Annotated in this window: 44 protein-coding genes (2 of these 44 cut by a window edge); 24 read left to right on the forward strand and 20 right to left on the reverse strand. The window is 41.1% G+C overall.

Translation table 11 applies throughout. From position 1 onward, the window contains the following. Positions 1–16, reverse strand: the 5' portion of a protein-coding gene (locus HWQ39_RS20155) for a hypothetical protein (RefSeq protein ID WP_292848899.1). Its footprint begins 878 nt before the window's first position; the window shows 16 of its 894 coding nt (coding positions 1–16); it begins with the start codon at positions 14–16; its stop codon lies off the left edge, out of view. A gap of 417 nt (positions 17–433) precedes the next feature. Here HWQ39_RS20155 and HWQ39_RS20160 point away from each other — a divergent pair, with 417 nt between their 5' ends. From HWQ39_RS20160 to HWQ39_RS20170, 3 genes are all read left to right on the forward strand, one after another. After that, positions 434–3133 (forward strand): TonB-dependent siderophore receptor, encoded by a 2700-nt coding sequence (locus HWQ39_RS20160; protein ID WP_292848901.1) that lies wholly within the window; start codon positions 434–436, stop codon positions 3131–3133. Positions 3134–3243: 110 nt separating this feature from the next. Continuing rightward, positions 3244–4167, forward strand: coding sequence for an iron-siderophore ABC transporter substrate-binding protein (locus tag HWQ39_RS20165; RefSeq protein WP_292848903.1), 924 nt, complete (start codon positions 3244–3246; stop codon positions 4165–4167). A 485-nt stretch (positions 4168–4652) separates the two neighbouring features. After that, positions 4653–7238, forward strand: coding sequence for an adenylate/guanylate cyclase domain-containing protein (locus tag HWQ39_RS20170; protein ID WP_292848905.1), 2586 nt, complete (start codon positions 4653–4655; stop codon positions 7236–7238). A gap of 181 nt (positions 7239–7419) precedes the next feature. Here the strand turns inward: HWQ39_RS20170 and HWQ39_RS20175 are convergent, their stop codons facing one another. The 5 genes from HWQ39_RS20175 to HWQ39_RS20195 all read right to left on the reverse strand — a co-directional run bounded on the left by HWQ39_RS20175 (position 7420) and on the right by HWQ39_RS20195 (position 13766). Next, positions 7420–8748: an ATP-grasp domain-containing protein gene (locus tag HWQ39_RS20175; protein WP_292848907.1), complete on the reverse strand. Its 1329-nt coding sequence runs from the start codon at positions 8746–8748 to the stop codon at positions 7420–7422. A gap of 154 nt (positions 8749–8902) precedes the next feature. After that, complete coding sequence (locus tag HWQ39_RS20180; RefSeq protein ID WP_292848909.1) at positions 8903–10282, reverse strand: ATP-grasp enzyme; 1380 nt, start codon at positions 10280–10282, stop codon at positions 8903–8905. 16 nt (positions 10283–10298) lie between these two features. Continuing rightward, positions 10299–11327: a D-alanine--D-alanine ligase gene (locus HWQ39_RS20185; RefSeq protein WP_292848911.1), complete on the reverse strand. Its 1029-nt coding sequence runs from the start codon at positions 11325–11327 to the stop codon at positions 10299–10301. Positions 11328–11698: 371 nt separating this feature from the next. Then, positions 11699–12532: a class I SAM-dependent methyltransferase gene (locus HWQ39_RS20190; protein WP_292848913.1), complete on the reverse strand. Its 834-nt coding sequence runs from the start codon at positions 12530–12532 to the stop codon at positions 11699–11701. A gap of 4 nt (positions 12533–12536) precedes the next feature. Beyond that, a complete protein-coding gene (locus HWQ39_RS20195; RefSeq protein ID WP_292848915.1) occupies positions 12537–13766 on the reverse strand; it encodes a sedoheptulose 7-phosphate cyclase in 1230 nt (409 codons plus the stop codon). Positions 13767–14902: 1136 nt separating this feature from the next. Between HWQ39_RS20195 and HWQ39_RS20200 the strand changes: the two genes are divergently transcribed. The 4 genes from HWQ39_RS20200 (at position 14903) to HWQ39_RS20215 (ending at position 18588) form a co-directional block, all read left to right on the forward strand. Beyond that, positions 14903–15127, forward strand: coding sequence for a hypothetical protein (locus HWQ39_RS20200; protein ID WP_292848917.1), 225 nt, complete (start codon positions 14903–14905; stop codon positions 15125–15127). Positions 15128–15686: 559 nt separating this feature from the next. After that, positions 15687–16178, forward strand: coding sequence for a hypothetical protein (locus HWQ39_RS20205; RefSeq protein ID WP_292848919.1), 492 nt, complete (start codon positions 15687–15689; stop codon positions 16176–16178). Positions 16179–16666: 488 nt separating this feature from the next. After that, the gene (locus HWQ39_RS20210; RefSeq protein WP_292848921.1) at positions 16667–16807 is read left to right on the forward strand and encodes a hypothetical protein; all 141 of its coding nucleotides are present in this window, start codon (positions 16667–16669) and stop codon (positions 16805–16807) included. A 677-nt stretch (positions 16808–17484) separates the two neighbouring features. Continuing rightward, on the forward strand, positions 17485–18588 hold the full coding sequence (locus HWQ39_RS20215; protein ID WP_292848923.1) for a response regulator: 1104 nt from the start codon (positions 17485–17487) through the stop codon (positions 18586–18588). 334 nt (positions 18589–18922) lie between these two features. Here the strand turns inward: HWQ39_RS20215 and HWQ39_RS20220 are convergent, their stop codons facing one another. Both HWQ39_RS20220 and HWQ39_RS20225 read right to left on the reverse strand, forming a co-directional pair. Beyond that, the gene (locus HWQ39_RS20220; protein WP_292848925.1) at positions 18923–19243 is read right to left on the reverse strand and encodes a hypothetical protein; all 321 of its coding nucleotides are present in this window, start codon (positions 19241–19243) and stop codon (positions 18923–18925) included. Positions 19244–19312: 69 nt separating this feature from the next. Further along, positions 19313–20575, reverse strand: a complete 1263-nt coding sequence (locus HWQ39_RS20225) for an AAA-like domain-containing protein (protein WP_292848927.1) — start codon at positions 20573–20575, stop codon at positions 19313–19315. A 261-nt stretch (positions 20576–20836) separates the two neighbouring features. On the opposite strand from HWQ39_RS20225, the gene HWQ39_RS20230 reads away from it, so the two are divergent. Then, a complete protein-coding gene (locus HWQ39_RS20230) occupies positions 20837–22528 on the forward strand; it encodes an NAD-binding protein (RefSeq protein WP_292848929.1) in 1692 nt (563 codons plus the stop codon). 270 nt (positions 22529–22798) lie between these two features. On the opposite strand, the gene def is transcribed toward HWQ39_RS20230, so the two are convergent. Together def and HWQ39_RS20240 are read right to left on the reverse strand one after the other, a co-directional pair. Next, a complete protein-coding gene (gene def / locus HWQ39_RS20235; RefSeq protein ID WP_292848931.1) occupies positions 22799–23329 on the reverse strand; it encodes a peptide deformylase in 531 nt (176 codons plus the stop codon). Between the two features lie 86 nt (positions 23330–23415). Continuing rightward, positions 23416–24678 (reverse strand): HhoA/HhoB/HtrA family serine endopeptidase, encoded by a 1263-nt coding sequence (locus tag HWQ39_RS20240; RefSeq protein ID WP_292848933.1) that lies wholly within the window; start codon positions 24676–24678, stop codon positions 23416–23418. A gap of 151 nt (positions 24679–24829) precedes the next feature. On the opposite strand from HWQ39_RS20240, the gene dnaA reads away from it, so the two are divergent. The 4 genes from dnaA to HWQ39_RS20260 all read left to right on the forward strand — a co-directional run bounded on the left by dnaA (position 24830) and on the right by HWQ39_RS20260 (position 31967). Further along, positions 24830–26212 (forward strand): chromosomal replication initiator protein DnaA, encoded by a 1383-nt coding sequence (gene dnaA / locus HWQ39_RS20245; protein ID WP_292848935.1) that lies wholly within the window; start codon positions 24830–24832, stop codon positions 26210–26212. A gap of 377 nt (positions 26213–26589) precedes the next feature. Further along, positions 26590–29205: a PAS domain S-box protein gene (locus HWQ39_RS20250; RefSeq protein WP_292848937.1), complete on the forward strand. Its 2616-nt coding sequence runs from the start codon at positions 26590–26592 to the stop codon at positions 29203–29205. 63 nt (positions 29206–29268) lie between these two features. After that, positions 29269–31122, forward strand: a complete 1854-nt coding sequence (locus tag HWQ39_RS20255; RefSeq protein ID WP_292848939.1) for an ATP-binding protein — start codon at positions 29269–29271, stop codon at positions 31120–31122. A gap of 92 nt (positions 31123–31214) precedes the next feature. Next, positions 31215–31967: a Uma2 family endonuclease gene (locus tag HWQ39_RS20260; RefSeq protein ID WP_292848941.1), complete on the forward strand. Its 753-nt coding sequence runs from the start codon at positions 31215–31217 to the stop codon at positions 31965–31967. Positions 31968–32219: 252 nt separating this feature from the next. Here HWQ39_RS20260 and ligA read toward each other — a convergent pair whose 3' ends face one another. Next, positions 32220–34256 carry an NAD-dependent DNA ligase LigA gene (gene ligA, locus HWQ39_RS20265; protein WP_292848943.1) on the reverse strand — a complete coding sequence of 679 codons (2037 nt, stop codon included), beginning with the start codon at positions 34254–34256 and terminating at the stop codon, positions 32220–32222. 527 nt (positions 34257–34783) lie between these two features. Between ligA and HWQ39_RS20270 the strand changes: the two genes are divergently transcribed. Together HWQ39_RS20270 and HWQ39_RS20275 are read left to right on the forward strand one after the other, a co-directional pair. After that, a complete protein-coding gene (locus HWQ39_RS20270; protein WP_292848945.1) occupies positions 34784–35734 on the forward strand; it encodes a hypothetical protein in 951 nt (316 codons plus the stop codon). 112 nt (positions 35735–35846) lie between these two features. Continuing rightward, entirely contained in the window at positions 35847–36884 is a 1038-nt protein-coding gene (locus HWQ39_RS20275; protein WP_292849008.1) for a glycerophosphodiester phosphodiesterase, read from the forward strand. A gap of 92 nt (positions 36885–36976) precedes the next feature. Here the strand turns inward: HWQ39_RS20275 and HWQ39_RS20280 are convergent, their stop codons facing one another. The 4 genes from HWQ39_RS20280 to HWQ39_RS20295 form a co-directional block, all read right to left on the reverse strand. Then, complete coding sequence (locus tag HWQ39_RS20280) at positions 36977–37672, reverse strand: SAM-dependent methyltransferase (RefSeq protein WP_292848947.1); 696 nt, start codon at positions 37670–37672, stop codon at positions 36977–36979. A 215-nt stretch (positions 37673–37887) separates the two neighbouring features. Then, positions 37888–38985, reverse strand: a complete 1098-nt coding sequence (locus HWQ39_RS20285; RefSeq protein ID WP_292848949.1) for an iron-containing redox enzyme family protein — start codon at positions 38983–38985, stop codon at positions 37888–37890. Between the two features lie 326 nt (positions 38986–39311). Beyond that, positions 39312–41147, reverse strand: coding sequence for a penicillin-binding protein 2 (locus HWQ39_RS20290; RefSeq protein ID WP_292848951.1), 1836 nt, complete (start codon positions 41145–41147; stop codon positions 39312–39314). Positions 41148–41167: 20 nt separating this feature from the next. Then, the gene (locus tag HWQ39_RS20295; protein WP_292848953.1) at positions 41168–41848 is read right to left on the reverse strand and encodes a hypothetical protein; all 681 of its coding nucleotides are present in this window, start codon (positions 41846–41848) and stop codon (positions 41168–41170) included. A 494-nt stretch (positions 41849–42342) separates the two neighbouring features. Here HWQ39_RS20295 and HWQ39_RS20300 point away from each other — a divergent pair, with 494 nt between their 5' ends. The 7 genes from HWQ39_RS20300 (at position 42343) to HWQ39_RS20330 (ending at position 50016) form a co-directional block, all read left to right on the forward strand. Further along, positions 42343–42561, forward strand: a complete 219-nt coding sequence (locus HWQ39_RS20300) for a hypothetical protein (protein WP_292848954.1) — start codon at positions 42343–42345, stop codon at positions 42559–42561. A gap of 258 nt (positions 42562–42819) precedes the next feature. Further along, positions 42820–43152, forward strand: a complete 333-nt coding sequence (locus tag HWQ39_RS20305) for a hypothetical protein (RefSeq protein WP_292848956.1) — start codon at positions 42820–42822, stop codon at positions 43150–43152. Between the two features lie 220 nt (positions 43153–43372). After that, on the forward strand, positions 43373–45664 hold the full coding sequence (gene glgB / locus HWQ39_RS20310; protein WP_292848958.1) for a 1,4-alpha-glucan branching enzyme: 2292 nt from the start codon (positions 43373–43375) through the stop codon (positions 45662–45664). Between the two features lie 361 nt (positions 45665–46025). Then, positions 46026–46277 (forward strand): hypothetical protein, encoded by a 252-nt coding sequence (locus HWQ39_RS20315; protein WP_292848960.1) that lies wholly within the window; start codon positions 46026–46028, stop codon positions 46275–46277. 460 nt (positions 46278–46737) lie between these two features. Continuing rightward, the gene (locus tag HWQ39_RS20320; protein WP_292848962.1) at positions 46738–47457 is read left to right on the forward strand and encodes a hypothetical protein; all 720 of its coding nucleotides are present in this window, start codon (positions 46738–46740) and stop codon (positions 47455–47457) included. A 256-nt stretch (positions 47458–47713) separates the two neighbouring features. Further along, entirely contained in the window at positions 47714–48481 is a 768-nt protein-coding gene (locus HWQ39_RS20325) for a DUF1350 family protein (RefSeq protein WP_292848964.1), read from the forward strand. A gap of 398 nt (positions 48482–48879) precedes the next feature. Then, positions 48880–50016, forward strand: a complete 1137-nt coding sequence (locus HWQ39_RS20330) for a SpoIIE family protein phosphatase (protein ID WP_292848966.1) — start codon at positions 48880–48882, stop codon at positions 50014–50016. Here HWQ39_RS20330 and HWQ39_RS20335 read toward each other — a convergent pair whose 3' ends face one another. The 4 genes from HWQ39_RS20335 to HWQ39_RS20350 form a co-directional block, all read right to left on the reverse strand. After that, complete coding sequence (locus HWQ39_RS20335; RefSeq protein WP_292848968.1) at positions 50017–50343, reverse strand: STAS domain-containing protein; 327 nt, start codon at positions 50341–50343, stop codon at positions 50017–50019. Positions 50344–51487: 1144 nt separating this feature from the next. After that, positions 51488–52132, reverse strand: a complete 645-nt coding sequence (gene grpE, locus HWQ39_RS20340) for a nucleotide exchange factor GrpE (protein ID WP_292848970.1) — start codon at positions 52130–52132, stop codon at positions 51488–51490. A gap of 133 nt (positions 52133–52265) precedes the next feature. Beyond that, complete coding sequence (locus tag HWQ39_RS20345; protein WP_292848972.1) at positions 52266–52757, reverse strand: Dps family protein; 492 nt, start codon at positions 52755–52757, stop codon at positions 52266–52268. Between the two features lie 126 nt (positions 52758–52883). Next, a complete protein-coding gene (locus HWQ39_RS20350) occupies positions 52884–53147 on the reverse strand; it encodes a ParB N-terminal domain-containing protein (protein WP_104907642.1) in 264 nt (87 codons plus the stop codon). Between the two features lie 271 nt (positions 53148–53418). On the opposite strand from HWQ39_RS20350, the gene HWQ39_RS20355 reads away from it, so the two are divergent. Continuing rightward, entirely contained in the window at positions 53419–55008 is a 1590-nt protein-coding gene (locus HWQ39_RS20355) for a SpoIID/LytB domain-containing protein (RefSeq protein WP_292849010.1), read from the forward strand. 240 nt (positions 55009–55248) lie between these two features. Here HWQ39_RS20355 and HWQ39_RS20360 read toward each other — a convergent pair whose 3' ends face one another. Continuing rightward, positions 55249–55548 carry a ferredoxin gene (locus HWQ39_RS20360; RefSeq protein WP_292848975.1) on the reverse strand — a complete coding sequence of 100 codons (300 nt, stop codon included), beginning with the start codon at positions 55546–55548 and terminating at the stop codon, positions 55249–55251. A gap of 623 nt (positions 55549–56171) precedes the next feature. Here HWQ39_RS20360 and HWQ39_RS20365 point away from each other — a divergent pair. Together HWQ39_RS20365 and map are read left to right on the forward strand one after the other, a co-directional pair. After that, a complete protein-coding gene (locus HWQ39_RS20365; RefSeq protein WP_292848977.1) occupies positions 56172–57188 on the forward strand; it encodes a Gfo/Idh/MocA family oxidoreductase in 1017 nt (338 codons plus the stop codon). Next, positions 57188–57671 carry the 5' portion of a type I methionyl aminopeptidase gene (gene map / locus HWQ39_RS20370; RefSeq protein WP_292848979.1) on the forward strand. Its footprint extends 317 nt past the window's final position, so 484 of the gene's 801 nt are visible here — the first part of the coding sequence; the start codon lies at positions 57188–57190; the stop codon falls past the right edge of the window. The genes HWQ39_RS20365 and map overlap by 1 nt, the downstream gene beginning before the upstream one ends.

The following is a 57671-nucleotide window of genomic DNA, read 5'->3' on the forward strand; positions in this document are numbered from 1 at the left end:
CCTTCAATTTTTTCATCAAAATAATCCTGTGGATTTCCAACAATTGGGTATATGTTCTATCCCATGTAAATATGGGTTCAACTCAAAGATTGAATCTGATTTTATATGTATGTTTGGCTGATATGCTATTTGGCTTAATGTTTTTAATTAACTCTATCTGGATAAAAATTAATATCTATATCTACCAGTCTGCGACAGGTGTCACAACAGATAATTAATACAATCCCTACTTAGATATCAAGCAAACGTATGGTTATAAGAATAATTACTGTTTGGTATACATTTTAAATAAAAAATATTCTCAATTATATTGTGTCTTGTATCGCTTCATAATATGATTCAACTAATTTCTAGTTAAATGATAATTTTTCTCAGGTATTCTCATTGTGCCTTCAGGTACAACTAAGTAGTGTGATTGAGTGTAAGCGGATAAATGAAGTTAGATAAATTGTTTCAAAGCCTGCTGCTGACAGGTACGGTTGTTCTTTGTATCAGCACTCCTGGTAAAGGCGAGGAAGTACGAGAAGATGTTCAAGGCAAATCTTTTACCCAGGTGATAGGGAAATCTACTTCATCGCAAACAGCATCTGATAAAGAAAGTAAAAACATTCCCCAACTCAGCGAAATCAAACTTCCCGCAACTAGCGCTCAAATGCTAGTACAGACGCCAACACCAAACAACCCCCCGAATCCCGAACAAAGAAGTGGAGATCAAGTTGTAACAATTATGGGAGTTAAAGCCAATCCCACAAACAAAGGTGTGGAGTTGATTTTAGAGACGACTCGTGGGGAACAACTACAAGTTACAAATCGCAGTATAGGCAATAATTTTATTGCAGATATACCTGGGGCACAGTTGCGTTTAGCATCGGGGGAAGCTTTTGTATTTCGTTCCGAAAAAACCCTTGCAGAAATTACTGAGATAACAGTTACAAATGTCGATGCAAATACTGTCAGAGTGACGGTGGTGGGTGAGAAAGCCTTGCCTACGGTTGAGTTATTTGATGATAATGCAGGGCTGGTATTTGGTATAAATTCTACGGCAATAGCAACTTCTCCACCGCAGCAACCTCAAACACCACAAGATCAACAAAAGCCAGCAAGCGAGACACCGCAGCAAGAACCAACAGCACAGCAGGATGAGCCAATTGAGTTGGTGGTGACGGGGGAACAAGATGGGTATAACGTACCAGATACGTCAACTGCTACTAAAACCGACACACCATTGCGCGATATTCCCCAATCGATTCAGGTGGTGCCGCGACAGGTGCTGGAAGATCGCAAGGTGAGAAGCATAAATGAGGCAGTAGAAACGGTCAGTGGCGTTGTTGATGGCGGAACCAACTTCGGTGCGCCTTCAGGAGGCAGAGTCATCAGAGGATTTGTACAGACCGGAAATTTCCGCAATGGCTATCGAGATACAAATGATAGCTTTTCGCTGACAGGCATTGGGACGATCGAACAAGTAGAGGTTCTCAAAGGCCCCGCCTCAGTTCTATTTGGCGCTGTAGAACCGGGTGGAATCGTCAACGTTATCACCAAACAACCTTTGAGTGAACCCTACTACAGTCTCGGATTTGAGGCAGGAAATTTTGGATATTATCAGCCCAGCATCGATTTCTCCGGGCCATTAAATGCCGATAAAACTGTACTCTACCGCTTTATTGCGAGCTATCAAAGTTCGGAGGGGTTTCAAGATTTCGTCAAAACAGATATAACCACGATCGCACCCTCAATCACTCTCAAATTGGGGGATAGGACAGACCTGAATTTATACTATGAATACACTAACTATAATGGATATCCTAATCAGTCTGGCAGTTTGTTTTTTAGCGATGGTAGCTTCCTGCCTCGGAGTGTCTTTCTCGGCTATCCTGATTTAACCTTTATTGATGCCAAGACTCAAAAATTTGGCTATGCCCTGAATCACAAGTTGAGCGACAACTGGCAGATTCGTAACAATTTTGCGGTGGCTACTACTAGAACTAGAGACGCATTTGCTGGAGGAGCAGATATAGTCGATGATCGTTCGCTAGTAGGTATTAGCGCTGAAAGACGTGGATACTCAATAGATAATTATTTTGGACAGATAGACTTGCTTGGAAAGTTTAAGACGGGATCGATTTTGCACCAAATTTTAGTGGGTTTTGATTTTAATCGCAATGTTCAGACTTTTGAGGCTTTGATTTCCGACTCTGCTCTTCCCGATCTAGATATCTTCAATCCAGATTACAACATTTCAAACCCCGTATATATTCCAAATTATAGTTTCAATTCATCTACCCAATCTTACGGTGCTTACCTTCAAGATCAAATCAGTATTTTAGACAACCTAAAGCTATTGGTTGGGGGGCGCTTAGATTGGGTTTCACAAAATCAGACAAATAGCGGAATTGATTCTCTCGAACAGAATGATAGTGCTTTCAGCCCCCGATTTGGCTTGGTGTATCAGCCGAGTAAATCGGTTTCTCTCTACACCAGCTATAGTCAATCTTTTCTTCCTACCTCTGGATTCAATCCTGATAGTAGAGCGTTTAAGCCAACTAAAGGAACCCAATATGAAGCAGGCATTAAAGCTGACTTTCTAGACGGAAAGCTTTCAACAACATTGGCAGCCTATCAAATCACCAAGACGAATATTACGATACAGGATCAAAATAACCGTGATTTCCAGATTCAAGTGGGGGAGCAAAGAAGTCGAGGGATTGAGTTAGATATCGCGGGTGAGATTTTACCAGGGTGGAAGGTGATCGGTTCTTATGCTTATACAGATGCAGAAGTTACCGAGGATATTGACATTTCTGTAGGTAATAAATTGCTGGGTGTGCCAGAAAATCAAGCTAGCCTCTGGACAACCTATGAAATCCAGAAGGGCGATCTCAAAGGCTTGGGATTTGGTTTAGGGCTTTTTTATGTGGGTAAGCGGGCGGCACTTTCAGACAACTCGGTTGAACTACCCAATTACTTGCGTACCGATGCGGCGATTTTCTACCGTAGAGATAGCTTTAACGCTGCGATCAATATTCGTAATCTGTTTGATACGGACTATTTCAGTTCTACCTACGGTTACACTTTAGGTCTTGAAAGAGGTGCGCCCTTGACAATCATCGGCTCTATTCGTTGGGAACTTTAACTCGCTGTTGTGTTGGTAATCGGCTGAACAACGTGTTGCAATTATCTTATTGATACTTATCCTCAATGTTTTTACGTCGCTTCATCTATCTACTATTATTAGGAGTTTTGATGTTTGTACTTGTTTCGGCTTGTAGCAGAAATTTGAATTATAGTGCTACAAGCTTAAAACAGGCAACGCAAAACTGCCGAAAGGTAGAACATTTGATGGGAAAGACTTGTATCCCTCTGCATCCACAACGAGTTATAACGATATGGTCAAGTTTTTTGGCTGATATTTTAGCATTGGGGATTAAACCAATTGCAACGGGATATGATTCCAGTGAGCCTTTTCCAGAATATCTTCGAGACAAAGTAGATGGAGTTAATTTAATTGGAAACGAAAATGAACCAAACCTCGAAAAGATTTTGCTCCTGAAACCCGACCTAATTTTGGCTCATCCTTATATTCTGAATGTTTATTACAAGCAGATATCTACGATTTCGCCTACGGTCATAATAGGGCATCCCGATTTACTTACTCGTCGTTGGGATCAAGATTTGGTAGACCTTGGCAAGGTCTTAAATAAAGAAGAAGCTGTCAATCAATTAATGAAAGAATATTGGCGGCGGATTGAAAAACTAGAACAAGCCTTGGGTAGTCGCCGTCACCAAATGCAGGTTTCAGTTGCTTCGATAAAACCATTATCTGGAATTTGGTCTTATGGCGAAAAAAGTCCTGTTGGCACAGTTCTTAATGATATTGGGCTAAAACGTCCATCCTCACAAAGGGGGAATTTTTTCTATATAGGAAATATTTCTGAAGAGCGTCTGTCTGATATTGACGGTGATGTTCTCTTCTTTTTATCCTGGGGAAGCAAGAGTGCTAAGGAGACTTTAGAAAAGCTCCAACAAAAACCTTTGTGGCGACAACTTAAAGCGATTCAACGAAATCAAGTTTATCTCGTAGACGGGTTGCGCTGGCATGAAGGCGATATCTTTGCAATCAATGCAATAATTGATGACTTATTTAGATACCTGATCGGTACTCCTTAATTCAATTTGAGGTAAACCAAACCTACAAATTTTCTTAACCGAACCGTATTGACTCAGCACTTTCTTTTTCAGGCTGACATATCTGCGAAAGGAGGCGCGCAGTTGAGCTAGACTTAATCCAATATCAGTAATATTACTTATAATTTTCAAAAAAATAGATTATCTCCTACAGACACCGTAATGTTAATTTGTCTGCCTCTACAACGTAATTACAAGGCAAGATTAACAATCGATCGCTTGTCAAAAACATTGTTTTCTGGTTTAAATGAGGGGTCTGACTCTCTATTTATCATCTGTAGGAAAGGGTTTTGGTCAAGTCATCCTTATTAGTAATCAACTTCTGCCTAACTTCACAGGATGACGCTGGCTGAACAAGCGATTAAACTATGGATAATGTCGAGCAACTGTTGCTTTTAACACCACTTACATAAATTTAATCTCATTGTTAAATCTAAAATCTCATCCTGCTATATAAAATACCAGTTATGTCAGCGTATCAAGGAAGTTATGGGGAGACCACTGATGTGATTATTGGTGTTCACAACCAAGAAAACCTCGAATTACAAGCGAATTCTGCTCCTGTGGGTGCTCTTACCACAAGACAAGGAACTTTTTCTACGTTTCTTGCTCCCCTGACTCAGGATACTTTCAAACAGGTAGTTAAGGATGTCGAGCAAAAATTACAGATTGTCCATCAAACCCTGTCAATGCTGGATTCTCATGGGTTTGAAACAATTCTGCAAGAAATGTTGCATTCGATTACCTTAAAAACCGGGGAATTACTGGGGGCAGACCGGACGACGATATTTTTATTGGATGAGGAAAAACAAGAACTCTGGTCAATTTTAGCTGAGGGTGAAGGCGGTCGCTCTTTAGAAATTCGCATCCCCGCAAATAAAGGCATTGGTGGTGAAGTTGCCACTTTTAAAGAAGTTATTAATATTCCCTTTGATTTTTATAACGATCCGCGATCGCATTTTGCCCAAGAACAAGAAAAAAGAACTGGCTATCGCACCTACACTATGTTAGCTTTGCCACTCTTAAATGAACATGGGCAATTAGTGGCAGTAGTACAATTACTGAATAAATTAAAATCTGGAAATAACCACGATGCTGCACTTGCAGAGCGCATTGATACCAGAGGTTTTAACCGTGTTGACGAACAATTATTTCAAGAATTTGCCCCTTCAATTTGCCTGATTTTGGAATCCTCGCGCTCTTTTTATGTAGCTACCCAAAAACAAAGAGCGGTGGCGGCGCTGATGAAGGCAATCAAGTCACTTTCTCAAAGCAGTCTTGACTTAGAAGACACCCTAAAGCGGGTGATGGATGAAGCCAAGGAACTGATGAATGCCGATCGCAGTACACTATGGTTAATAGACCGCGATCGCCATGAATTGTGGACGAAAATCACTCAGGATGATGGTTCAACGAAAGAGTTGCGAGTCCCCGTAGGTAAAGGTTTTGCTGGGATCGTCGCGGCTTCTGGCAAAAAGCTGAATATTGCCTTTGATTTGTACGATCATCCTGACTCGGAGACATCTCAAGAAAATGACCGGCAAAATGGCTATCGCACCTGTAGCTTGCTTTGTATGCCAGTCTTTAACGCCGATCAACAACTGATTGGCGTTACCCAACTATTAAATAAAAAGAAATCTGGTGATTTTCCGCCCTATAATCCAGCTTATTCGCATAAAGCTCCCGACTGCTTCCAAGCTAGTTTTGACCGCAACGATGAAGAGTTTATGGAAGCTTTTAATATTCAAGCGGGAGTAGCGCTGCAAAATGCCCAGTTGTTTGCCACAGTCAAGCAACAAGAACAAATGCAACGGGATATTTTGCGTAGTCTTTCCAATGGAGTAGTTTCCACTGATAAAACTGGGTTAATTATCGCCGCCAATGAAAGCGCCCAACGTTTACTAGGATTGGGAGTAGATGACCGTTTAGAAGGTAAATTAGTTAATGATGTCATCGGCATCAAAGAAGGTGACTTTAGCAAGTGGTATCAGGATGCTTTACATGCAGTTGACTTAAAGGGTCGTCAGCAATATTACCCCGATCGCACACTTATAACCACTGGTACAGAACAGCATAGTATTAATTTATCGATTAACACCATTGCCGATGCTAGCGACCAAGAGCAAGTCCGTGGGGCGCTGGTAGTGATGGAAGATATCAGTGATGAAAAGCGGCTCAAGAGTACGATGTACCGCTACATGACCCAGGAATTAGCCGAAGAATTGCTGAAATTAGATGATGCTAAACTAGGAGGCGATCGCAAAGAAGTTTCGATCTTATTTTCGGATATTCGTGGCTACACCACTTTGACAGAAAACTTAGAAGCAGAAGAAGTGGTAAGTATGCTCAATGAATATTTTGAATCAATGGTGGAGGCAGTCTTTAAACATAAAGGCACCCTCGACAAATATATCGGCGACGCTATTATGGCTGTGTTTGGTTCTCCTCTACCATTAGAAGAACACGCTTGGATGGCAGTACAAACATCCTTAGAAATGCGCCATCGTCTACACGAATTTAATCAACGTCGCTATGTAGATGATAAGCCCAGAATTAAAATTGGCATTGGCATCAACTCCGATACCGTGATTAGTGGAAATATCGGCTCTAGTAAGCGGATGGAATTTACCGCTATTGGTGATGGCGTTAATCTTGGCTCCCGTTTAGAAAGTGTTAGTAAACAGTATGGTTGCGATATTATTATTAGCCATAACACTTTTCAACCATGTCAAGATCAAATTTGGGCTAGAGAACTAGATTACATTCGTGTTAAAGGTAGAAACGAACCAGTAGCCATATATGAATTATTGGGTTTGCGTTCCAATCCAATTGAAAGCGAAAAATTGCAAGTAATTGAGCATTATCATAAAGGGCGTGAGTATTACCTCAAGCGGCAGTTTTATCGTGCTAGAGCGGAGTTTGCTAATGTTTTGGCAGCCGATAGCCAGGACAAAGCTGCTATGTTGCACTTATTGCGTTGTCAGCATTGGTTACAATCACCCCCAACAGAATCAGATTGGGATGAAGGAGTCTGGACATTTCAGGAAAAATAATACCAATTCAAAATTCAAAATTAAGAAAGCCCGCTCTAATGTGGGTTTTCAGGTTTTATCTGTCACATTCTTTTTTTCAAATTGGTATAACTACTAAATCAATTCTTTGTGAGACGGCGATTTATCGCGTCTCTCTTTCTGCTTTAGGTATTAGACATAGCTTTTAGAATGCGGATTGGTATCACTCTATAAGCTCGCCCATATTAAAATCTATTCTTATCCAACCTTTGAGTCTTCGTAAGTTGTCGAGAATGAGTAAGGGAATCTGCCAGTGATGTACGATCAGGAAGGGTAAGGGATCGCTCACTTCAAAAATTGCTTCTTTACCCCGTCTGATGTTTCTTACCCAGGTTTGCAGTTGCTTAAACGATCTAATCTCATTTAGCCGCCAAACTTCGTGGTACAGCCAATAGGTTGGCTTGCTATCAGCAAGAGGTTGCAAAGATTCAGCCAGAGGTTCTTCACCAAGATAGGCATCCGCTACTCCTGGATGATTGTAAAACATAGTAATGGCGGAGTGAGTCCGGGGGTTACACTCAATCGCGTAAACAGTTCCGTCTTCTGCCTCGATGAAGTCAAAGGAAAGTTGCCCGGTTTTTCCCAGTTTTTTGGTAAAGTGACTCGCCCATTGCATAATTTCTGGCCGATCAACGTTTTCGTAATTGACTTGAAAAGCGGATGACTCACAGCAGCAGTACATTCTTGACTCTCCATCTCGCGCGGTTGTGTGAGTGCAGTATTCCTTTCCAGGGATAAATTCCTGCATAATCCAGGGGTTTTTCTCACTAATGGGCAGACTATTGACAAATGCTGCTGTTTCTGCTGGGGTATCGCAAGGTAGCTTTGTGAGATTCAAGCGACGTATTTGATCGTAGGGGATGCTTTTAATAATGTATTTGCGCTTCTCCTGAGAAAAGTCAAAATTGAGGACTTGTGCGGGATCGGTAATTTTGAAGGATTTGGGGACAGATAAACCGAACGATCGCGCTGTTTCAGAAAAGGCAAACTTATCATCCAGGATCTCCGTGACATCAGCATCGAAGTGGAAAAATTCACAAAAGTCTGGTAATGGTGGCTGGCCTCGATCGTAGTGAATGACGGAAAAAATGGCTACCGGGATAAAAAAGTCGATCTTTTCTGTTTTGGCGATCGCGTGTAGGCTTTTAATGTAGCCTTCTAAGTCTTTGCTTGGATCGGGAACGGTATAAAAGCCTGCAACAGAGTTGGAATATTTATTACCACTTGACCAGAATTTCTCAATGTCAATTATAATAACCCGATGCCCAGCTGCATGAAATGAACGCGCTAGCTGAAGAGTTTTAGTCATTCTCGCGCCAGCAATCAAGATATTTTTGGAATTGGGGTTGACAACAATTGACTTACCGAATGGTTGCTTAACAAAGTTCCATAGTAGCGATGTTAAGACAACAATGCAGTTTAAGGGAAATGCCAGTGCCAGTAATACAAGAGTGCCCAAGTTTTGGAACACTACAAAAATATGCTTTCTCATAGTTAGAATTTTGACATGATAGTGGAATCTGTGGCTGGTGCATAGGAAGAAGTTAAAGAGACAAGGAGGTACGATCCTGCCCTTGCTTCCTTTTTAATGATTTAATTCATTAAATCTCCAAAGTTCGTGAGCAAGCCAATAAATAGGCTTATTATCACTCAGTGGTTGCAGAGATAGAGGCTTTATATTTTACGTCTTCTCCAAACTGTATGAGTTTCCCGATGCAAAAATCAATCCTCACCCAAGTTTTTAAGGAGCGCAAACTATCGAGTAATAGTAAAGGAATGTACCAGTGATGTACCATTAAAAACGGTAGTGGGTCGTTTACTTCAAAGATTGCATCCTTTCCTCGCCAAATATTTTTAAACCACTGTTGCAACTGCTTTAACGATCTAATTTCATTGAGTCGCCAAAGTTCGTGATAAAGCCAATAAATAGGCTTACTATCACTCAGAGGTTGCAGAGGTTCAGCTGGAGGCTCTTTACTAAGATAGGCAGCCGCTAAACCTGGATGGTTATAATACATTGTAATTGCAGAGTGAGTACGGGCGTTGCACTCGATCGCATAAATCGTTCCATCTTCCGCCTGAATGAAGTCAAAAGAAATTTGTCCAGTCAGTTGTAGTTCTTTTACAAAATGACTCACCCACTCTTTAATTTCTGGGCGATCGACGTTTTCGTAATTGACTTGAAAAGCAGATGATTTGCAGCAGCAGTGTACCGTTAATTCACCATTTCTCACTGTGCTGTGAGTACAGTATTCTGTTCCAGGAATAAATTCTTGCAATACCCAAGGCTTATCTTTACTAATTGGCTTGCTTTTGACATGAAGCGCCATTTTCCCTTGAGAATCCATTGGTAGCTTAGTTAGATCCAAGCGTAAAACAGAGTCATAGACAATACTTTTGAGAATGTACTTGCGCTTTTCGTTGGTAAAGTCGAATTTAAGAACTTGTTCGGAATCTGTAATTAAGAAGGTTTTCGCAACAGATAGCGACAGTGAGCGGGCAATTTCTGCAAACGTAAACTTGTTATCGAGCATACTCATTGTATCAGCATCGAAGTGGAAATTCTCACAATAGCCTGATAACACTGGCTTGCGCTCGGAGTCAAAGTAGCTGGCAGCAAAAATGCCTACCGGCACAAAAAAGTCTATGTTTTCCTTTTTAGCGATCGCACGCACGGCTTGAGTATAGCCGTCTTTGTCTTCGTATGAGTCAGGAACCGTGTAAAAGCCAGCCACAGAGTTAGAAAATCGATAACCACTGAACCAGTATTTTTCGAGATCGAATAAAATGACTCGATGCCCAGCAGCATGAAACGATCGCGCAAGCTGAAGGGTTTTGGTCATTTTACCACCACCGATCAAGATATTTTTAGGATTCTCGTTCAAAACCACAAGATTAGCATTCGATCGGCTGAAAAAATTCCACAGTAGCAATGCGAGTACGACTATGCAGTTAAAGGGAAATGCGATCGCCAGTAATGCAAGTGTGCCCAAGTTTTGAAATATTGCAAAAATCTTCTCCCTCATAGTTGTAATTGTGACATTAGATTATACTCAACGCTTCATTGATTGCCGTTGTAAATAACTCATTTAAAGGAATTCCCGCTGCGTTCGCCGTACAGGCAATCACCGCGTTGTGGTCAAAAATACAAAATAATCCAGCTTCTAAGAACCAAGGTTGTCCCTGTGGGTCGATCCGAAAGTCAAATAAACTATAATGGCGACAGCCCAAAGCCAAATGACACTTCTTAACTTCTTGCTGAACCTTTTGGGTGATCGGGTCATTAATATCTACAATCCAACCTGGAACATAATTTTTAGCCGTTGAAGCTAAGTCGCCCTCGATTGGGATTTTGAATTTGTCAGTATAGCTGCGGATGGGTCTGGTTTGCGGGTCTATCTGATACTCTTCAAGGGGTAAGCCGATTAGCTCCCCATCTTTGACAATGGCACCACATCTGACTTCTCGACCGGCTTCAATAAATGTTTCTACGATTACCTCCGAAGCAAATTCAAATGCTTTCTTCAAGGCAGCATCATACTCACTCTTCTCTTTGACTAAGGACACTCCTAGAGAGTTGTCGGCATTTGCGGGTTTGATGACTACTGGAGGTGTAATTGTCGGAACGTCTCCTTGGCGGAGCAATTCTCCACGAGGTACTTTCACCCCTGCTGCTGCGACAATTGCTTTAGTTCTGGCTTTGTGAGCCGTGATTGCCATCACATCTGGAGTATTGCCTATATAAGGGATCTTTAGCAAGTCGAATAGTGCCCGATAATCAGTCATTCCAGGGAGACAAAACATTTGTGGCAACATCAGGTCAATGTTTTGCGCTGTTATAAACTGTATGGCATCTGATAGAGGCATCGGTTTAGCGGCAGCAATATCTTCTGGACTGAGAGAGGAAGGAAATCGCCATTGGCGATCAAGTGTGATGTATGCAATCAGAAAGTCATAGAGCGATGGATTTGCCGTAGCTACCAGACAGCTTTGGGCGTAATTGCGTGACAACTCACAATAAAAATGATTGTATGCAGATCCAACTAAATGAAGGATACGAAGTACTGGCATGATTCATCTTCCTAAGTACCGTTATATTTTTATATAACAACTGCGATTGCAAAAAATTGCTTGAGAAGAGATGAGGAAGCAAGCGGAAATTATTCCTTTTTATATTCTTCATCCCTTTGAAGTCTAAGCCAAGGCTTAGAGGATGTTTGAAAAGTATTTGACTATGATTTTAGGCACTTGTTGATCCCCCCTAACTCACGCCAGTCGCTCATGGGGGAAACCCCCAAGACCGCGCTGGCTCCCCTTATAAAGGGGGGAACCGGAATTAAAGTCCCCCAATTGATCGGGGGATTTAGGGGGATCTAGAACGTTTTGATACCTACAATAGGACTTTTCAAACAACTTCTTAGACTTCTCTGCTCATCTGTCGATTACACAACGCGTCTAATCAGGGTTATACCATCTCGGATGGGTAACAAAACTTGCTCTACACGAGGATCGGCAGCGACAATACGGTTAAACTGAGCGATCGCTTCACCGTTGGCGGTGCGTTGTTCGGGTGGTAGATAAACTTGTCCCTGCAACAATGTGTTATCCACACAAATGAAGCCGTCGGGAGTCAGTAAGTTACTATCCAAAATGGTCTGGAAGTAATCTACATACTCTTTTTTATCCGCATCAATGAAAATCAAATCGAATACTTCATTTCTGGCAGCTAGCTTGTGCAGTGTCTCTAAGGCAGGTGCTACTTCTACAACGATTTTGTCGCCGTGGGGAGACTCACTAAAGCAAGCTTGAGCAAATTCAGCAACGTAGGGATCTACTTCGCAACCGATAAGTTGCCCATCACTTGGTAATGCTTCTGCCATTGCTAAAGCTGAATACCCTGTGAACATTCCTACTTCTAGAATGCGCTTTGCCTTGGTGATATGAACAAACATTTTCAATGTCTGTCCTTCCAGATGTCCTGAGAGCATTTCCTGCTCTAGTTGACGCACTGTTTCACCATCGCTGAAGCGTTTGCTCCAGTCTTCAATGCTTGTTTTTTGCGCTAATGCTGTCAATGCGCTCGATTCGGGGGTGGTGTAATCATCCAAGTAGGGATCTAAACCCGCCGCTAATTGAACACCCTGCCGCAAAGAATCTAATATCTCTACGGGAATGTTGTTCTCTTCTGCCAATTTGAGGGTTTGCTGTAGCTGCGCTACTAAGATACTGTGTGGCGTTATCGGCCTAGCTGTTTCTCGTCCTAAAACACTCGTCATATCTTCACACCCCCACTAGCTTGCCTTTTTGACTTTCAATGTATGCGTCAACCCCTTCTCCGCCACGAGGGTATTTAGCACAAAGATGTTTGTGTTCAGCTAGGGCTGCATCAAGTTCTTCACGAGTCAAATCGTTGGCAAAGAAGCACTCACCAATCGGAGAAGGCATAGCTGCACGTTGTTTACCATCTCGTGTCAAGCTTATAGACTGGGTAGCATCCCAGAGCAAATCCCCATCTAGTAAAGGATGATCGAGTGATAAACCGATACGACTCATCAAATCTAAGATGCGATCGCGCTCTGCTGTGGGAATATAGCCGCGTTGTGCTGCAATAGTTGCAGACAAAGCCATATCTATATTCACCGCATGACCATGATATAGGGGTATCTGAGGTGCTAATTCTAAGGTAGGACTCCAAGTGTGGCCGTAAGCGATGACGCGATCGAGGTCTATTTCATGCAAGTTAGGAGTCTCTAACTCCAACATGGTTTTGATTGCTTCATAGTTAACTTTATGAGCAATCTCTTTAATTTCCGGTGTCGCATTCACATGTCCAAAGTGAGTGGACAGCAGTTCTTCGCCATATTCGTATAGCAGTTCAAAGACTTCGGAGTTAGAAACTACAGCAATTTTCACTAACTCTGCCATCCCATTACGAACTTGAGCCGTTGGCAAGGTTTTCAAGAATGAGAAATCCAGGATCACTTTCAAAGGTGCATGATATGCTCCCAAGCGATTTTTCAACTTGCGATGATTAACTGCAACCTTAATCGCCACACCTGCATCGATCAAACCAATCAACGTGGTAGGAATGCGAATATAGTTGCTCTTGCGACGGTAAGAAGCGCAAGCAAACCCAGCTACATCAGTAACTAGACCACCACCAACAACTAATACTGGTTCTTTACGAACTAAGCCGAAGTCCGAAAAAGCGTCAACGATTTTTTCAAAGCTTGCCAGGGTTTTAGCTGGCTCTGTAATGATGATCGGAAATACTGTCAGTTCAATGTCATAGTGTCTAAAATATGACCTGATCTGATCGCCATAAAGTTCATGAACATTGGCATCAATTACAGTCAGACAGCGACCAAATTTTGCGTAGCTATCTGCAATTTCTCTGTTTTCAATATCAAATGCACCGTTCACATAGACAAGACTAAAATCGATTTTTTCGTAACCTTGTACGTGAAACGCAGTTTCGGTAGCTTCAAATGATGCTTGAACCTTATTCATTTTGTTGCCCTTATTCCAATTAAAAAGTTGTGAGATTTCGGTAATAATTGCGATTTACCCTAATGTCTGCCAGCACGCAACTATGCTTTTTATCCTTTCAGATAAAAGACAGTACAAAATTAGCTTTTTATTAAAAGCTAACGTATATTACTGACTGGTAATGTTTTTAAACAACACCATTCATTTGAGTAAATTCTGTAGACTGGTTAACCTTTAATTCGGCATAACCACAAAGAATTCAATTAGCCCCACTAGTAATATATTGCATAGTACTTACCTGCTTTTTCTGTGGGTTATTGACTTTAAATTGGGGAAATTCATCGAATTCAGATTTATTCCACTATATCTAAATATAGTGGCTTTCCAACTGTCCGATTCCGCAGAAATTCTAGCCTAGACAACTGATGGTATCGTTCCTCTCCAAGCTTCAATTTCAGGTTAGAACCCTGATTAATTGTTAGTTCGCTGTTTATTAGCATTAGTCTAAAGCCTTATATTACTAAATCTTTTACACTCTATTTATTTCAGAATGACAGTCGACTTTTAGGAAGTTCACTAAATTTCTATTAACTCCAATATGTTTATCTCTAGCAACTTTCCGATCGGTAGATTTTACAAAACTCATATCTTAGTAAACTACTCATATTATTTCTTATTGTCTATCTCCAGACTGACATTTGATATTACAGGTATGATTAATCCCGATCTTACTGTGTTTTTGCATTAGTCTTAAACCAGAAAATAGCTAAAAATACAGATGACTAACTGTATTTCATTCGGAGCATAAGTACAATAACTCTTCGTTTGAGTTAATTTAATACCCAGCGATTCATCTGCCTACCTCAGTAACTTCTGAAAATTCAGAATTTAAATATATCTGAGTTTTTGTAATGAAAATTTAACTTTTCTAAGGAACGGTTCTGTCTGTTAGAGGGTTCTCAGTTTGCTTTAATTGCCTTCTTATCGCTAAATTAACCCTTTTAAGTTACCAACCAGCAAATAATTTACTAGTTGGTAACTTAAAACTACAACACAAATCATAACATTACACTAATACAAATCATAACATCTGTAAATATATTTAAGTCAATCCACCGTGCGAGGTGTACTAAATAAGCAGGTATCTACAAAAAAGTATGCCTAAAGATAGATGCTTTATACAACAAGATGTTTTATATAATTCACAACTCAGGAGTCAGAATTCAGCAATTCTGTTAGCGCAGCCCATTCTGAATTCTGACTCCTGTTTTATTATTCTGCGGGTATGGTTCGCGGGTAGAAGATTGCGACTAATTGCCATCGATAGAAAACTACTGCCAGGATATGCGATCGCAGGTAGTACACTCTTAGAGGTTGTTTGAAAAGTGTTTTGCTGTGACTTTAGGCACTTTAGATCCCCCCTAACCCCCCTTAAAAAGGGGGGAACCGGAATCAAAGTCCCCCTTTTTAAGGGGGACTTAGGGGGATCTAAAATTTTTGATACCGACAAGAGGACTTTTCAAACATCCTCTCAGACATAATAGACATCTGGTGAAAAAGAATTGTTTTGACGTAGCAGTGCTACGTCTCTACAAGGATTCTGGATAACGCATATTTAATTTTTGGAGATATCTAATGAGACACACTGTCTTTATATCATGTCTGCGTTTAAAATAGACAATTTTACTGTCGTACTAAATGTGGGAATTTGCGAGTGCGATCGCTTAGTTACTTATGATCTAAAAAATTGAGTATTTCTAACAGACAGAATCTATTTAAATTACTTTTTATAAAATCTTAATATTTCTCAACTAAGTTTAAAAAATCTTGGGATTGAGTTCATAATTAAGTAGCGATCGCTTTGTAAAGGTTAGTTGATATTTCTTGTCAAACTGCGAGTAAAGTTGGAAACTTAAGAAATACGACACACGCAATTATTTTATGACTGCTATTTCTAACTTTGAATTCAAACGACCAATTTGGCAAACCGCAATCATATTGACTTTAGGCTTTTGGCTCAGTGCAAGTCTAGTTTTAGACTGGGTAATTATGCCTAGCCTTTATCTTTCTGGGATGATGAGCCAAGCTGGTTTTACGACAGCAGGCTATACGATTTTTTGGAACTTCAATCGTATGGAGTTATTATCTGCTGCGATCGTATTGACTGGGGCACTAGCTTTAGGAAAAACTCAATATCACTGGCGTATTGGCAGTATTGTTCTATCTGGGCTGTTGCTAACTATAGCTATGCTTGACACCTATTTCTTAACTCCGCAGATGTGCGCCATAGGAGTTCAACTCAACCTATTTGAAGCTGCTGCTGCTATTCCATCGACAATGAATTTACTGCACAGTGGTTATTGGCTACTGGAAGTAGTTAAGCTGGTAGCATGTGGTACGCTTTTAACCTGGTGCTGGCGGGAGCAAGTTTAAGTCGATAGAGAAATATAACAGTGAGAATGTCTAATTATAAATCTCACGCCAAAGACGCAAATCCCTTATTTGCGTCTTTTTGCTACATATATCTTAAGTAGATAAACAAAAATTTTTCCAGTAATTGTTGTAATTAAATAAGTATCTATAATTATCTTTTACTGTACATTTTCAGCCTTCCCGGACATCCGAACAAATAAATATTTATGACAATTTTCTGGAAGATGCTATTAATTAGTTTTCATGTTTGCTTTACTGATTTATCATGAAGTTTATACATTTCTACTAACTTTTTTTGAAAATTATAGTAACCTGAATTTTAGTGAGTACTTTGCTTGTTATCTACCATCTAGTTGAAAACAGCTATTTTGCAGGTATTTACTACCAATGAAGAATTTCGCTGTAAATTCTTGAATTTGTCACTCTAAATTGTGCAGGTGACTATTTAGCCCCAGCCCACACAACATTAGAACCCGTTTGCAGTACTTATGAAGAGATTCCCTTGTGCTGAATTGTCTGCCTGTGCATCTCACTACACACCATCATGGCGACAATTATCAGCTAACTCATCCTTGGTCGGAGGTTTACCATTCTTGTTGTGCGATAATTTTGCCCAATCCCAACATTAAGAGTTGCTCTACAATCACCAACCTAAGTAAGACATTGAGTTTTTTGAATGCTTAGTTTTTAATCATACTTTTTCTCTGGAAGGAGTTTACCTCAAGAATAAACTTCTTAAAAAAGTACCCGACCACTTTCGCCACGGCTGTAAAAACATAGTTCATCAGTGCGGACTGAATGCCTCAAAGCCTTGATTTAGCAGCATTTACCTCTGTATAATAGTATATTTTGGTCGCTTTCTATTTTAGCATTGGGAGCAACAAAAATTTTGCAAGAGAACTAAAGCATCTGTAATTTAAGGCTGCAAAATACGGATAACAATGATGCTTTTGTGACTGATGGGCGAGAGCCAATTGTCTATAGGTGGCACTTGAGCTACTGTTAGATTGGCTAGATTAGCTAAAGATACAGAAAACCAATCTAATTTTTGAAATACTATATCCTGGCAACTAGTCGGGCAATTTTGCTATTGGTCAGTAGCATAAATTGGTTTAGTTGTAATTCGCGGATTATAGCTTAACAGAGATTGGTGAATTAAGAGTTGGGGGGTGTGGAATCTCTGTACTAACTCAATTGTGACCACTATATTTATCTGATAGTGCTTCTAACAAAGTCGCAGTGAATTCCGAAAAGGTAATTCACTAATTTTGCCTGCAAATATTAATTTTATTCCAAAGCAATTCCAATGAAGACACTTCCGATTAGTAGATACAGATTTTTCCAAAAGCTTCAGCCCCTACCGTTGTTAAAAAAAATCACTGGTAAGTCTGTAACTGGTTGTTTGCAGGTGTTTAGTACATCAGGCTCTTGGTCAATATATGTGGACGAGGGTAAACTAATTTATGCCTGCTACTCAGAGAAAATGTTTGAGCCGCTTTACAGAAATTTGCAGTGTTTGAGTCAGGAAATTTCTACTCTCCCTGACGGAATCAAAGACCAGTTGCGGGCAATATTTGAAACTGGTATTGAAAATCAGGCAATACCGAATCCAGATTATCTAGCTATTTGTTGGTTAGTCAATCAGAAATATATCAGTCCTTCTCAAGCAGCAATGCTGATAGAGCAATTGGCGCTAGAAGTTCTGGAGTCATTTCTGAACTTAGAAGAGGGGAGTTATGAATTTATTTCTGAAAGCTTTCTGGATGATATGCCAAAGTTTTGTCATCTAAATCTCCGCTTACTAGTTGAACAATGTCTAACACCCCAAAGCTTTGAACAAGACTCTCGTAGAGAAGTAGCTTATCGTCAAACCTCACCAAGTTCTCAATCACACCCCTCACAATTTTTCCAAATAAATGAGCTACAATCAAAAGCCAAAACTACACCAAAATTGCCTGAAATAAACAGCTATAAACCAGCAGCCTACTCTGTTAGGAGTAATGAATATAGGGGTCAGCAAATTATTCAACCGCCTGTTGACAAAAAAATCTACACAATCTTTTGTATTGATGACAATCCTACAGTCTTGAATGCTGTTAAAAGTTATTTAGATGAGCAAACATTTTCTGTTATGGGAGTTACCGATTCTTTAAAAGCTTTAATGCAGATTGTCCGTATAAAACCCGACATAATTTTGTTGGATATTTCGATGCCTAATTTAGATGGATATGAACTCTGCTCTTTACTGCGTAAACACTCACATTTTAAGAATACACCTGTGATTATGGTGTCAGAAAAAGTAGGATTTATAGATAGAGCTAAAGCTAAGATAGTTAGAGCATCAGGCTATTTAACTAAGCCTTTTACAGAAGGAGATTTACTAAAAGTAATTTTTCAACATATTGTTTAATTTCCTATGATGAAAACCAACTCTACTTAAATAACCTATTATTTTGGAGATTTAAGGTTGAGTATTATCTGGATTGCTACCATTTTATTTATAGAAGATTGTCTGAGTGAATTTAAATTAATTAGTCATTATCTTACAGATTGGGATTACAATTTTATCAAGACAGATAGTTCTAAAGAAGCTCTAAAAATAATCTTAGAAGAAACTGCCGGCTACGATTGTTACTAATGAAGATATTACCATAAAGAATGTTTCAATCATTACAATAGCGATCGCACCCCTCTTGTTTAGGATTTTACAATGCTTTATCCTACCTGTAGGGATAATTCATGAATTACCCTTTCCGTCTAGCTTGGATTGCTTGTACCAGTGCATCTAAGCGTTGATTAGAATTAAAACTACCATTGGAAGCAGCTGCGATCGCCCGTACCTCACTCAATGATGCTTGTCGATTGGCATAGAGTGTTGCGATCCCCAAAACAATAGCTGCTACTAGAGCTACACTTACCCCTATTAGTAATCGTTGCTGATGGCGGACGCTCTTTTGTTCACTTGCCAATCGCGCCTCAGTTTCTTTAAGCCGTTCTCCTTCTAATTTTTGTTGGAATTCTCGACGTTCCAAGTCTTGGCTAGCTGCTAAAAATCGATAGTCCAAATCGCTGAGACTTTTACGCTGAGTCTAATCCAATACCTCTTGTAAGGCATTTCCCCTTAGCAGGCGTGACTAATCTTGAAAATCCGATGCTACCCAAGCATTGAATGGCAGTGAGTAAGGGCGCAAATTGTCTAACTGTCTTAACACCCATTCTGAATTGAAAATACTGCGGTAGATCGGATTTTTAATTCTGAGATAGCCATTGTATTTCTCAACCAATCCCGATAGTAAAAGCTCCGTCTGTTCTCGACTATCATCGGTAGGTATGGGAGATATCGGAGGTAGAGGTAAGGAGTCGCTAATGTCTTTATTGTTTGCGTCCCCCCTGTCCTCGATTTCCTCTGCTTGCAATACCTGCTGATAAAGACTTAACAACCGTCCGGCTTGTTGTTGGTTGAAAAGTAAGCGATCGCGAATAGTGCGGAGGTGTTCTGGTTCATCTTGTGATTCCCAGTGTTGAATAATGTGCGATCGCACCAATTCTTCTACCCAATACGCCTCAGTTTTTGGCGATAAAACAATTTTTTGATCTGATGACTTTGATGCACTTTGCAGAACTAACTGACAGAGTTTTTGAGTCAGAAACGGTTGTCCCCCTGTCCAGTAGATTACCTCTTGTAGCACAACTTCTGGTTGGCTAATTGCTTCCTTTAACCCATTTAGCAATGGGCTAGCTTCATGCAATCGAAAACCGTATAACTCTATAGCCGTCCCAATATTAAAAGGTGTCCGGCGTTTGTCAGCAATTAAGTCAGATGGACTGACTACTCCAAACAATGCAAATCCCAAGCGTTGAAAATTCGGATCGTGTGCTTGCTGATTGTAGCAATGACGAATCCAGGCAAAAAAGTCATTGACCGGAAAATTCAAACTCAGTAAACTATCAATCTCATCAATGAAAATGAAAATGCCTTTGGCTTTGTCGTCTGTTTCACCATCGCCCTTGACATTTGGCAGCAACACTTCTTCAACAAACTGGTGTAGTTTTTGTATAGGAGAAAGACCTGCTTGTATATCCCACCATTGCTTAAAGTTGACGTGTTCCGCCAGATTTAACCCGTAGAACATGCTAACAATGATTCCTTTATACCATTGTGCTGATGTGGTATCGTCGCTACCCAATTGAGTCACATCTAGGTAAACACATTTATAGCCTTCTGACTTGAGACGATGACTTATTCGCTGTAATAGGGATGACTTACCCATTTGGCGAGAGTTAAAGACATAGCAAAAATCACCATTTTTTAGACTGGTATAAAGCTTTTCGTCTGCCTGACGCACAACATAAGTGGGATCGTCACTGTGGAGGCTACCGCCAACTTGGTATCTCATGCAAAAGTGTGATTAGAAAAAAAAGAAGATATAAAAACGATAATTGAAGAATTCAGAATTCAGAATTCAGAATTTTGTTTAGGGAGACAAAAAGAAAAATTAAAACCTTTTACTCTTATCTTTATACCTTTATACTCCCTGCCCCCAGTCCCTTTTTCAAGCAATCGTGTTGTCAGCTACAGTTATATTCTAGGAAAGTAGGCAACAATATTCGTGAATAACTAGAAATGCAGCCCTACCTATAAAAGATGCTGCCGTTTCATGAAACCCCGAATTATTGTTTGTGGCTTAGGACGTACCGGATATAAAACCTTTCGTCTGCTGAGACATCAGGGAGCCTTCGTTGTTGGTATTCATCATCAATCTATCCCTGGCGAAACGGCAGGAGATGTGATTGTTGGCGATTTACAAGCAGCTTCTACCCTAACAGCAGCAGGAATACAACAGGCACATACTATAGTAATCGCTGGATCTAAAGATGCTTTGAATTTGTCTATTATGATGCAGGCGCGGGTGCTGAATCCCCAGATTCGGATTATCAACCGTTTTTATAATACAAATTTAGGAGAGCGCTTAGATCAAAGTTTGCCAGACCATTTGAGTATGAGTGTTGTAGGATTAGCAGCACCCGTATTCACCTTTGCAGCAATGGGAAACCGAGCGATCGGACAAATCAAATTATTTCAGCAAAATTGGCCAATTCACGAAGAATACATTGATGAAAATCACTTCTGGAAGGGTCGAAAGCTGAGTGAATTGTGGGAAGACCGATCGCGAATGCTAATTTATTACTTGCCAGTCAAAGGCGAGATGGATTTAGTGTCAGCTGTCATCTCTGGACAAGAAATCCAAGTAGGCGATCGCATAATTATAGGCACTCAACCCCGCATCCGTTCTCCCCGGCGATCGTTGATTAGAAAACTGCTGAAAGTTATGACTAATTTTAAGCAGTTTCAAGAACACGGGCGATCGGTAGTGCTGGGTGCGATTGCACTATTGGCGGTGATTGCGATCGCTACATTCACCTATATGTCGGCTGAGTTGAGTTTGTCTCCTGTCGATGCTCTATATTTTTCTGTAGGCATGATTACTGGAGCAGGTGGTAATGACAAAGTAGTAGAAAATGCTCCTAACAGTATTAAGTTATTTACTGTTGTGATGATGCTGGTTGGAGCAGTGGTGATTGGTATTTGGTATGCCATGCTCACCGATTTTGTCTTAGGAAGCCGCTTTAAGCAATTTTGGGATGCAGCCCGAATTCCCCAGCGATCGCACTACATTGTCTGTGGCTTGAGTGGCATTGGCGTGAGAATTGTCCAGCAACTCCACGCCAGCGGACATGAAGTTGTAGTAGTTGAACCCGACTCCAACAGTAAATATATCAATACCGCCCGCGAACTCGGTATCCCTGTCATTCAGGGCGATGCTAGCTTTCGCACAATACTCAAAGCCAGCAATATAGACTCTGCCGCCGCAGTGCTGGCTGTTACTAGTAATGATGCTACCAATCTAGAAATTGCCCTCAAAGCCAAAGGTTTGACACCCAGCATTCCGGTGATTGTTCATTATGCCGATCCCGATTTTGCTGGCATAGCGCAACAGCTATTTGGCTTCGAGGCCGTACTGAGTCCGGCTGAACTAGCAGCCCCAGCTTTTGCCGCTGCCGCACTAGGGGGACGCATCCTCGGCAATGGCATCACAGCAGATAGTCTTTGGGTGGCTTTTGCCACTGTGATTACAGCTTCACATGCCTTTTGTGGTCAGTGGGTGAAAGATGTAGCCATGTCTGCTGACTGTGTACCTTTGTACGTAGAAACTAATCATCAAACTCTTCATGGCTGGGATTTGTTAGAAACAAATCTCAGTGATGGTGATGTTCTATATATGACTATGCCAGCAACGCGGCTATATCAATTGTGGCGAGACGAGCGAGTTTGTGAATCACACGCTTAAATACAGCAGGGAATAGGAAACAGGGTTGAAAGTCTCTTGGTATATGACTTTTTATGCAGTTTTGTACCTCATTTAAGGTGAGTTCGACGAACCTCTCCCTGCCTTGAACTTTAGTTCAAGTCTGTCCCTCTCCGACTCGGAGAGAGACGGTTTTGCGTAGTAAAACCAGGGAGAGGTTTTTTGATTGAGCAAATTGGGTAGATATTATATGAGCAATCGAATTCACGTTTATTTAATCCACGTTCCTTATTGACCACTCACCACTCCCATTTATTTGTTAACTACTCGTTGTTGATATTCTTGCTCAGTAATCATATCGAGAGTGTTCTCTAGGCGATCTACAAATACGATCCCATCGAGATGATCGTACTCGTGTTGAAAAATCCGAGCGATAAAATCGGTTAATTCTTGCTTTTGTAAATTGCCTTGAGAGTCAGTGTATTCCACCTCAATAGATTTATACCGAGGAACTAACCCCCTAATTCCTGGAACACTTAAACAACCTTCCCAATCTTTGACAACTTCAGTTGAATGGGCAGTTATTTTGGGATTAATCATGGCAGTAGGTTCCATTTCCGGGGCGTTGGGATACCTAGCGTTAGGACGGGAAGCCACGATAAACAAACGATAGGATTGTGCTACTTGAGGCGCAGCAATTCCCACACCGTTAGCCTTGGCCACAGTGGCGATTAAGTCTTCAATTAGTTTTTGGATTTGCTCATCTTGAATATTCTCAACCCAAGCCGCTTTTTGGCGTAATGTTGGATTTCCTAATTGAATTATTGGCGCTAATTCAGTCATGATAAAACTCCTTTAAGTAATGGGGATTGGGGACTGGGCTAATTACAAATGACTAATGACTAATGACTAATGACTAATGACAAACATCATCCTTCACGTCTCACAGGCAAAGCAGCAGGTTGGACTCCTACTTGGACAATTTGGCCATTGCGTTCTACTTCTATTGGTAATTTAGTACCGATTTTGCTCTTTTCTACTAGCTTTTGTACTTCTTCAATTTTAGTCACAGGCTGGCTGTTAATGCTTTTGATTACATCACCAACTCGTAGTCCAGCTATAGATGCAGGCGATCGCGGCACAATCTCAACCAGCAAAACGCCGTCATCTGCTGTAAGATTTAAGCGATCGCCCGCGACATTTTTGATTCTTTCTTTATTTTCTGGTGTCAATGTTACCATCTGAACACCCAAATAAGGATGATCCACCTTGCCTGTAGCGATTAATTCTTGGGCAATTCTTTGCACAGTATTAATGGGGATAGCAAATCCCAAACCTTGAGCGCCTCGAATAATCGCTGTGTTCATCGCAATCACTTGACCACGAGCATTGAGCAATGGGCCACCAGAATTACCAGGGTTAATCGCTGCATCCGTTTGGATGTAATCAACTCGCTTGTCACTAGCACCGATATCGCTACTAGAACGACCCGTAGCACTAATAATTCCAGAAGTGACGGTATTATTCAAGCCTAATGGATTACCGATGGCAATTACAGCCTCTCCTGGTTGCAAAGCATCGGAGTTACCCACAGATAAAGTTGGCAGATTATTCGCATCAATTTTAATCGTAGCCACATCCGTTACCGGATCTTCACCCAAAACTTTACCATCAAAAGTCCGGCCATCTTTAAGTATGACAGTCACTCTATCAGCACCGTCTACTACATGGGAATTGGTGACAATTTGACCTGAAGAATTAATAATAAATCCAGAGCCACTACCCCGTTCTACGCGTTGTCTAGTCTGTGGGGTTCCCTCTCCAAAAAACCGCCGGAAAAATGGGTCGTTGTTAAATTCGTCTGGTACGCGAGAAGTGATTGTTCGAGAAGAATCAATGCGAACTACCGCAGGCCCCACCTGTTGCACTACTTTCACTACAAAATTAGGATCTCCAGATGAAGAGAAAATTGGCGGGGGGACAATTGCCGGATTGGGTTCTATTGTCTTTTGGGCTTGAGTCTGGTTTTGTTGAGCCTCAATTGTCTTAGCAGGTAGAAGAGAGCAGCTCCCCAGTAACACCACTGCTACCCCGGATGAGAGCATTCCCAGAATATTATTTACCCCCCATCTGTGGGGCAAAGACCTGGTGTTTATCTTTTTGGGCGCTGAGTGATGATTTGTTGTCTTCATGTGTCGTTGCTTCTCCCTTGTCAGTCAGTGGGTGTTAGGATCTTGCCTACTGGGTATGTCCCAAAATGATTACAACTTAAAAGCTTATTTTAGGTCTAGCGTGTCTCAATGCTAAATTGATGCTCTCTCTTCTATTGTGACGTGGTGGATAATGGAAATTCCCATAGAAAGTCTGTGGAGTCAGGTACTAGAGCGCCTAAAGCTTGAATTATCCCGACCTACCTTTGAAACTTGGATCAAAACTGCTAGTGCAGAGCGATTAGAAAATAATTGCTTGGTTATTCGCACTCCTAACCCATTTGCTCGTAATTGGTTGCAGAAGTATTACATCAATACCATTGCTCATGTAGTACAAGATATTCTCGGTCATCCGGTAGGAATTTACATTACTGTTGCTCAAGGTGATGAAGTTTCTCATTTTAGTGAACGAGAGGTTTCTTGGGAATCACCAAATCCCAAGACTATTTCTGAAGTTGTTCCTAATCACAATCATAAAACTACTGAATTAAACTCAAAATATGTCTTTTCAAGATTTGTAGTTGGTGCTAACAATCGGATGGCTCACGCAGCTTCTTTGGCAGTTGCAGAATCTCCAGGGAAAGAGTTTAATCCTTTGTTTTTATGCGGTGGCGTCGGTTTGGGCAAAACTCATCTCATGCAGGCTATTGGTCATTATCGCTGGGAAATTTGTCCTGATTGTAAAATATTTTATGTTTCTACTGAGCAGTTTACTAATGATTTAATTACAGCGATTCGGAAGGATAGTATGCAGAGTTTCCGAGAGCATTACCGAGCCGCCGATCTTTTATTAGTTGATGATATTCAGTTTTTAGAAGGAAAAGAATACACTCAAGAAGAATTTTTTTATACTTTTAATACTTTACATGAAGCTGGAAAACAAGTTGTCATTGCTTCTGATCGTCCTCCTAACCAGATTCCTAGTTTACAAGAACGTCTTTGTTCTCGGTTTTCTATGGGGTTAATCGCGGATATCCAAAAGCCGGATTTAGAAACGAGAATGGCAATTTTGCAGAAAAAAGCTGAAGATGAAAATATTCTGCTTCCCCGCGATGTGATTGAGTATATCGCTTCTAACTATACTTCTAATATTCGAGAATTAGAAGGAGCTTTAATTCGGGCGGTGGCTTATATTTCTATTTGGGGCTTACCGATGACGGTAGAAAATATTACACCAGTTTTAGAACCGCCTAATGAAAAAATGGCAGCTACCCCAGAAGCTATTTTAAAGGTTGTAGCGGATAATTTTGATGTTTTAATAGACGACCTCAAAGGTAACTCACGCCGAAGAGAGATTAGCTGGGCGCGTCAAATAGGGATGTATTTAATGCGTCAACATACATCCTTGAGTTTGCCGAGAATTGGCGAGGAATTTGGTGGTAAAGACCATACAACGGTGATTTACAGTTGTGATAAAATTACCCAACTTCACCAGAGCGATCGCACTCTAGCACAAACCCTACGTCAACTGAGCGATCGCATCAATATCACTAGCCGTTCGCAAAAACCATCATAAAAATAGATGAAGTTTTCCACAACCCGTACTCTGAATCATTTGTGTAGATGGCTTAAGAATTAGTCAAGAATATTAAGTAACGTATAAAAATTGATTAAATTTAACTGAAATTGTGGAAAAAACTGTGGAAAACTTAGTATTTTCTTGATTAAAATTAATTAAGTATAATTACCTTGTGGAAAAATATCAGAGTTTTTCCACAAGTTTTCCACAGATATAAAGCAACTTGCCTAACGACTTCAACTGAACTGATTCTAACCCTGACAAATGGTTCACCCGATTGGGTGTATGCGATCGCAACATCCAGAACTACTCTGAAAGTAGAGCCACTTTTTTTTGCTGTTAGTGATCGTGCCGACAGCTAAAAAACTTTCACAATGGCTATGATTACCTTGAATATTATGCCAATTGCTTATATATCAAAGGGTCTAAGAGTGGATGAAACTGTAAAATCACCGCATAAAGCAGATTTTTCACCAGAGAAGATCACTCTCTTGGAAACAACTGCTGCCAATTTACCGGGGATAATTTTTCAAATTCTGCAACGGCAGGATGGTTCTATATTTATCCCTTATATTAGTTCTGGTTGTAAATATTTGTATGAATTAGAACCAGAAGCTATACAGGCAGACTATCAGGTGCTATATAAACTGATTCATCCACAGGATATACAAGCTTTTGTAGAATCTATTACTGTTTGTCGCACCACTGGTAAACCTTGGTATTGGGAAGGTCGAATCATTACGCCTAGTAGGAAACTTAAATGGATTCAAGTTACTTCGCAACCCGTGCTACAAGAAGCAGGCAATTTGCTTTGGAATGGCTTAGTTATGGATATTACAGAGCAAAAACAAGCCCAAGAAAAATTGCAAGCGAGTGAGGCACGCTATCAAGCCATTTTAGATGCTATCCCTGATTTGATGTTTCGTATCAGCCGTGATGGCGAGTATCTAGATTTGAAAAGTGAGGGAGCAAATGTCACTCTTTCGCGAGAAGAAATAGTTGGCAAACATTTGGAAGAGTTATTGCCTAGTGATGTTGTAGCCATTAGCCAAGTAGCGATCGCTAAAACTTTAGATTCTGGAACGTTACAAACTTGTGAATATAAACTACCAACGCCTTTGGGAATCAGAGATTATGAGGCGCGGTTGGTAGTAAGTGGTCAAGATGAGGTACTAGCAATTGTCCGGGATATCACAGATCGGAAACAAGGAGAAGTCGCTTTACAAAATCTTGCCCAAAAATTTGCCAAAGCTTTTAGTTGTAGCCCCGATTCAATTACCATTAGCACGCTCCAAGAAGGACGTTTCATCGAAGTTAACGACAGTTTTGTAGAACTCTCAGGCTATGAACGAGATGAGGCGATTGGTAAAACTGCTTTTGAGTTAAATCTTTGGGTACACGATTGCAATCGCCTGAATTTAGTGCAGGAGTTGCAAACTACAGGAGTGGCTCGGAACTTGGAAGTCGAATTTCGGCAAAAGTCCGGCGAGATAATTACAGCAATACTTTCAGCCGAAGTCATTGATTTAAATGGCATTTCCTGCATTTTAGCAGTGCATCACGATATTACAGAACGCAAACAAGTAGAAGCACAATTACGCCTTTGTGCCCAACGCGATCGCTTGTTGGCAGAAACCCTAGTACGAATTCGCTCTTCCCTTAATTTAGAAGAAATTCTCCAAACCACCGTCACGGAAGTTAGGCAATTTCTGCAAGCCGATCGAGTTTTCATTGGTTTAAACAATGCCAACTTGGGAATCAGAACTCTTGCCGAATCAGTAGATCCCAAGTATCCATCAGTTTCAGGTTGGTCTACTAATGACGAAGCTTATCTACAAGAATTGCGAAACTTACTAAAAGATAATTTTGTGCGTGTCGTTGAAGACATGACGCAAATAACTATATCTCCAAAAGTCAAAGCACACTGCGAGAAATTCCAAACGAAAGCTAGTCTGGCTATACCAATTATGCTAAATGACGAATTATTTGGGGCCTTAATTGCCAATCAATGCTCCGGTTCGCGTCATTGGCAGCCAATAGAAATTGATTTGTTACAGCAGATGTCAGAACAGGTAGCGATCGCCATTCACCAAAGCCAGATATACCAAAAATTAGCAGAACTCAATACTAATTTAGAACACCAAGTAGAAGAACGAACAGCACAATTGCAACAGAAAATGCAAGAAGTTGAAAACTTGCATCGCGTCAAAGATGTTGTTTTGCATACGGTTGCCCACGATTTACGAACTTCGGTAATGGGTAACTTGATGGTGTTAAAGAATTTGTTAAATCAGGGAGTGGGGAGTGGGGAGCAGGGAGCAGGGGGCAGGGAGCAGGGGGAAAATTCCTCTCCTCTGCCCCCCGCACCCCGCCCCTCTGCCTCTTTCCAATCCCCAATCCCAATATCTCGCTCAATTATCGAGCGGATGATTCAAGGGAACGATCGCCAACTAACAATGATTAACTCATTGCTAGAAATTAATTCTTGTGAAAAACAGGGTATTGAAATTAAACACGAACCTGTGCAACTTAGCACCCTACTAGGAGGAACATTTGCCCAGTTGGAACCAATGCTGACACAAAATCAAGCGACTCTGAAGAACTTGGTTCCTGCCGATTTACCCTTAGTAATGGGAGACGGGACTAAGTTGCAGAAAGTTTTGGTAAATTTAATCACACATAGCTTGCACAATAATCCACCAGGATTAAACTTTACCCTCAGTGCCACCGTTGAGGCGGGAATGATTCGCACTCAGATTCAAGATGACGGTGTAGTAATGAGTAAACTAGAGTGCGATCGCCTTTTCGATCTCCATGTTCGCGATCCCCAAGACTGTTGCTCTACAAGCATTGGCTTAAAAATGTATCTTTGTCGGAAAGTTATTAAGGCGCATGGCGGCAACATTGGTGTTATTAGTAACCGCAAGCGTGGGTTAACTTTTTGGTTTACACTACCTTTAGCAACTTCATCTGCAACAATTCACCCATAAATCACCAAAAAATGAGAGGGTGTTAATTATGGCAATGTTGAGTAAGGGAAACACCCTCAAGGTATGGGCAAAGTTGCTCGGATGCTAATGGCTACTCCATTTAGAACAGTACAAAGCTGGTGGAAAAAAACCTTTTCTGCACCAACAACAGATCAAATTACTACTCTTTACAAAGCTTGGCGTAACCGTTTCTTGTGGCAGAGATTACGTTTATGGTTATGGCTGGCGCTGATTTGTCTGTTGTCTTTTACTTTGCGAGATATTTACAGCTTATTTTTTCCGATTGCGGAGTTGCAACAGCTGCCAGAAGTACTTACAACTCACCGCCTTGTAATCAATATTGCAATGCTGGTGAGTATATTGATCTGCTTGGCTTTACATAAAACTAAGTTAGGTCGTCGTCATCCAGATTTATTATTTTTGGGGTCTTCTTGGTCAATTAGTTTAGCATCGCAATTATTTGCAACTCTTAGAGGTTTTGCGCTACCCGATACCATCGGTTGGTCGCTGCTGTTTTTGAGCCAAGCTGTGTTGATGCCCGTCTCCTGGATTCTTCACTTGCTGACTCAACTGAGTGTGCTGGTTTACTATTTTGGGGTGAATACGGCACTTGGGCTAAAAACACCAATCCCCGAACATCCAGAAATATATAATGTCACGTTCATTTTATACATTTTTTGGTTTTGTACTATATGTGACATGGGTGTTTATCTGTACGATCGCCTGCAATGTTCTGAGTTTTACGCCCGTCAAGAATTAGAATCTGCCTATCAAAAACTCAAGGTTGCAGAGGCTAAATATCGCAGCATTTTTGAAAACGCCGTTGAAGGGATTTTTCAAAGCAGTCCCAATGGTCGTTACATTACGGCAAATCCTGCTTTAGCACGTATTTATGGTTATTCCTTACCGGACGAAGTGACAGCAAATTTTACGGATATTGAGCAATTGTACGTCGATCCGAACCGCCGGGCAGAATTTGTGCGCCTGATGGAAAAGTATGGCAGCGTTTCGGAATTTGAGTCCCAAATTTATCGTCGAGACGGGAGTATTGTCTGGATTTCAGAAAAAGCCTACGTAGTGCGTGACGAACAGGGAAAACTGCTTTACTACGAAGGTTTGATTGAAGACATTACCCAGCGTAAGCAAACTGAAGAAGAACTAAGAGTATTTTTCCATGCCGTTTCCCACGACTTACGCAACCCAGTGCTGGGTACTTTAATGGTATTGAAGAATTTACTTAATCAGACAGTAGGGACTGGGGAGCAGGGAGCAGGGGGCAGGGAGCAGGGGGAAAATACCTCTCCTCTGCCCCCCGCACCCCGCCCCTCTGCCTCTTCCCAATCTCCAATCCCCGTTTCACGCTCAATTTTAGAGCGGATGATTCAAAGTAGCGATCGCCAACTGAACTTAATTAATTCGTTGATGGAAACTCATGTTAGCGAGGTGCAGGGTGTTGTTTTGCAACATCAATCAGTACAATTACTGTCAGTTGTCAAAGCTGCGATCGCTGATTTAGAGCCATTACTAGCACAAAATCAAGCCAAGCTGACAAATCTGGTATCCGCAGATTTGCCTTTGGTGAATGCCGATCCCACGCAACTATGGCGAGTTTTTTCTAACTTAATTGTCAATGCATTGAAACATAATCCCCCTGGATTGCTCTTGACAATCAATGCTACCCGTAAGGATGACATGATTTACTGTACTGTCAGTGATAACGGTGTAGGAATTAGTAAACAACAAAGCGATCGGCTTTTTGACCTTTACTTTCGGGGTGCAAGTATCGGCAATTCTGTAGGTTTGGGATTAGGGTTGTATCTGTGTAAGCAAATTATCCATGCTCACGGCGGTGAAATTGGTGTCAACAGTGCATTGAATGCAGGAGCAACATTCTGGTTTACCTTACCTCTTAGCTGAGTGAAGTAGTAGTTTCATCTAATACCCAGTTCTCAATGCCTCCATAGCCATCCTAGAAGCGATAAGATCGAAAATAAATTCATGCTGTGTTTATGGCAACCCAACTCAGCCAAGCCAAATCACCAACAGAACTGGTAATCACCTGGGAAGCTTTACCCAAGGATTTTCAACTAGAGGATGAACCACTGGAGAATACAGGTCAGCCGCTTTTGGCTGGTGCTTTGCGTGAAAGCCTAGAAATCAGTGGATTCATTCAACCCCAGATGTTGATCGCTTCTAACTTTGGTCTTTGTGCAACAGTCAACGGACAATTCGTTACCAAAGCACCTGACTGGGTTTATGTACCGTTGGTTAATGAAATTGTAGGTAATCGCAAAAGTTATACACCCAATTTAGAAGGAAATATCCCCGCGATCGCCATCGAATTTTTATCCGATACTGAAGGTGGAGAATATTCGGTAAAGCGATCTTATCCACCAGGAAAATGGTTTTTCTACGAACAGATTTTGCAGATTCCCATCTACATATTTGAACCTAATGGCGGTTTATTAGAATATTATCAACTAGAAAATCAACGCTACGAGTTAAAGCTACCCGATGAAAATGGTCGTCATTGGATTGACGCAATGGGATTATTTTTGGCAACTTGGCAAGGAACAAAAGAAGGGCGCACTGGTTATTGGTTGCGCTGGTGGGATCAAGCTGGGAATTTGTTACCGTGGGCTGTGGAACAGATTGAACAAGAACGCCAACGCGCTGAACAAGAACGCCAGCAAAAAGAAAGACTAATTGCTTATTTACAATCTCAGGGTATTGATCCAAATAATTTGCCCCAGTTCGAGTAAGGGCAATTCATGTAGACGCATTCGCAAAGATACATATATTTATTCTTCCCAATCCCCATTACCTATTATCCCCAGAGGGAACCCCACCTTTCCCAATCTTTAATTCAACGTGAGTTCGACAGACCTCTCCCTGGCTTGAACTAAATTTCAAGTCTGTCCCTCTCCGAGTCGGAGAGGGACAGGTTTTGCATAGTAAAACCAGGGAGAGGTCTTTTGGGTGGACATGATATGACCAGTCGAACTCACGTTAATTCAATCTTCAATCATCTCCAACAATTGCGCCTCGCTTAACTGTGTAATTCCCAGGGAAACCGCTTTTTCTAACTTAGAACCTGCATCTTCTCCTAATACTAAATAATCTGTTTTTTTACTCACTGAATCATTCACTTTTCCACCAGCTTTTTGAATCAAAGCCTTCGCTTCATCACGCTTTAAGGTTGGCAATGTACCCGTAATTACAAAAGTTTTACCTGCGAACTTTTGATTACCATCGCCAACTCTTTTTGTTTCCTCTGTGGCAGTTAATTGCAATCCTTCTGCTTGCAAGCGTTCTATCAATTTTTGGTTGGCATCAATCCGAAACCACTGATACACCGATTGGGCAATTTCAGCACCAATACCGTAAATGCCTTCAATATCTGATTGTTTCGCTGTAGCTAACTGGTCTACAGTGAAATACTTCTGAGTCAACAATTGGGCATTTACGCTGCCAACGTGACGGATGCCTAAACCATATAATACCCTTGACCAAGGTTGATTTTTTGATTGAGCGATCGCATCCACTAACTTCTCTGCCGACTTTTTCCCCATTCTTTCTAATGCAGATAATTTCTCTGCTGTCAACTCATATAAATCGGCAACGGAATGCACCAAACCTTTATCAACAAGTTGATATACCAACTTTTCGCCTAAACCTTTAATATCTAAGGCATCACGACTTACCCAATGTTCAATGGAACCTTTAAGAATTGCTGCACAGGAAGCATTGACGCACCGAGTCACCGCCTCACCTGATTCTCGCACCACAGATTGACCACAGACTGGGCAATGGGTAGGCATCACGAAGGGTTCAGTATCAGCCGGACGGAGTTCTTTGATTACCCTCACCACTTCTGGAATGATTTCCCCAGCTTTGCGGACAATGACAGTATCACCAATGCGGATGTCTAATTGAACAATGCGATCGCTATTATGTAAAGTTGCACGGGAAACTGTTGTCCCCGCCAATTGCACAGGACGCATCTCCGCTAATGGTGTTAAAGCCCCCGTTCTCCCAACATTTACAGCAATATTTTCCACACGGGTAGGCGCTTCTTCGGCTGGGTACTTTAAGGCTACTGCCCAACGGGGGAATTTCTGGGTAAACCCTAGCTGTTCCTGAAGTTTAAAAGAACTCAGCTTCACTACTACCCCATCAGTCATGTATGGTAAATTCAGCCGTTCCGTATCCCAGTATTCATAATATTTTGCCACTTCTGCGATCGAAGCACAGAGTTTGTGGTTAGGGTTGACTCGAAAACCCATCTTTTCCAACAACTCCAACGCTTCCCATTGCGTATTGGCAATACTGGTGTCATCTCTACCAGGAATGTGCAAGGTGTAGCCAAAGAAATCTAACCGCCGTTTAGCCACAATGCGGGAGTCTAGTTGTCTGAGTGTACCAGCTGCGGCATTACGGGGATTAGCAAATAATTGCTCGCTGGCTTTTTGCCTTTCCTCGTTAATTTGTTTAAACACTTCCAATGGCAAAAACGCCTCACCTCGCACTTCCACTCTTTCGAGAATCTCTAACCCTTCAAAATTCAAACGTAAGGGAATTGAGCGAATTGTCCGCACATTTTGGCTGATATCTTCACCCGTCACCCCATCACCCCTAGTTGTTCCCCTAACTAGAATCCCATCTTGGTAGGTAAGAGCCAAAGCAGAACCATCAATTTTCAGTTCAGTGACATATTCCACTGAATCTATTTTTGGTATTTGTCGTCGCCAACGCTGATCCCAGGCTTGCAATTCATCAAGATTGAAGGCATTCTCCAGACTGTACAAAGGGATATTATGCCGCACCGAAGTAAACTGCGTTGCTGGTCTCTCACCCACGCGCTGAGTCGGACTATCGGGTGCTGTCAACTCTGGATATTGAGTTTCGAGTTGTTGTAATTCTCGATATAGCTGGTCATAGACTGCATCTTCCATAATTGGAGCATCTAGGACGTAATAAGCATAGCTGGCTTGTTGCAATAACTGGCGCAATTCTTCTGTGCGCTTTACTTCCGGCTTAATCTGTGTCATTAGGATTATTACAAAATATCTAGATGAATACAATTTAAAAATGAGCAAACCTGCATAGCCAGGCTTTGTTTAGATAGCCGCGACTGACCGTCATCGCGTCAAGGTACTTCCCATAAAAATTGGGTTTGGCTAATCAGCTTGCCATTAACAGAGGTACTTTGAGCAAACACTACTATTTTTCTAGGTTAATTAATTTAATACCAATCGTCGCATCCATCGCTAGACCTAAAATTTTACGTACAGCGCTTCCTGACAATAAATCATTCCTTGTTGAAAACCTCAAAATAATTTTTTCTAATATAAGTAATTCTAAGACACCAAGTATCACATATTCAATTTAAAGTAAAATAATATACTTTTTATGCTTACACAAAATATCAGTATCTTGAATTCTGGAATCGTCTGTAAATCAAGAGTATCTATAATTGTCGGCACTGTTCCCTGGTATTGCATAAAAAATAAATACCAACCTATTTAGTTAGTGCAGCCGAAAACCTAATACATTATTACAGATTGATTTTACTAATATGTTCATCCGCTCTTTAACATTTACAGCCTCTAGTGCAGTGTTACTTTCAAGTTTAGTCAGTTCCGCTTTTGCCGCTCCCAACAACTTTGCTAGTAGTGTTGGCAATACCGACACAAACACAAAGGTACTTGCTCAAAATATTATCCAGTTAAAGAAAATTCCTCATGGCACAATACAAGCAATAGCCAACGGACAAGACCGATATGCGGCTATTTGGGTGAAGTCTGGTGGTGCAGCTTGGGAGGCGCGACATGGATTGACTTCGGCCCAGTATCAAGCAACTTTTGACAAACTTGTTGGTGAAGGATATCGGTTGATTGATGTCAGTGGTTATGATGTGAATGGACAAGACCGATACGCAGCTATTTGGGTGAAGTCTGGCGGCCCAGCTTGGCAAGCACGACATGGATTGACCTCAGCCCAGTATCAAGCAACTTTTGACAAACTTGTTGGTCAGGGATATCGATTAGTTCACGTTAGTGGTTACAGTGTCAACGGAAAAGACCGATACGCAGCCATTTGGGAGAAGTCAGACGGCCCAGCTTGGGAGGCGCGACATGGATTGACCTCGGCCCAGTATCAAGCGACTTTTGACAAACTGGTTGGTGAAGGATATCGGTTAGTTGATGTCAGTGGTTATGGTGTAAATGGACAAGACCGATACGCGGCTATTTGGGTAAAGTCTGGTGGTCCAGCTTGGCAAGCGCGACATGGATTGACCTCAGCCCAGTATCAAGCGACTTTTGACAAACTGGTTGGTGAAGGATATCGATTAGTTCACGTTAGTGGTTATGGTGTGAACGGACAAAACCGATACGCTGCCATTTGGCAGAAGTCAGACAGTCCAGCTTGGCAAGCGCGACATGGATTGACCTCAGCCCAGTATCAAGCGACTTTTGACAAACTGGTTGGTGAAGGATATCGATTGGTTGATGTCAGTGGCTACTAGACAATAAGTTAAAATTCAAACGAAAAACATTTATGCGGGTGGTAGCTTAATGTTTGCCATTTATGTGCTACCACCTTTCTCTTTTATGCCAGTTTTTGAGGCGGGGAAAGTAATGAGTAGAACTTTGCAAAATGTATCTCCAATTATCATTGCACACCGAGGCGCTAGCGGCTACCGTCCCGAACATACTTTAGCTGCTTATGAGTTAGCGATACTGGGCGCTGATTATATTGAACCTGATTTAGTTTCCACCAAAGACGGCGTTTTAATTGCTCGTCATGAAAATGAGATTTCTGAAACCACCGATGTTGCAAGCCATCCAGAATTTGCTCACCTGCAAACCACCAAAATAATTGATGGCGAAACAAAAGCTGGCTGGTTTACTGAAGACTTTACCCTAAGAGAACTGAAAACACTACGAGCTAAAGAGCGAATCCCGCAACTGCGCTTTCAAAATACCGCCTATGATGGACTCTTAGAAATTCCTACGCTGCAAGAAATCATCGATTTAGTCAAGGTTAAAAGTAGCGAAATTAATCGGGAGATTGGCATTTACCCAGAAATTAAGCACCCAACTTACTTTCAATCTATTGGATTAGCTCTAGAAGCCCCACTACTTGCAACTTTAACAGCCAACGGTTATAAGGGAGCTAACGCACCTGTTTTCATTCAGTCTTTTGAAGTGAGTAATTTACAAGATTTATCTACAAAGACAGATTTACCTCTGGTGCAATTGCTGAATGACAGTGGTAGACCTTATGATTTTGTCATTAGTGGCTGCGAACTGACTTATGCAGATTTAGTTACAGGATCAGGTTTAGCAGAAATTGCTAAATATGCAAAAGCGATTGGAATTCATAAAAATTTACTGGTTCCGAGAGACAGTAATGGTAAATTGCGTAGACGCAAAGCGGCTTGTCTCCAGACATCGCCTACATCTTTAGTCACAGATGCTCATGCAGCAGGTTTAATGGTTCATGTCTGGACTTTCCGCAATGAAGACTATTTTTTACCCCTGGACTTTCAAGGAAATCCCCAAGGTGAATATGAACTATTTTTCAACTTAGGTGTTGATGGCGTATTTAGCGATTACCCGGATACGGCTTTCGCAGTAAAGGAGAAACTTCAATTTAAACTTGGTTCCCCATAAAATTCAGGATGATAAAATCAAAGTTGTAGTAATGACCAAAAAAATTCCCAACTGATTCATTCAACAAGTTGGGAATCTGAGACTCTTAATTTTCACAAACTAGTCATCACCTGAGCTAATTGATTAGATAGGTCAATTGCAGAGTCTTGGCATTTCTTAAATAAAACTCCAGCTAAAAAATAATAATCGCCAGAATAAAATGCCATCTGATTTTTTTGGAGTTTTTCGATGTGCTTCTTTACCTTGGGATCAGAGCTATAGTAGCCAAACTGCAAAGGTAAAACCATGAAGTTTTGAACATAATAACCCTTTTCTTTTGCTATGTTTAACGTATTTATGGGATTAGAAAAGCTAGATATTAAAACCAACACATTTTCATAACCTAACGATAAAAGCTCGTTAGTAATTGTGGCTCCATCCACGCCCCCAAATAAAAGTGGCATATAAATATCATTATCTGGTGCGGGGAGATAGGGAGGATTGGCTACAAGATACTTGGCATCGGGTTGAGAAGCATTAAACAAAGATGAATTATGGATAATATATTTATTAGTGAGATTGTATTCATCGATGGTTGAATTTGCGACTTTCCATGCAGAAGTATTTAATTCAAATCCCTGGATGACTCCATCAAACTTGTTCCTCAATAAGGAATTAATTACAGGGCTACCATCTCCTGAACCAAACTCCACAATAGATTCAGAATTATTACAATTTCTGATCACAAAGCTTTCTAAGCAGTTGGAGTAGAAATTAGATTCTTCAGGACAAAAAAAGATATCTTTCATTTCACTGCACTCAAGGTATAAGGTATAATCAGCGTAATAGGAGGTTATTTATTACCTTATATAAAGGCAATAAAAACTATTCCTTTAGCAAAGGGTGGCTAAAGAAAGATTTTGCAGATCAATAAGCAATAAAATGACTTACAAATGTCAAATTAAAAGGCTAAAAATAACCTGCTATTTATAGTTTTTTGGATTGTTTATACAAGTCAAGCGAATTATTCTGCTTCACGTATAGATCGCACAACAGCGTCAGCGGCGCGATCGCCCATGAGTTTCTCCTGGTCATAGCCAAGCAAAAGTTCCCATGCATCATTCGGATACCGTTCTGCCAAAGACAAAGCTACATCATCTAACATCCAACGGCCGTGGCGTTCATCTTCCCTGATGTGCAGTTCCCAATAACCCATCGCCGCCTCTGACAGTTCCAATCGCTGCGCCGCCGCTAGATAGTTTTTATAAGCCGCAGGACCAGCCACCTCAAAATATGTCAACGCGCCACTGTAACGCAAGAAATAGCGTTTGCGATCGGTAGTCAAGAAGTTATGATTAGCAGCGGCTAAGACTTGCCAAGGGACTAAATCAAAGTATCCTTCTGGTTCAATGTTCATCCCAAATTCAGCCAGCATTTGGGCAAAAAATGTCGAATGCTTGCGCGATAAACGACCATTGCCGTATTCTTCTATTAGTACTCGCACCAGCGTACACTGCACTTCATTAGCAGCACCACCCAATACGTAGCAAAGACGACTGCCTTCAACCAAGCCATCAAAGGAGCCGATCGCTAGTAAGTGACGATAGCCAGCTTCAGTCATTTCCTCACGAATGTAGCGGCTACTCTCCGACAAAGGGGGATTTAAATCAGCAGAGGCACGCTCAATTAAAGCGTGTTTTACATCCAATTGTTGCAATGCAGCCACATCAAGTTGTGCTAATTCCCACTGTTGCCAGGCAGTTTCGATTTGGTCACGACATGAGTACAGATAAAGCGATCGCTCATTGGTATAGTTTTGCAAATCGTCGTACCAAAACAGCTTTAGCCGATTAATTCGATAAAGTATTCGTTGGAGAAAACGGTGAGCCTGTTCATCAGAGCGATCATTTCCATAAGCAGTGTCAATTGCCATAGAGAGCGTCTGTTCAAACTCACTAGCTCTTACAGGATTTGCATCCAGTTTATTGTCCAAATCCTCCATTGCTAGCAGTTCTAAAAATTGCTCTTCGGCACGCTCGTATTTGGTAATTGTTCTTTCTTCAGTTTGCGTGCTATTTTTTGCAGCCTCAGTCTTAGGAAATATAACTAAATTGCTTTGCATGGAATTTTCGGTAGCTTTAGAAAAGTGAGAAATTAATTTCACCTCTATTATCTAGGTTTCCACACCAGTAGCTTTCTGTACCTCTTTCCCTGGTTATAAAGAAAAATTAAGTTTCAGACGAAAGGGGTATTGAAAAGAGGTAGAGGGGCAGGGTGCGGGGGGCGGAGGGGAAAATTCTGCTCCCTACTCAATACTGCTCGGATAAGCAGGGGAGGCAAAACTCAACGCCAGCCTCCATTTCTCCCCCTGCTCAAGAACAGCTTGCCTCAACCAAGAAATTCCAAAACCTACGCAGTATTGACTTCCTACTCCTTACTCCTTACTCCCTACGGCACTTTCTGCTGCTCAATCACCTTACTAGGCGGAATCTCCTCAAGAGGAATCAGGGCTTCGATCACTGACTTGACAATTGGGGCGGCCACAGTAGAACCATAAGCACTTTCTCCTTTTGGTTCATCCACCAATGCAAATACTACATATCGAGGAGATTCTACGGGTAAAATAGCCACGAAGCTGGTCATTCTCGCACCCTTGATATATCCGCCATTCGGACTAGCTTTTTGGGCTGTACCAGTTTTACCCGCAATGCGATATCCCGGAATTTGTGCTGCCTTGCCGCTGCCTTCAGTAACAACAGTTTCCATCATTTCCAAAACCTTTTGGGCTGTTGCGGCTGAGAAAATTTGGCGGGGGGTGGTGTGATTTGGTGAATCATGCATCTGCCCTTTGCTATCAATCAGCCCCCGAACTACATGGGGTGTAACCAACTTACCGCCATTAGCTAAAGCACCGTGCATTTGCACCAGCTGTAACGGTGTCATAGAAAAGCCTTGCCCAAAGGAAGTAGTAGCTGGTTCAATTGGCGAAGCGATAAATTCTTCTTGACTTTTGAGCCGTCCGCCGACTTCAAAAGGTAAATCTGTATCAACTTTTTGTCCTAGCCCCAAGCGTTCTAGCCAGTTGTAGTAAATTGAAGGCTTTAAGCGTTGGATAATTTGCACCATCCCAATGTTGCTGGAATATTGCAAAATCTGAGCGATACTGATTCGCCCATTACTATTATTCATCGCATTTTTGATGGTGTAATTAGCGACTCGAATAGAACCGGAGTCATTAAACATATCATCTGGTTTGATGACACCATTTTCGAGAGCGATCGCTACATTCAAGGGCTTAAAAGTCGATCCCGGTTCATAAAGATCCGCCACCGTCCAGTTTTTAAATAGTGAAATATTAGCTTTAGCGTATTCATTAGGATTATAAGTAGGCTGAGAAACGAGAGCGAGTAAGGAACCATCCAAGGCATCCATGACAATTACCGCCCCACGTTTGGCGTCAAACTTCTCCATTTGTTGTTTGAGCGCAATTCGAGCAATTCGTTGCAAACGGCTATCAATCGTAAGTTGCAGTCGCAAATCATCAAAATGCAAAAAACCTTCAGGTGCATGATCCGGCATCAGTACCCCATTCCCTGACCGACTAAGCCGCACCGTTTGCACAGGACGTTCTAACAACTTCTCTTGAGAATATTCCACACCTGCTTGACCACGACGGTCAACATTCACGTAGCCCACCACGTCAGAAACTAAATCGTCTGGTGGATAATATCGGGAGTATTTTTGAGCCCACTCCAGGCCATTTAAGCGCAAAGAGATGACGCGATCAATAATTTCTTCTGGTAAGGCTGGCGCAAGTATAATTCCGCTTCTTTTGCTTTCAAAAGTTTTCACCAATTCAGCAGTATCTTTTGCCAATATTGGGCCAAGTCGCTCTGCCATATTTTCATTAGACTTATCAAACAGCTTGGGATGAGCGTACAAAGTATATACAGGACGGTCAATCGCCAGCAGATTACTATTGCGATCTACTACTGGGCGACGGGGCATAAAAGGTCGCACATTCACCATTTGCTGGTTCCGTGCATACTCAGTTAACTTTAGCCCCTTGACAATTTGTAAGTTATATAAGTTAATAGCCAAGCCCAACCCTGATGCCATTAATACGCCCCAGACTATTAATAGTCGGGACTTAGTGCTGGATGTTTGATCTTGGATATTAGAGGCTAATTTTCCTAAAAGCCCTAATTTATAACCCTTTTGTTGCCTTGTTAGTCCTGGATTCCGAAACTTTCGGAATTTTGTTCTGCTTGGTGACTTCTGCATTGGGTTCTGACGAATGACGATTAGTATCCCAGTGGCGAGGGTGTTTGTAGTTGCGTTTCAGAATTTGGTGTTGTGTTAGACGATGCTTGCTTAGGACTTTGAGATACTGGAGGCAAGAAAATCATCCCTTCAGGAGTTGGTGATACCAGCCCTGCTGTTGGTTGTTCTGCTTCATTAGCCATTTTATTTTTCAGTGTCGCGGTGGTTGTAGTTAGCAGGCGCTCATGACGTTGCAGGTTTTGCAGTCTGCGATATGACTGACCCCAAAGCTCTTGTGAATATACCGTCCAGCCATACACAGCAAGTGTTGATGCTACTAACAAAAACGCCAAAACTGATGAATAACGATGAAAAGTGTACAAGCGCAGCAACCACAAAGGTGTCGCTCCAGAATTAGGCATTGTGGGAAGATCAATAAAACCTAGCCCCTTACTCTTCTGATTCGGACTCGACTGCTCATTGAGATTTGGAACTTGTCGTCTACCCAAATCTTTCACTGATTTAGCTACAACTGGCTCATTTGTGGGAGAAACCGCTAAATTTTTCGAGGAACGCTGTTGTCTTTGAGAGGATACTGGTGGAGAAATGCTCCGTGCTGCTGACTCCAAGCGTGCAGAGCGTCGCCTCCCTAAAGAAAGGATAGAATCTCGTCGGAACCAATTAGCCTTTGCAGAAACAGTAGATTTACGAGCAACTACCATAATTTTTTTAGATAGAAAATACTGTACTTGAGATTGATTGTCTTAATTGTCTGTTTTTGCTGAGGTTAAAATCACCTTCTATAAAACAAGCACACATAACAGGCTAGACCCTTTTAACTTTTCTGATAGGTAGCTGTACCAGTGTTTGCATCCCCTAGATATCCAATGTTTGTAATCAGCGATTAAAAATTGGACAGCTTAACCTTTAGGTATCGCACCTAAAGTATGGCAACGTCGGGTAACAAGGTGCAATACTCTATGAAAAAAATAAAATTTTTTGCTATCATAGCTCGGTTTGCTAGAGAATTTGGTAATTTTCGTTTTGCTCTTGAGTTTAAGAGAAACTCATCAGGATGCGTAATCCCAAAAAGAATACCCCAAAGGATTGTTTTTTTTAAGTATGTAATCTCGCAAAATTAAAAAAAAGCAATAAATACGGTATCGTATTCAACAGGCGAAAAATTGTTCTAGCCACAATTGGTGAAAGAGGAGTTATGAAAACAAAAATCTTTGGTTTTGCTTTAATGTTAAGTCTGGCTGCAATTCTCGGAGCCTGTGAAGGTGGTGGTGGTACTGGTACTGCTACTCCAGCTGCTACAGGTGAACCAACTGATGCACCTGCTCCTGGTTCTACTCCTGCAACGACTCCCGTAGCGCCTGCAACGACTCCCGCTGCTACTCCTGCTGCTACTCCCACTGCTACTCCTAAATAAGGCATCTTAAATACGCAAGATACTTCCCTTTTTTGGTATTTTGAATTGCTGAGACTACTGAATTTTGAGAGGGCAAAATAATTTAATTTATTGCGATCGCTAGCTGGCAATTGCTCTTGAGCATTCCCCGTAATCTATCCTGATACAGGATAAACCTGGTAATGTCACTTGATATTGCCAGATTTTTATTGCAAAAATTTAGGTATTGGGCATGGGAAAAATAGATTTTCATCCTGCGTTGTGAACGCAGTTTAGAATATGGGGAGAGTGAAAGCGAGAAAGGCGATAAAATTACTGTGCTTAATTGTGATTAGTGCAACTTTGCTTATATTAAGTAGCGATTGGGGGTCATCTGTAATCGCATTACCGCCACCAGAGGATACACCAGAAGAAATATTACGGACACAGATTATCATAGAAGCGCGATCGCCTATTGATGGAAAATTCCTAACAGCCGCCGAATACATTCAATTACAAGCGCAGCTGCAAGAAGTCCCGCCCCCAAAACTAGACCCCAAAATCCGAGAACAGATTTACTTGCTTCGCTTACGTAAAACCTTGCTTCAGTTCTTCCCATTTTTAAATTTTTAATAAATTCGTCATTTGTCAGTGGTCATTTGTCATTCATCCTCTGTTTAATGCCCCATTCCGAATCCCCATTACCCCTTATCCCAGAGGAGACCCCACCATCCCCAATGCCCCATTCTGATGTAGGATAACGGTGGCGACAAAATTGCAAATAAATGTAAAGAATATAGATAGTTTAAAAAAGTAGATTTAGTTAATCACGTTATTTCACTTAGGTAGCTTCATGTCCATGACCACGATCGCCCCTGAACAGGTTAACAGCATCGTTTGGAATCAGCATAACGATCCCTTTGAAATACTAGGTTCTCATCCCATAGAACAAGACGGTAAAACTGTCTGGGCTGTGCGGGCCTACTTACCAAATGCGAGTGCAGCATGGGTTATTCTTCCTGAACAACGGAAGGAATACCCAATGCAAACAGTGCATCATCCCCACTTTTTTGAATGCACCATTGAAACCGCAGAACTGGCAAACTACCAGTTACGCATTAAAGAAGGGGAGCATGAGCGTGTCACTTATGACCCTTACGCTTTCCGTTCTCCAAATTTGACAGACTTTGACCTGCATTTATTTAGTGAAGGCAACCATCACCGAATATATGAAAAACTGGGAGCGCATCCCACGGTAATAGGCGGCGTTAAAGGCGTTTATTTTGCCGTTTGGGCACCCAATGCTCGTAATGTCTCATTGTTGGGAGATTTCAACCTCTGGGATGGACGTAAAAACCAGATGCGTAAAGGTCCTACCGGAGTTTGGGAATTGTTTATTCCTGAAATCGGTGTGGGAGAGCATTATAAATATGAAATCAAAAATTTTGAAGGACACATTTACGAAAAATCCGATCCTTACGGTTTCCAGCAAGAAGCCCGCCCGAAAACAGCATCTATTGTCACTGATTTAGATGCTTACAGTTGGAATGACGAAAGCTGGATGGAAAAGCGGCGTCGCACTGAGCCTCTCACTCAGCCTGTTTCAGTCTATGAAGTGCATTTAGGCTCTTGGTTACACGCTTCGAGTGCCGAACCTGCTAAACTGCCAAATGGTGAAATTGAACCTGTAGTTATCGTTTCGGAACTTAAGCCCGGCGCGCGCTTCCTTACCTACCGAGAATTAGCCGAGCGACTCATTCCTTATGTTAAAGAATTGGGATACACCCATATAGAAATACTTCCCATTGCAGAGCATCCCTTTGATGGTTCTTGGGGTTATCAAGTAACTGGGTACTATGCCCCCACCTCGCGTTTTGGCAGCCCCGAAGATTTCATGTATTTTGTTGACAAATGTCACCAAAATGATATAGGGATAATTGTAGATTGGGTTCCTGGTCACTTCCCTAAAGATGGACATGGTTTAGCTTTCTTTGATGGCAGCCACCTATACGAACACGCCGATCCCCGCAAAGGCGAACATAAAGAATGGGGTACTTTGGTGTTCAACTACGGTCGCCATGAAGTTAGTAATTTTCTGGCAGCAAATGCCCTCTTCTGGTTTGATAAATACCACATTGACGGGATTCGTGTCGATGCTGTTGCCTCGATGCTGTATAACGATTACTGTCGCGAACCAGGAGAATGGCTGCCCAACCAGTACGGCGGCAGAGAAAACCTAGAAGCAGCAGATTTTCTGCGTCAGGTAAATCACATTATCTTTAGCTATTTCCCCGGTATTCTCTCAATTGCGGAAGAATCTACTTCCTGGCCAATGGTATCTTGGCCCACCTACACAGGCGGACTTGGTTTTAACTTAAAGTGGGATATGGGCTGGATGCATGATATGCTGGATTACTTCAGCATGGATCCTTGGTTCCGTCAGTTCCACCAAAACAACATTACCTTTAGTATGTGGTACAACCACAGCGAGAACTTCATGCTGGCTCTATCACACGATGAAGTGGTGCATGGTAAGAGCAATATCATCGGTAAAATGCCGGGAGATACATGGCAGAAGTTAGGTAATGTGCGTTGTTTATTTAGCTATATGTTTGCTCACCCAGGCAAGAAAACCATGTTTATGAGCATGGAGTTTGGGCAGTGGAGTGAGTGGAATGCTTGGACAGATTTGGAGTGGCATTTATTACAGCATGAAGCTCACCAACAGTTAAAAACGTTTTTCCAAGAATTGAACCATCTCTACCGTTCTGAGCCAGTTTTGTATACCCAGGATTTTGCTGAACCGGGGTTTGAATGGATTGATTGTAGCGATAATCGCCATAGTGTGGTTTCCTTCATGCGTCGCGACAAGGATTCTGATGATTTTGCGATCGTCGTTTGCAATTTTACACCACAACCCCATTCTCATTACCGCATCGGTGTACCGCAAAAGGGATTTTATACGGAGTTGTTCAATAGTGATGCGCGTCAGTATGGCGGCAGCAATATGGGCAACTTAGGTGGTAAATGGACGGATGATTGGTCTTTGCACAGTCGTCCTTATTCGCTGGATTTGTGTTTGCCACCTTTGGGTGTGTTGATTCTCAAGCTGGATAAGAAGAAGACTGCTGAAGTGATTGGATAATAATTTGGGGTGGGCATCGCCCATCCTTAATTTTTGTTTAAGATAAAAGATAAATGACTGTCAATAGCTTCGATTAAGGTTTTTTGATGAAAATTATAGATCGCAAAGACGCGATAAATCGCCGTCAAGACAAAAGACTGATTATTGTAAAGACGGCGATTCATCGCGTCTCTTGTCTTAACCAAATGAGAGAATAAACAATCTTGCACAACATAATTAGTAGAGATAAGCTGAGGTGCTATTAAAGGCTACACCTATACGCTTTTAGAACAACTGTAGAAGCAAAGTGAAAAGGCAGGCATATCTGGATTGCAAATGATAACCAAAACCTTGAAACTGAAATTATTGGTATCTAAATAGCATGACAGACATAACAGATTTATCAAAAATAATTGCTAACAAAGGCGACAATTCATTAATTGTGCCAGATGTAAACTTACAGTCACAAGAAGACGTAGAACTTGAGCGAAAATTGCGAGAACTCAAGTTTAAACAAGAACTAAGAAAAGATTGGATTTTATTTATTGTTAGAGATGTAATAATTTTTCCTGCCGCCATCCTTTTTATTTTTGCTGTCAGCGGTTATTCTTTATTTATTCAGATTCATGGGTGATATATCTGATGATATATAGCAATTTTATCTAATTCGTGAAAATCGTAAGGTTTAGATCCCCGACTTATTGAAGAAGTCAGGGATTTCGTGCAGTACAAGAAAATTTGCTTAACTAATTTTACAGACGACGAAAGCAACTTGCTACAAGTAGACTCATCTTTATATCCACACAAATTTTGCTGGGTATAAGGCAATACGGTTCAGTTAAGCATTTCTTTCTTCTCTCTGCGTTCTTTGCGCTTCTCTACGAGACGCTACGTGAAGGCGGTTCGTTCAAAAATTGACTTTGGTAACAGAGTTTTAGCCTCAACTGAACCGTATTGTATCATATTGTACAAAAAATCTTGATATGGTTTACCAGTATTAACTCGTCTGAAAAAGTTGGGACAAAATGCCAACATTCTAGAAATTTGATTGCTATATTAGACTAAATAACTATTCTGGCAAGGGTTAAAAAGCTGTGCAGGATGATTTAAAAGGCTTGGAAATTAGTCAAGATGATTTGCAAAAGCTGACTAATTTACCTGTTAATGAGGAACTTTTAATCATTACAAAAACTCTAAATAGATTCGCAAGGATATATATACAAAAGCTGAAAAGCTCTGAAGGGGCAACTGTAGTTTTTATCGGATTTTCTACATTTGTTTTTGTATATATTCTATTTGATTTAATTGTTAAAATTTTTGTGACGTGGATAACAATTCCATCTTGGATATTATTAATTCTCTTAGGTCTTTGGGTTGGCGGATTTGCACAAACTATCTTATATTTAATCTGGAAAAGTAGAAGTAAAGTTGTCAAAAATAATATGACAAAATCTCTTTACATCCTGTTAAATGAGGTTAATAGATATAATACTGTTATTAGAGTAATAGATATCAATGACCAAATCGAAGAAGCTGGTAATGCAGAAGTAGCTATAAAAGAAAGAGAGGGTGTGATCGAAGCGCTTAAACTCACTAAAGCTGATTTAGTTCGCGCTTTGAAGACAGAAAGAATTTTGAGGGAAAATAAGAACTTTATTCTGAGTAATACAGAACTATTCGTCAACAATTTAGCAACTTTAACAGCTATGCAAGTAACTGAACAAGCTACTGAACATGGAAGGTTGCTCAATGAAGCATTACAAATTGCATTAGATGTGCAACACGAAATGAAAAGATTACAGACTCAGCGTTAAGATAATTCGTAATGACGCTCTCTAGGAGACGCTATGCGTCGCTTGCCTCTTTGCAGAAGTACGTGACTCGCTAACGTAATTAAGTTTTGTAATGGAGATTTAGAAGGTGTGGTACTTTCGATAAGTCCATAAATGCTGCTGGGTTGGTTTCCAAGCGACTCACCAGACATTATCAATGGCTTTTGACAGAATCCTTCTCAGGGTTGCAATCACCGATCTAACATAAAGAATATTCATAAAGCGATCGCTTATCTATATGGACTGGAAAGAAATTAGAGGGAACTGGGTAATTATTCCCCGAAATCCCATAGGTATCGTTCATTTTTTAGGAGGTGCATTTGTCGCCACTGCACCGCACATTACTTATCGCTGGTTACTCGAACAACTGGCAAGTAAAGGTTATGTTGTAATTGCTACGCCTTTCATCAATACATTGGATCATACTGCGATCGCCAAATCCGTACTGTTAAACTTTGACCGTACCCTCGAACGCTTACAGGATTCTGGGGCATTACGCAAGCTTTACTTCCCCATCTACGGCGTTGGACATAGTATGGGCTGTAAACTTCACTTGTTGATTGGTAGCCTCTTTAAAGTAGAACGTGCAGGCAATATTTTAATATCCTTCAACAACTACGCCGCTAAAGAAGCTATCCCCCTAGTAGAGCAATTTAATTCTACTTGGAAAATCGAGTTTACTCCCTCACCGTTGGAAACTAACAAGCTTGTTCAAGAACGTTACAATGTCCGGCGCAATTTATTAATAAAATTTAGTAATGACAACATCGATCAATCGGCAGCTTTAACCAAAATCTTACAAGAACGTTTTGATGACATGGTGACAGCACAAACGTTACCAGGAACTCATACAACACCTCTAGGTCAAGATATTAAATGGCAAACTGGAACATCTTTCACCCCTTTTGACGCTTTAGGGCAATGGTTTAAGCAAGAAGCATACCGTGACTTAAACCAGCTAAAAAGCAACATCCTCTTATGGCTAAATCCTTTGGCAGCACCATAATGTTTTATGACTGTTTGACAGTTATAAATTCGATAGGTAAATAAAAATGATTTCTAATACTTCTGGGTTTAGTCTAATAGAAGCTAACCCCCAACTCCTTACTAGAGTTGGGGACTATAGCATTTTTCATTCAGATGGGGTACAACGTTATATCGCAAGGTGTAGGGAACATGCCGTGCCTCTACGGGTGTACCTCACGTAAACGAGAACCACCATAAGATTCAAAGCTCTATCCTTTTAAGAGAGAGGAATGGAAGTGAGGTCAAAGTCTATTGCATACAAACAATAAGTGCTATAGTAGCATCCCTATATTGATACTACTAGCTTATTAGCCCATAGCATATTTTTATTTTATATTTTGATAGCAAATTATTAATGAGTGTTTCTTACAACTGTATATGTTTCAAATACTAATAATTGATGATGATTATTCAATAAAAATACTTCTGAAAAGGATGTTGGAAAAACAGGGTTATGAGGTCGTTACTGCCAGTAGCGGCGAGGAAGGAATAGAAAAGGCACTAGTTTATCGTCCAGCACTAATTATTTGTGATTGGATCATGCCGGGGTTGACTGGACTAGAAGTTTGCCACCGTATTAAGACAGACCCCAAATTTTTCACCACATTCTTTATTTTATTAACATCCTTAGATTCCGTTGCCGATTGTGTCAAAGGTTTAGATGCTGGTGCTGATGATTTTATCTCCAAACCTATTGAGCATAATGAATTACAAGCACGGGTAAGAGCGGGATTACGCCTGCATCAGTTGAGCAGAGATTTGCAGGATCAAAAGTTGCTTTTAGAATCAGAAATGTCAGAAGCCGCAGACTATGTGCGATCGCTGCTACCTCTTTCTATGACCGAACCCTTCAAGATAAATTTCCGGTTCATTCCCTCGCGACAACTCGGCGGTGACTGTTTCGATTACTATTGGCTCGATGATGATTATCTGGCAATTTACTTACTCGATACCGCCGGACATGGATTGAAAGCTACTCTTCCCTCTGTTTCAGTGCTGAATTTGCTGCGTTCTCGTGCGCTTAAAGGTCTGAATTACTATCAACCTAGTGATGTATTGAAGGCTTTGAATGATACTTTTCAAATGAATTATCAAAACGATAAATACTTTACGATTTGGTATGGAGTTTACAACCGAATTAACCGCCAGTTAATTTATGCTAGTGCAGGTCATCCACCAGCAGTTTTAGTAACCGGCACATCTCCAAGAAAATCTGAAGTTAAACTCTTGAAAACCTCCGGTATGCCAGTTGGGATGTTTCCAGAGGCAAAATATGTTGATGCTTCTTGCAATATTGAAGAATTTAGTACCCTTTATATTTTTAGTGATGGTGCTTATGAAATCACTAAATCAGAGGGCGCACTTTGGAGTTTGGATGCTTTTATTCAGCTATTAGTTAGCTTGCAAGATCCAGTTGATAACCAACTCGATCGCGTACTAAGTTATTTAATTGCTCTGAACTCCAAAGATGCTTTTGATGATGATTTATCTATTTTGCAAATGAAGTTTGATTAATTAAGTATTAGAAACTAAAACTTGATTAAATGCATCTTGACTAGGGAATATTTCAAATACTTTATCCATATTAGTCAGTTCAAATAATATCCTGACTTGCTCATTAATTGAGCAGAGAACAAGTTTAGTATCTGCTGCACGCAAGGTTTTAAAAGCTAATACTAAAGCTCCCAAACCGGAACTATCCATAAACGTTACATCTTTAAAATCAACTAACACGATTTTCGCACCCTTCTCTAGAATCTCAGTGATATTTTGTCGAAATTCTTGTGAAGTTGTGGCGTTCAAATTACCACTGAGCTTAATAACTTTTACTTGTTCTCTCATAATTATGTCACTCTGATTTGTGTAAATAATTCTCTGATTTCGCCATTATAGAACATTTAAAAATGCTTGTAAAATAAAATCTAAGATGACATATTGAGTAATCATTAATAATCAATCAAGATATATAAAGATTAATTATAAGTATTTTGATCTACTTTTTTATAATACTAAAAACCATATTGTCTTACATTTAATATTGATTTTTTACTAGGAATATCCCAGTTGATAATAGACTATACAAGTAAGTTAGCACTATAAAACTCATGTATGTTTAGTTTTGTATAACGGTTGGAACGATAGATTCGTAAGCTGTTCGCTGATTTTATTTTTAGGCATACTATGTGAATTTTTAACACTAACTTATTTGTATATCATGGATGTAAATATATACTGTATCTACAAGCTGATGTTGCTGCTTTTCAGATTATTTACTAAATATTTTGCCAAACCTAAGATTCTCCAATAAATTTCATGATGATAGCCGTCATTAAACAATTCAAAATTCAATGAGTGAGAGCGATGTCTAGGTTGTGCTACGCCTTGGCGCAGTTAAACCGAGTCTAGGAGTGGCGTTCCTTTTCTTGGGTAAGCGGATCTGCATCACCCATAAAATTTTCCCAGCCCCTATCGCCCAATTAAAAATATAAGCAAAAATACTTAACTATCGAAGTTTCACATCATAATCATTAGTAGATATAATCCTTTGTTGACTACTGAGTATTTATGATAGTAACTAGGATCTACGTTTATTTATGTCCAATTACTTACATTATTGAAATAATTTACCTCTGGATTACCCCTCTAGAGCCAACAGCTTTGATTTCAACAGCGCCAAGCAAGCTTGAATCTAAACTATCTGTCTAAGAGGATGTTTGAAAAGTCCTCTTGTCGGTATCAAAAGTTTTAGATCCCTCTAAATCTCCCTTAAAAAGGGAGACTTTGATTCCGGTTCCCCCCTTAAAAAGGGGGGTTAGGGGGGATCAACAAGTGCCTAAAATCACAGCAAACTACTTTTCAAACAACCTCTAACAGAAGTTCTTTAAGGCGATCGCCCCTGCTATTTTTAGTATTCCCAATATCTATATATTTCTCAACAAATAACACAAATCCTGTACAGACGGCATTAATCGCGTCTCTAACTACCTCAAACAGGACTCACTTTAGCTCTGTAAAGCAACTTCTCACCTTGAAGGTAGCCAGCGTAACGTACCTTGACTGTTTCTCCAGGCTGTGCAGTTCCCTCCATCAATTGGTGAAGTTGGGGATCATAAGGTAATTCTGCTCCCACAGGTGCGATCGCTTCTACTCCCCACGCTTGCAAAAGCTTTTCCAGGGGTTTCTGTACCAATGGGACTATTTTAACTGCTGCTAGCTGCGGATTCTCCTGCGCTTTCTGTGCTGCTGTTGGCCATTGTAATAATAAAGACTCCAGCAGTTGCAAGCTCGACTGCTGGAGTTCTTGTAGTAATATTTCTCGCTGTTGTTCTAATTGAAGTTGGGAGCGATCATACTCTCTTCTTAAATCTGTGATTTCTTGTAACAATTCCTGGGTAGGTGCTGTTTTCTCTTGTGACAACTCTACCGTTGAAAAAGTTGCGATTAATTCACTTAATGAAATCTGTAGCACTGACGACAGCTTGAGCAGCACATCTACTCGCATCTGCTCTAGCTTTCCCTGGCGTAATCGCAAAATTTGACGCTCTGAGACACCAGCAGCGCGACTCAGCGCTTTAAAACTAGAAATACTTAGCTGTTGCATTAAATCTTGCAACTTTTGGGTGTGGGGCATTGGGGATTGGGGAAGGTGGGGCCCCCTCTGGGGATAAGGGGTAATGGGGATTGGTGACTAGGGATTGGTGACTGGCAAAAAAATTAAGTCTTTATTTGTTAGTACCTAGTCCCTAGTCCCCAGCCCCTAATTCCTATTCTTCCAGTAAACTTCTCAACATCCAAGCTGTCTTTTCGTGTACCTGCATCCTCTGAGTCAATAAATCGGCGGTAGGTTCGTCGTTAACTTCTTCTAGTACAGGGAAAATAGACCGTGCAGTTCTGACTACAGCTTCTTGTCCTTCCACTAGCAAGCGGATCATTTCCACAGCTTTAGGAACTCCAGGAGTTTCTGGAATCGAACTTAGTTTGGCGTATTCGCTGTAGGTTCCTGGTGCGGGATAGCCAAGCGCTCTAATTCTCTCGGCTATTAAATCCACTGCTAAGGCTAATTCTGTATACTGAGTCTCAAACATCAGATGCAACGTTTGAAACATCGGCCCCGTTACATTCCAATGAAAATTATGAGTTTTCAGATACAGTGTATAAGTATCAGCCAACAGATGAGATAAACCGTCAGCAATTTTAGCCCTACTCGTCTCGTCAATGCCGATATTTACATTTTTAACTGTTACTTTCGATGACATAATTTTCTCCTAATTAGGTTATATGTAATTGGGGATTGGATAATTGGGAATGGGGCATTGGGGATTGACAAGAAAATTAAGCCCTTGATTCCTAGTCCCCAGTCCCTAGTCCCCAATCCCCATTGTCTATGCTAAATGCATCTTCAAAACGCTACGGGGTGCTTTACGAACTCTGGCTAAAACGGTTTCTTTGCCTAAACGCTGGCAAGCTTCATACCGGTGGCAACCAGAAAAGCCATAATATTGTCCATCTACTTCTAGGACATCAATAGGTTCTTGCTGCCCAATTTCCGCAATCGATTCCATCAAGGCTTGCACTTTATTTGGATCGTTTGTACGGGGCAATGGCCGTTTTATCTGATTTAATGGAATTTCTTGGACTTTAACCATAAAGAGTTTATCCAACTAGTTCTGTTTTTCGCCTCTAAATAAATCATAGTCATTATGACTTTGTTTTGCAACTAGTATCTGGGGCAAAATTGGTAATGGTATCATTGGAGCATTCATGCGACAAAAAAACCGCGCTACAAAGCAATTGGAAAATAAGCTCCAACGACACATTAAGGAGCAAAAGACGCTCTCTACGAGAGGCTCCGCCAACGCGAACGATTACTCGCGATCGCAACTTTTGGGGACGCTGCACGAACGCTATCAGGTGGTCATGAAATTTTCATTTTGGTGTTTTCCCTACACTGTCCTGACAACATTTTGTCTATTGGGACTGACTGCGGCATCAGGGCCAGAGAGCAATATCCAGGATATAGAACTGAAAATTGGGATTGTGCAGCGATTTGGCGCCGAAGCCACAGCCAAACTGCAACTGGAACCCATAAAAGGCGATCGCTTAAAGCTAAAATTTCAAGTGGGCAACAAGCAGCAAATCCTGTTTACTAAGAACCCTGTAAAGCTAGAAACAGTCATGCAAGCTTTACCCCAGCCAGCAGTCGAAGAAGTGGTAGTTTTGGGCACATACCGCACTTTTGAAACTGCGGAAGATAGTGCTAATAAATGGCGTTCTCTGGGAATGGAAGTGGAAATAGCCCAGCCAGAACGCTGGCAGGTTTGGGCGAAACGAGATGTTTACAGCACTCCTTTATTGCGACGCTTGTTATTGCAGAACATCCAAACTTCTACCAAAGATAAAGTATATCTTGATACTAAAGTTTTAAAACAAGTGCCGCGAGTAAGTTGGGTAGTGGATGGTAATCGCTATAGCCCAAATGACTTGGAAATTAGCACCGATCAAAACTTGATTCGGGTGAATAAAAGTGAAAAACCAGAGTTCGCTCGTCTTTATGCTGGCCGATTGAATTTGCAGCCAAATGCTTATGGCACATACACTCTAGTTAATCAAGTCCCCTTAGAAACTTATTTGCGTGGGGTTGTACCTTATGAAATAGGTACAGAGGCACCAACAGCGGCGCTAGAAGCCCAAGCAATTCTCGCTCGGACTTATGCCTTGAGAAATTTACGCAGGTTTGCCGCAGATAATTATCAGTTGTGTGCTGATACTCACTGCCAAGTTTATTATGGGCTGAAGGGAGCGGCTGCCAAAACAGACCAAGCGATCGCCTCAACCAGGGGTAAAGTATTAACTTATAAAAATGAACTAGTAGACGCTCTGTATTCTTCCACTACTGGTGGTGTCACCGCTTCCTTCAGCGATATCTGGAATGGTGACGATCGTCCCTATCTCCGCCCTATACTGGACGCTCCGACTAATTTTTGGAACTTATCTAAGCAGAGTTTAGCAGATGAAAAGAACTTCCAAAAGTTTATCAACATACAACAAGGATTTAATGAAAGCAAGTGGGATATGTTTCGTTGGCATAAGGAAACCCCTTTACAGGATATTATCAAGGACTTGCAGAAATTCTTGCAGGTGAAAAACAGTCCCCATGCCAAATTTAAGACCATTCAGGCTATGGCAGTTGTGAAGCGAAGCCAGAGTGGACGTATCCTTGAACTTGCGGTTAAAACCGATCGCAGCACCTTTGTTTTGCATAAAGATGAAGTTCGCAGTGCCTTTGCCGCTCCCATAAGTACGCTTTTTTACATAGAACCCCTAAACAAAGGCAAGGCAGAACTCTGGGGATATGCTTTTATTGGTGGTGGATTAGGACATGGAGTCGGCTTGAGTCAAACTGGCGCTCAAAATTTAGCAAAACTAGGTTGGTCAAGTCCAAAAATTCTCCAATTTTACTATCCTGGTACTCAGATTAAAATTCTCAGTAAAGAAATTAAGCTTTAAACTATCCGCACTAAGTTTAAGCACTAAGTACGAGGGAATTCCATAGTATACTGATTGTAAAAAATTAAGCAGGAACACAGTAAATGTTGTGTTCCTGCCCAACACTGAACTAGGCTTTTTATTAAAGTCGCTTTCAGAGATACACACAGCATTGCAAGTGTGTTGGCCCTAGATGCCATACTTATATTTTTTCAACATTGGTAACTCTTGCAAGAGGTTTATGGTTGAGTTGCTTAGTTCTTAGTAAAGGTCTTCTTCTTTGTGAGTTTCGATTGTTACGTCAGAGGTTGGATAAGCAACACAGGTCAGTACATATCCTTTTTCGATTTGCTCATCGTCTAAGAATGACTGATCGCCTTGATCGACAGTACCCTTGATGATTTTACCTGCACAGGTAGAGCAAGCACCAGCGCGGCAAGAGTAGGGCAGGTCAAGACCAGCTTCTTCAGCCGCGTCTAGAATATAGACATCATCATCAACGTCAAGTGTTGTATTTAGTCCTTCGGACTCGTTGATTAGTGTGACTTTATAACTTGGCATTGAGTAATCCTCTCTTTTGCAAACGGCAGTATAAGTTATCTTAAGGCAAAGATGGCGGCTGTTCTGTGGGATTAGCCGCTGGTTTAAATTTGCTTCAATTCTGATACTACGAGAAAAATTAAACTATGTGACTGGAAATTGAACCCGATTAGTAATGAAATTTAGTTACTTAATCCCGATAAGTTTTATTTATGTTATTTTCGACCTTAGTCAGGTTGCAATAAGAAAAACTTTTTTTATACATAAAAAACATGAGCAATATTAATGTTACCTGGATTCTGTAGAACTTACGCAGAACAGATCCCCCAACTCCTCTAAAAAGCGGGGCTGTTTCATTTTCTAATCTGATTAGACAATTATCATAGCGATCGCATACCTCGACGAAAGCAAGCTGAGGTGGTAATTTTTTCCAAAATTTTTCTGTTCATTATTTGACAAATTTTGTGTATTGTGCATCACGTTAGCTCTGCTCTCAAAAAGGGGGCTTTCTTTTGAAAATAAAGTCTCATACATGCTTGAGGGGTTCGGACGAATGTTGTAGAGTCTAGACTGGTAAACCTCATGAACCGAAAATCTTACCACTAGAAGCGTGAGAAGATCAAAAACAGAACTAGTTGAGGATCATGTATAATTCAAAAGCTGCTTCGGAAAAAGCAAACGTGCGTGTAGGTTTGATCGGTACTGGGTATGCGGCAAAGTTTCGGGCTGAGGCATTGCTCCACGATGAGCGATCGCACTTAGTCGCAGTTGTTGGTCATACAAGCGAAAAAACCGAAGCCTTTGCTAAAGAGTACCAGATTGAAATATTGAGTTCTTGGCAAGAGCTAGTAGAACGTGAAGATATAGACCTAGTAGCGATCTCTACGATTAATCGAGATCATGGTGCGATCGCTCGTGCAGCACTTACCAACGACAAACATGTGATTGTAGAGTATCCTCTTTCGTTGGATGTAATTGAGGCTGAGGAACTGATTGGTTTAGCCAAAGCAAAACAAAAACTTCTGCACGTGGAACACCTGGAACTTTTGGGTGGTTTGCATCAAGCCTTGAAGCAAAACTTAGCCAAAATTGGTGAAGTGTTTTATGTTCGCTACAGCACCATCAATCCCCAAAATCCGGCACCCCGCAAATGGACTTATAACCACGAGTTTTTCGGCTTTCCCTTAATTGGTGCTTTGTCTCGGCTACATCGTCTCACAGATTTATTTGGTAAAGTATTTACAGTTAACTGTCACCAGCGATATTGGGAAATAGAACCGGAATATTACCAAACCTGTTTCTGCACTAGTGAACTGTGCTTTAACAGTGGGCTTTTAGCCCAAGTAGTTTATGGCAAAGGCGAAAGTATTTGGCAATCAGAACGCAAGTTTGAAGTTCACGGTGAAAAAGGTGGTTTAATTTTTGATGGCGACACCGGAATTTTCATCCAGCCAGGAGAAACAACATCTATAGAGGTTGGCCCACGCCGGGGTTTGTTTGCCAAAGACACGACTATGGTGTTAGATCATATTTTTGATGGTACTCCTTTGTACGTTACCCCAGAGGAGAGCTTGTATACCCTAAAGGTTGCTGATGCTGCACAAAGAGCGGCACAAACAGGGTTAACTATGTTTATGAAAGATACTTTAGATAAAAGTTAATGAAAACTGAACTAATTGTTATTTTATCCCAACGAGAAATAGAGAAAATGCGGCAAGCTGGGCGTTTAGCTGCTAAACTTCTTCAGCATCTAGAACCGTTCGTGAAGCCAGGGGTTAGCACTCTTGAACTAAATGATGAAGCCGAACGTTGGACACAAGCGCATGGAGCAAAAAGCGCACCCCTCGGTTATAAAGGTTATCCGAAATCGATTTGCACCAGTGTAAATGAGGTAATTTGTCACGGCATTCCCAACGCCAAACAAATCCTCAAGGAAGGTGACATCATTAATATTGATGTCACGCCAATGGTTGAGGGTTATCACGGCGATACATCCAAGACATTTTTTGTTGGTACTCCTTCTCCAAAAACGAGGAAGTTGGTAGAGGTGACAGAAGAGTGTCTGCGTCTGGGTATTGCTGAAGTTAAACCAGGGGCACGCATTGGCGACATTGGTGCAGCCATTCAAGAGTATGCTGAAGGAC

Origin of the sequence: Nostoc sp. NMS8, assembly GCF_017115045.1 — a bacterium.
GTDB lineage: Bacteria > Cyanobacteriota > Cyanobacteriia > Cyanobacteriales > Nostocaceae > Nostoc.

Coding starts and splice junctions, on each gene's coding strand:
- HWQ39_RS20160 (WP_292848901.1), top strand. CDS start 434: ATGAAGTTAGATAAATTGTTTCAAAGCCTGCTGCTGACAGGTACGGTT.
- HWQ39_RS20165 (WP_292848903.1), top strand. CDS start 3,244: ATGTTTGTACTTGTTTCGGCTTGTAGCAGAAATTTGAATTATAGTGCT.
- HWQ39_RS20170 (WP_292848905.1), top strand. CDS start 4,653: ATGTCAGCGTATCAAGGAAGTTATGGGGAGACCACTGATGTGATTATT.
- HWQ39_RS20175 (WP_292848907.1), bottom strand. CDS start 8,748: ATGAGAAAGCATATTTTTGTAGTGTTCCAAAACTTGGGCACTCTTGTA.
- HWQ39_RS20180 (WP_292848909.1), bottom strand. CDS start 10,282: ATGAGGGAGAAGATTTTTGCAATATTTCAAAACTTGGGCACACTTGCA.
- HWQ39_RS20185 (WP_292848911.1), bottom strand. CDS start 11,327: ATGCCAGTACTTCGTATCCTTCATTTAGTTGGATCTGCATACAATCAT.
- HWQ39_RS20190 (WP_292848913.1), bottom strand. CDS start 12,532: ATGACGAGTGTTTTAGGACGAGAAACAGCTAGGCCGATAACGCCACAC.
- HWQ39_RS20195 (WP_292848915.1), bottom strand. CDS start 13,766: ATGAATAAGGTTCAAGCATCATTTGAAGCTACCGAAACTGCGTTTCAC.
- HWQ39_RS20200 (WP_292848917.1), top strand. CDS start 14,903: ATGCCTAAAGATAGATGCTTTATACAACAAGATGTTTTATATAATTCA.
- HWQ39_RS20205 (WP_292848919.1), top strand. CDS start 15,687: ATGACTGCTATTTCTAACTTTGAATTCAAACGACCAATTTGGCAAACC.
- HWQ39_RS20210 (WP_292848921.1), top strand. CDS start 16,667: ATGAAGAGATTCCCTTGTGCTGAATTGTCTGCCTGTGCATCTCACTAC.
- HWQ39_RS20215 (WP_292848923.1), top strand. CDS start 17,485: ATGAAGACACTTCCGATTAGTAGATACAGATTTTTCCAAAAGCTTCAG.
- HWQ39_RS20225 (WP_292848927.1), bottom strand. CDS start 20,575: ATGAGATACCAAGTTGGCGGTAGCCTCCACAGTGACGATCCCACTTAT.
- HWQ39_RS20230 (WP_292848929.1), top strand. CDS start 20,837: ATGAAACCCCGAATTATTGTTTGTGGCTTAGGACGTACCGGATATAAA.
- def (WP_292848931.1), bottom strand. CDS start 23,329: ATGACTGAATTAGCGCCAATAATTCAATTAGGAAATCCAACATTACGC.
- HWQ39_RS20240 (WP_292848933.1), bottom strand. CDS start 24,678: ATGAAGACAACAAATCATCACTCAGCGCCCAAAAAGATAAACACCAGG.
- dnaA (WP_292848935.1), top strand. CDS start 24,830: ATGGAAATTCCCATAGAAAGTCTGTGGAGTCAGGTACTAGAGCGCCTA.
- HWQ39_RS20250 (WP_292848937.1), top strand. CDS start 26,590: ATGGCTATGATTACCTTGAATATTATGCCAATTGCTTATATATCAAAG.
- HWQ39_RS20255 (WP_292848939.1), top strand. CDS start 29,269: ATGGGCAAAGTTGCTCGGATGCTAATGGCTACTCCATTTAGAACAGTA.
- HWQ39_RS20260 (WP_292848941.1), top strand. CDS start 31,215: ATGGCAACCCAACTCAGCCAAGCCAAATCACCAACAGAACTGGTAATC.
- ligA (WP_292848943.1), bottom strand. CDS start 34,256: ATGACACAGATTAAGCCGGAAGTAAAGCGCACAGAAGAATTGCGCCAG.
- HWQ39_RS20270 (WP_292848945.1), top strand. CDS start 34,784: ATGTTCATCCGCTCTTTAACATTTACAGCCTCTAGTGCAGTGTTACTT.
- HWQ39_RS20275 (WP_292849008.1), top strand. CDS start 35,847: ATGAGTAGAACTTTGCAAAATGTATCTCCAATTATCATTGCACACCGA.
- HWQ39_RS20280 (WP_292848947.1), bottom strand. CDS start 37,672: ATGAAAGATATCTTTTTTTGTCCTGAAGAATCTAATTTCTACTCCAAC.
- HWQ39_RS20285 (WP_292848949.1), bottom strand. CDS start 38,985: ATGCAAAGCAATTTAGTTATATTTCCTAAGACTGAGGCTGCAAAAAAT.
- HWQ39_RS20290 (WP_292848951.1), bottom strand. CDS start 41,147: ATGCAGAAGTCACCAAGCAGAACAAAATTCCGAAAGTTTCGGAATCCA.
- HWQ39_RS20295 (WP_292848953.1), bottom strand. CDS start 41,848: ATGGTAGTTGCTCGTAAATCTACTGTTTCTGCAAAGGCTAATTGGTTC.
- HWQ39_RS20300 (WP_292848954.1), top strand. CDS start 42,343: ATGAAAACAAAAATCTTTGGTTTTGCTTTAATGTTAAGTCTGGCTGCA.
- HWQ39_RS20305 (WP_292848956.1), top strand. CDS start 42,820: ATGGGGAGAGTGAAAGCGAGAAAGGCGATAAAATTACTGTGCTTAATT.
- glgB (WP_292848958.1), top strand. CDS start 43,373: ATGTCCATGACCACGATCGCCCCTGAACAGGTTAACAGCATCGTTTGG.
- HWQ39_RS20315 (WP_292848960.1), top strand. CDS start 46,026: ATGACAGACATAACAGATTTATCAAAAATAATTGCTAACAAAGGCGAC.
- HWQ39_RS20325 (WP_292848964.1), top strand. CDS start 47,714: ATGGACTGGAAAGAAATTAGAGGGAACTGGGTAATTATTCCCCGAAAT.
- HWQ39_RS20330 (WP_292848966.1), top strand. CDS start 48,880: ATGTTTCAAATACTAATAATTGATGATGATTATTCAATAAAAATACTT.
- HWQ39_RS20335 (WP_292848968.1), bottom strand. CDS start 50,343: ATGAGAGAACAAGTAAAAGTTATTAAGCTCAGTGGTAATTTGAACGCC.
- grpE (WP_292848970.1), bottom strand. CDS start 52,132: ATGCCCCACACCCAAAAGTTGCAAGATTTAATGCAACAGCTAAGTATT.
- HWQ39_RS20345 (WP_292848972.1), bottom strand. CDS start 52,757: ATGTCATCGAAAGTAACAGTTAAAAATGTAAATATCGGCATTGACGAG.
- HWQ39_RS20350 (WP_104907642.1), bottom strand. CDS start 53,147: ATGGTTAAAGTCCAAGAAATTCCATTAAATCAGATAAAACGGCCATTG.
- HWQ39_RS20355 (WP_292849010.1), top strand. CDS start 53,419: ATGAAATTTTCATTTTGGTGTTTTCCCTACACTGTCCTGACAACATTT.
- HWQ39_RS20360 (WP_292848975.1), bottom strand. CDS start 55,548: ATGCCAAGTTATAAAGTCACACTAATCAACGAGTCCGAAGGACTAAAT.
- HWQ39_RS20365 (WP_292848977.1), top strand. CDS start 56,172: ATGTATAATTCAAAAGCTGCTTCGGAAAAAGCAAACGTGCGTGTAGGT.